At 71.2% G+C, this 56,345-nt stretch carries 55 protein-coding genes (2 of these 55 only partly in view); 25 read left to right on the forward strand and 30 right to left on the reverse strand.

Going from position 1 to position 56,345, the window contains the following annotated elements; all coding sequences use genetic code 11:
• Positions 1 to 432, forward strand: partial view of a hypothetical protein gene (locus AB0B66_RS02250; RefSeq protein WP_360521492.1) — the 3' portion only. The gene continues 324 nt to the left of window position 1, outside the view; only the last 432 of its 756 coding nucleotides appear in the window; the start codon falls outside the window, past its left edge; its stop codon occupies positions 430 to 432.
• A gap of 91 nt (positions 433 to 523) precedes the next feature.
• On the opposite strand, the gene AB0B66_RS02255 is transcribed toward AB0B66_RS02250, so the two are convergent.
• A complete protein-coding gene (locus tag AB0B66_RS02255) occupies positions 524 to 958 on the reverse strand; it encodes a hypothetical protein (protein ID WP_360521495.1) in 435 nt (144 codons plus the stop codon).
• Positions 955 to 1,833 carry an N-acetyl-1-D-myo-inositol-2-amino-2-deoxy-alpha-D-glucopyranoside deacetylase gene (gene mshB / locus AB0B66_RS02260; protein WP_360521498.1) on the reverse strand — a complete coding sequence of 293 codons (879 nt, stop codon included), beginning with the start codon at positions 1,831 to 1,833 and terminating at the stop codon, positions 955 to 957. Before mshB ends, AB0B66_RS02255 begins: the two co-directional genes overlap by 4 nt.
• Positions 1,834 to 2,099: 266 nt before the next feature.
• Between mshB and AB0B66_RS02265 the strand changes: the two genes are divergently transcribed.
• A complete protein-coding gene (locus AB0B66_RS02265; protein ID WP_360521501.1) occupies positions 2,100 to 3,683 on the forward strand; it encodes a prolyl oligopeptidase family serine peptidase in 1,584 nt (527 codons plus the stop codon).
• Between the two features lie 129 nt (positions 3,684 to 3,812).
• Here the strand turns inward: AB0B66_RS02265 and AB0B66_RS02270 are convergent, their stop codons facing one another.
• The 6 genes from AB0B66_RS02270 to AB0B66_RS02295 form a co-directional block, all read right to left on the reverse strand.
• A complete protein-coding gene (locus AB0B66_RS02270) occupies positions 3,813 to 4,322 on the reverse strand; it encodes a hypothetical protein (RefSeq protein ID WP_360521504.1) in 510 nt (169 codons plus the stop codon).
• A 339-nt stretch (positions 4,323 to 4,661) separates the two neighbouring features.
• Entirely contained in the window at positions 4,662 to 6,392 is a 1,731-nt protein-coding gene (locus AB0B66_RS02275) for an ABC transporter substrate-binding protein (RefSeq protein WP_360521507.1), read from the reverse strand.
• Between the two features lie 97 nt (positions 6,393 to 6,489).
• Positions 6,490 to 7,476: an ABC transporter permease gene (locus AB0B66_RS02280; protein ID WP_360521510.1), complete on the reverse strand. Its 987-nt coding sequence runs from the start codon at positions 7,474 to 7,476 to the stop codon at positions 6,490 to 6,492.
• A 10-nt stretch (positions 7,477 to 7,486) separates the two neighbouring features.
• Positions 7,487 to 8,488 (reverse strand): ABC transporter permease, encoded by a 1,002-nt coding sequence (locus AB0B66_RS02285; protein ID WP_360521513.1) that lies wholly within the window; start codon positions 8,486 to 8,488, stop codon positions 7,487 to 7,489.
• Complete coding sequence (locus AB0B66_RS02290) at positions 8,485 to 9,498, reverse strand: dipeptide ABC transporter ATP-binding protein (RefSeq protein ID WP_360521516.1); 1,014 nt, start codon at positions 9,496 to 9,498, stop codon at positions 8,485 to 8,487. The genes AB0B66_RS02285 and AB0B66_RS02290 overlap by 4 nt, the downstream gene beginning before the upstream one ends.
• Complete coding sequence (locus AB0B66_RS02295; RefSeq protein ID WP_360521520.1) at positions 9,495 to 10,544, reverse strand: ABC transporter ATP-binding protein; 1,050 nt, start codon at positions 10,542 to 10,544, stop codon at positions 9,495 to 9,497. Before AB0B66_RS02295 ends, AB0B66_RS02290 begins: the two co-directional genes overlap by 4 nt.
• Positions 10,545 to 10,784: 240 nt before the next feature.
• Between AB0B66_RS02295 and AB0B66_RS02300 the strand changes: the two genes are divergently transcribed.
• From AB0B66_RS02300 to AB0B66_RS02320, 5 genes are all read left to right on the forward strand, one after another.
• Positions 10,785 to 12,221, forward strand: coding sequence for a TldD/PmbA family protein (locus tag AB0B66_RS02300; RefSeq protein WP_360521523.1), 1,437 nt, complete (start codon positions 10,785 to 10,787; stop codon positions 12,219 to 12,221).
• Positions 12,218 to 13,531, forward strand: coding sequence for a metallopeptidase TldD-related protein (locus AB0B66_RS02305; RefSeq protein WP_360521526.1), 1,314 nt, complete (start codon positions 12,218 to 12,220; stop codon positions 13,529 to 13,531). Before AB0B66_RS02300 ends, AB0B66_RS02305 begins: the two co-directional genes overlap by 4 nt.
• A gap of 247 nt (positions 13,532 to 13,778) precedes the next feature.
• Positions 13,779 to 14,585 (forward strand): hypothetical protein, encoded by an 807-nt coding sequence (locus AB0B66_RS02310; protein ID WP_360521529.1) that lies wholly within the window; start codon positions 13,779 to 13,781, stop codon positions 14,583 to 14,585.
• 19 nt (positions 14,586 to 14,604) lie between these two features.
• Positions 14,605 to 16,488, forward strand: a complete 1,884-nt coding sequence (locus AB0B66_RS02315; protein ID WP_360521532.1) for a fumarate reductase/succinate dehydrogenase flavoprotein subunit — start codon at positions 14,605 to 14,607, stop codon at positions 16,486 to 16,488.
• On the forward strand, positions 16,485 to 17,480 hold the full coding sequence (locus AB0B66_RS02320) for a succinate dehydrogenase/fumarate reductase iron-sulfur subunit (protein WP_360521535.1): 996 nt from the start codon (positions 16,485 to 16,487) through the stop codon (positions 17,478 to 17,480). Before AB0B66_RS02315 ends, AB0B66_RS02320 begins: the two co-directional genes overlap by 4 nt.
• Before the next feature lie 68 nt (positions 17,481 to 17,548).
• On the opposite strand, the gene AB0B66_RS02325 is transcribed toward AB0B66_RS02320, so the two are convergent.
• The 5 genes from AB0B66_RS02325 to AB0B66_RS02345 form a co-directional block, all read right to left on the reverse strand.
• Positions 17,549 to 18,484, reverse strand: coding sequence for an iron-siderophore ABC transporter substrate-binding protein (locus AB0B66_RS02325; RefSeq protein ID WP_360521538.1), 936 nt, complete (start codon positions 18,482 to 18,484; stop codon positions 17,549 to 17,551).
• A gap of 161 nt (positions 18,485 to 18,645) precedes the next feature.
• Positions 18,646 to 19,473, reverse strand: coding sequence for an ABC transporter ATP-binding protein (locus tag AB0B66_RS02330; protein WP_360521541.1), 828 nt, complete (start codon positions 19,471 to 19,473; stop codon positions 18,646 to 18,648).
• On the reverse strand, positions 19,470 to 20,474 hold the full coding sequence (locus AB0B66_RS02335) for an iron ABC transporter permease (RefSeq protein ID WP_360521544.1): 1,005 nt from the start codon (positions 20,472 to 20,474) through the stop codon (positions 19,470 to 19,472). The genes AB0B66_RS02330 and AB0B66_RS02335 overlap by 4 nt, the downstream gene beginning before the upstream one ends.
• A 58-nt stretch (positions 20,475 to 20,532) precedes the next feature.
• Positions 20,533 to 21,534: an iron ABC transporter permease gene (locus AB0B66_RS02340; RefSeq protein ID WP_360521547.1), complete on the reverse strand. Its 1,002-nt coding sequence runs from the start codon at positions 21,532 to 21,534 to the stop codon at positions 20,533 to 20,535.
• Between the two features lie 91 nt (positions 21,535 to 21,625).
• Positions 21,626 to 22,039: a (deoxy)nucleoside triphosphate pyrophosphohydrolase gene (locus tag AB0B66_RS02345; RefSeq protein WP_360521550.1), complete on the reverse strand. Its 414-nt coding sequence runs from the start codon at positions 22,037 to 22,039 to the stop codon at positions 21,626 to 21,628.
• Between the two features lie 216 nt (positions 22,040 to 22,255).
• Here AB0B66_RS02345 and AB0B66_RS02350 point away from each other — a divergent pair, with 216 nt between their 5' ends.
• The 3 genes from AB0B66_RS02350 to AB0B66_RS02360 are packed head-to-tail and all read left to right on the forward strand — an operon-like array spanning position 22,256 to position 24,031.
• The gene (locus tag AB0B66_RS02350) at positions 22,256 to 22,561 is read left to right on the forward strand and encodes a 4a-hydroxytetrahydrobiopterin dehydratase (RefSeq protein ID WP_360521553.1); all 306 of its coding nucleotides are present in this window, start codon (positions 22,256 to 22,258) and stop codon (positions 22,559 to 22,561) included.
• 40 nt (positions 22,562 to 22,601) lie between these two features.
• A complete protein-coding gene (locus AB0B66_RS02355; RefSeq protein ID WP_360521556.1) occupies positions 22,602 to 23,582 on the forward strand; it encodes a tetratricopeptide repeat protein in 981 nt (326 codons plus the stop codon).
• On the forward strand, positions 23,579 to 24,031 hold the full coding sequence (locus tag AB0B66_RS02360; RefSeq protein ID WP_360521559.1) for a GNAT family N-acetyltransferase: 453 nt from the start codon (positions 23,579 to 23,581) through the stop codon (positions 24,029 to 24,031). The genes AB0B66_RS02355 and AB0B66_RS02360 overlap by 4 nt, the downstream gene beginning before the upstream one ends.
• Before the next feature lie 92 nt (positions 24,032 to 24,123).
• On the opposite strand, the gene AB0B66_RS02365 is transcribed toward AB0B66_RS02360, so the two are convergent.
• The 3 genes from AB0B66_RS02365 to AB0B66_RS02375 all read right to left on the reverse strand — a co-directional run bounded on the left by AB0B66_RS02365 (position 24,124) and on the right by AB0B66_RS02375 (position 26,556).
• Positions 24,124 to 25,011 (reverse strand): DMT family transporter, encoded by an 888-nt coding sequence (locus AB0B66_RS02365; protein WP_360521562.1) that lies wholly within the window; start codon positions 25,009 to 25,011, stop codon positions 24,124 to 24,126.
• A 3-nt stretch (positions 25,012 to 25,014) separates the two neighbouring features.
• The gene (locus AB0B66_RS02370; protein ID WP_360521565.1) at positions 25,015 to 25,818 is read right to left on the reverse strand and encodes a GntR family transcriptional regulator; all 804 of its coding nucleotides are present in this window, start codon (positions 25,816 to 25,818) and stop codon (positions 25,015 to 25,017) included.
• A gap of 237 nt (positions 25,819 to 26,055) precedes the next feature.
• Positions 26,056 to 26,556 carry a DUF1877 family protein gene (locus tag AB0B66_RS02375; RefSeq protein ID WP_360521568.1) on the reverse strand — a complete coding sequence of 167 codons (501 nt, stop codon included), beginning with the start codon at positions 26,554 to 26,556 and terminating at the stop codon, positions 26,056 to 26,058.
• A gap of 120 nt (positions 26,557 to 26,676) precedes the next feature.
• Here AB0B66_RS02375 and AB0B66_RS02380 point away from each other — a divergent pair, with 120 nt between their 5' ends.
• Complete coding sequence (locus tag AB0B66_RS02380) at positions 26,677 to 27,357, forward strand: hypothetical protein (RefSeq protein WP_360521571.1); 681 nt, start codon at positions 26,677 to 26,679, stop codon at positions 27,355 to 27,357.
• Between the two features lie 527 nt (positions 27,358 to 27,884).
• Here AB0B66_RS02380 and ychF read toward each other — a convergent pair.
• Positions 27,885 to 28,970 carry a redox-regulated ATPase YchF gene (gene ychF / locus AB0B66_RS02385; protein ID WP_360521574.1) on the reverse strand — a complete coding sequence of 362 codons (1,086 nt, stop codon included), beginning with the start codon at positions 28,968 to 28,970 and terminating at the stop codon, positions 27,885 to 27,887.
• A 315-nt stretch (positions 28,971 to 29,285) separates the two neighbouring features.
• Here ychF and AB0B66_RS02390 point away from each other — a divergent pair, with 315 nt between their 5' ends.
• The 5 genes from AB0B66_RS02390 to AB0B66_RS02410 all read left to right on the forward strand — a co-directional run bounded on the left by AB0B66_RS02390 (position 29,286) and on the right by AB0B66_RS02410 (position 34,777).
• A complete protein-coding gene (locus tag AB0B66_RS02390; protein ID WP_360521577.1) occupies positions 29,286 to 30,740 on the forward strand; it encodes an AlkA N-terminal domain-containing protein in 1,455 nt (484 codons plus the stop codon).
• Positions 30,737 to 31,186, forward strand: a complete 450-nt coding sequence (locus tag AB0B66_RS02395) for a methylated-DNA--[protein]-cysteine S-methyltransferase (RefSeq protein ID WP_360521580.1) — start codon at positions 30,737 to 30,739, stop codon at positions 31,184 to 31,186. Before AB0B66_RS02390 ends, AB0B66_RS02395 begins: the two co-directional genes overlap by 4 nt.
• Before the next feature lie 173 nt (positions 31,187 to 31,359).
• Positions 31,360 to 31,911, forward strand: a complete 552-nt coding sequence (locus tag AB0B66_RS02400; protein WP_360521583.1) for a winged helix-turn-helix domain-containing protein — start codon at positions 31,360 to 31,362, stop codon at positions 31,909 to 31,911.
• Positions 31,912 to 31,941: 30 nt separating this feature from the next.
• Positions 31,942 to 33,387: a peptidase S10 gene (locus tag AB0B66_RS02405; protein ID WP_360521586.1), complete on the forward strand. Its 1,446-nt coding sequence runs from the start codon at positions 31,942 to 31,944 to the stop codon at positions 33,385 to 33,387.
• Positions 33,388 to 33,550: 163 nt separating this feature from the next.
• Positions 33,551 to 34,777, forward strand: coding sequence for a hypothetical protein (locus AB0B66_RS02410; protein WP_360521589.1), 1,227 nt, complete (start codon positions 33,551 to 33,553; stop codon positions 34,775 to 34,777).
• Between the two features lie 69 nt (positions 34,778 to 34,846).
• On the opposite strand, the gene AB0B66_RS02415 is transcribed toward AB0B66_RS02410, so the two are convergent.
• A complete protein-coding gene (locus AB0B66_RS02415) occupies positions 34,847 to 35,812 on the reverse strand; it encodes a 4-hydroxy-3-methylbut-2-enyl diphosphate reductase (RefSeq protein WP_360521774.1) in 966 nt (321 codons plus the stop codon).
• 37 nt (positions 35,813 to 35,849) lie between these two features.
• Between AB0B66_RS02415 and xseA the strand changes: the two genes are divergently transcribed.
• Positions 35,850 to 37,076, forward strand: coding sequence for an exodeoxyribonuclease VII large subunit (gene xseA, locus AB0B66_RS02420; RefSeq protein ID WP_360521592.1), 1,227 nt, complete (start codon positions 35,850 to 35,852; stop codon positions 37,074 to 37,076).
• Positions 37,077 to 37,140: 64 nt separating this feature from the next.
• A complete protein-coding gene (locus AB0B66_RS02425; protein ID WP_360521595.1) occupies positions 37,141 to 37,350 on the forward strand; it encodes an exodeoxyribonuclease VII small subunit in 210 nt (69 codons plus the stop codon).
• A gap of 227 nt (positions 37,351 to 37,577) precedes the next feature.
• On the opposite strand, the gene AB0B66_RS02430 is transcribed toward AB0B66_RS02425, so the two are convergent.
• The gene (locus AB0B66_RS02430) at positions 37,578 to 38,498 is read right to left on the reverse strand and encodes a DMT family transporter (RefSeq protein ID WP_360521598.1); all 921 of its coding nucleotides are present in this window, start codon (positions 38,496 to 38,498) and stop codon (positions 37,578 to 37,580) included.
• Positions 38,499 to 38,520: 22 nt separating this feature from the next.
• On the reverse strand, positions 38,521 to 39,519 hold the full coding sequence (gene glpX, locus AB0B66_RS02435) for a class II fructose-bisphosphatase (protein ID WP_360521601.1): 999 nt from the start codon (positions 39,517 to 39,519) through the stop codon (positions 38,521 to 38,523).
• Between the two features lie 122 nt (positions 39,520 to 39,641).
• On the opposite strand from glpX, the gene AB0B66_RS02440 reads away from it, so the two are divergent.
• The 3 genes from AB0B66_RS02440 (at position 39,642) to AB0B66_RS02450 (ending at position 43,116) form a co-directional block, all read left to right on the forward strand.
• Complete coding sequence (locus AB0B66_RS02440; RefSeq protein ID WP_360521604.1) at positions 39,642 to 40,178, forward strand: DUF4245 family protein; 537 nt, start codon at positions 39,642 to 39,644, stop codon at positions 40,176 to 40,178.
• Between the two features lie 246 nt (positions 40,179 to 40,424).
• Complete coding sequence (locus tag AB0B66_RS02445; protein ID WP_360521607.1) at positions 40,425 to 41,417, forward strand: hypothetical protein; 993 nt, start codon at positions 40,425 to 40,427, stop codon at positions 41,415 to 41,417.
• Between the two features lie 46 nt (positions 41,418 to 41,463).
• Positions 41,464 to 43,116, forward strand: coding sequence for a hypothetical protein (locus AB0B66_RS02450; RefSeq protein WP_360521610.1), 1,653 nt, complete (start codon positions 41,464 to 41,466; stop codon positions 43,114 to 43,116).
• Here the strand turns inward: AB0B66_RS02450 and AB0B66_RS02455 are convergent, their stop codons facing one another.
• A complete protein-coding gene (locus tag AB0B66_RS02455) occupies positions 43,117 to 44,034 on the reverse strand; it encodes an NAD-dependent epimerase/dehydratase family protein (RefSeq protein WP_360521613.1) in 918 nt (305 codons plus the stop codon).
• A gap of 120 nt (positions 44,035 to 44,154) precedes the next feature.
• On the opposite strand from AB0B66_RS02455, the gene AB0B66_RS02460 reads away from it, so the two are divergent.
• Complete coding sequence (locus AB0B66_RS02460; protein ID WP_360521616.1) at positions 44,155 to 44,862, forward strand: TetR/AcrR family transcriptional regulator; 708 nt, start codon at positions 44,155 to 44,157, stop codon at positions 44,860 to 44,862.
• Positions 44,863 to 44,908: 46 nt separating this feature from the next.
• Positions 44,909 to 45,832 (forward strand): carbohydrate kinase, encoded by a 924-nt coding sequence (locus tag AB0B66_RS02465; RefSeq protein WP_360521619.1) that lies wholly within the window; start codon positions 44,909 to 44,911, stop codon positions 45,830 to 45,832.
• 114 nt (positions 45,833 to 45,946) lie between these two features.
• On the opposite strand, the gene AB0B66_RS02470 is transcribed toward AB0B66_RS02465, so the two are convergent.
• The 3 genes from AB0B66_RS02470 to AB0B66_RS02480 all read right to left on the reverse strand — a co-directional run bounded on the left by AB0B66_RS02470 (position 45,947) and on the right by AB0B66_RS02480 (position 48,402).
• The gene (locus AB0B66_RS02470) at positions 45,947 to 46,915 is read right to left on the reverse strand and encodes an NAD(P)/FAD-dependent oxidoreductase (RefSeq protein ID WP_360521622.1); all 969 of its coding nucleotides are present in this window, start codon (positions 46,913 to 46,915) and stop codon (positions 45,947 to 45,949) included.
• A gap of 157 nt (positions 46,916 to 47,072) precedes the next feature.
• Entirely contained in the window at positions 47,073 to 47,861 is a 789-nt protein-coding gene (locus tag AB0B66_RS02475; protein ID WP_360521624.1) for a serine protease, read from the reverse strand.
• 58 nt (positions 47,862 to 47,919) lie between these two features.
• Positions 47,920 to 48,402: a DUF4188 domain-containing protein gene (locus AB0B66_RS02480; RefSeq protein WP_360521627.1), complete on the reverse strand. Its 483-nt coding sequence runs from the start codon at positions 48,400 to 48,402 to the stop codon at positions 47,920 to 47,922.
• A gap of 64 nt (positions 48,403 to 48,466) precedes the next feature.
• On the opposite strand from AB0B66_RS02480, the gene AB0B66_RS02485 reads away from it, so the two are divergent.
• Entirely contained in the window at positions 48,467 to 49,099 is a 633-nt protein-coding gene (locus AB0B66_RS02485) for a MerR family transcriptional regulator (RefSeq protein WP_360521630.1), read from the forward strand.
• Positions 49,100 to 49,102: 3 nt separating this feature from the next.
• Here the strand turns inward: AB0B66_RS02485 and AB0B66_RS02490 are convergent, their stop codons facing one another.
• The 6 genes from AB0B66_RS02490 to AB0B66_RS02515 all read right to left on the reverse strand — a co-directional run bounded on the left by AB0B66_RS02490 (position 49,103) and on the right by AB0B66_RS02515 (position 55,595).
• Positions 49,103 to 49,768, reverse strand: coding sequence for a lytic transglycosylase domain-containing protein (locus AB0B66_RS02490; protein ID WP_360521633.1), 666 nt, complete (start codon positions 49,766 to 49,768; stop codon positions 49,103 to 49,105).
• A gap of 241 nt (positions 49,769 to 50,009) precedes the next feature.
• On the reverse strand, positions 50,010 to 51,302 hold the full coding sequence (locus tag AB0B66_RS02495; RefSeq protein ID WP_360521636.1) for a PhoH family protein: 1,293 nt from the start codon (positions 51,300 to 51,302) through the stop codon (positions 50,010 to 50,012).
• Between the two features lie 170 nt (positions 51,303 to 51,472).
• Positions 51,473 to 52,168, reverse strand: coding sequence for a transglycosylase SLT domain-containing protein (locus AB0B66_RS02500; RefSeq protein WP_360521639.1), 696 nt, complete (start codon positions 52,166 to 52,168; stop codon positions 51,473 to 51,475).
• Between the two features lie 188 nt (positions 52,169 to 52,356).
• Positions 52,357 to 53,127, reverse strand: coding sequence for an isoprenyl transferase (locus tag AB0B66_RS02505; protein WP_203693237.1), 771 nt, complete (start codon positions 53,125 to 53,127; stop codon positions 52,357 to 52,359).
• Positions 53,128 to 53,156: 29 nt separating this feature from the next.
• On the reverse strand, positions 53,157 to 53,612 hold the full coding sequence (locus AB0B66_RS02510) for an Rrf2 family transcriptional regulator (RefSeq protein WP_203693238.1): 456 nt from the start codon (positions 53,610 to 53,612) through the stop codon (positions 53,157 to 53,159).
• Positions 53,613 to 53,759: 147 nt separating this feature from the next.
• Positions 53,760 to 55,595 (reverse strand): phosphoenolpyruvate carboxykinase (GTP), encoded by a 1,836-nt coding sequence (locus AB0B66_RS02515; RefSeq protein ID WP_360521642.1) that lies wholly within the window; start codon positions 55,593 to 55,595, stop codon positions 53,760 to 53,762.
• 397 nt (positions 55,596 to 55,992) lie between these two features.
• Between AB0B66_RS02515 and AB0B66_RS02520 the strand changes: the two genes are divergently transcribed.
• Positions 55,993 to 56,345: the start of a sigma-70 family RNA polymerase sigma factor gene (locus AB0B66_RS02520; RefSeq protein ID WP_360521645.1), read on the forward strand. Its footprint extends 2,428 nt past the window's final position; the window shows 353 of its 2,781 coding nt (coding positions 1–353); its start codon is at positions 55,993 to 55,995; the stop codon falls past the right edge of the window.

Raw genomic sequence — 56,345 nt, forward strand, 5'->3', positions numbered from 1 at the left:
GAGATCATCGACCAGGAACTGCCCCGGCTGCGGGCCGGAAGACCGGTCGGCGAGCAGGGCTGGACGCTGCTCAACGACCTGCGCGAGGCCACGGCCCGGGTGCCGGTCCCGCCGGAGAGCGAGTCGCCGGAGACCACGGTGCACGCGGTGATGCAGGCCCGCGAGGACCGGCTCGCTTTGGCCGACAAGCGGATCGGCGACGTGACCTGGTTCGCGTTGCTGTTCGGCGCGCTGCTGGCCGGAATGCCGATCCTGTTCTTCCGGTTCGATCACATCGGCACGCAGCTCGCGATGACCACCGCCGTGGTCGGCATGATCACGTTGCTGCTGTTCACGATCCACCAGATCGAGCGCCCGTTCACCAGCACCGAACGTGTCCCGTCGACGGCCTACCAGAACGTCGTGGCCCGCCTCGACAGCCTCGCCACCTGAACAATCCGAAGGAAGGGCACCTTGTTAACGCATGTGGTGCGCAAGGTGCCCTTCCTTACCAGCCGGTGGTGCTGAGCTGGGGTGGAAGCGGTCAGGGTGCGGACGGTCCCGGCTGTGGAGCCGCGAGTTGCGGCGCGGTGGTTCGCGGGGGTGGCGCGGTGGTGCGCTTGCCGGCGCGGTAGGCCGCGGGGCCGACGAAGCCGATGCCACCCGTGGCGAGCACCAGCAGCCCGAGCCAACTGGAGGCGATCTGGTCGCCCTCCTGGGTGCCGCCCACCGCGAAGATCATGACGAGGAACCATGGCACCGCGGCGAGCCACCAGCCCCAGGCCAGCCCGGTCGCCGCGCGGGCGAACCAGCTCAGGAACAGGCTGACCAGCAGCGCCGTCGGCACCAGCCATACCGCCGGCCACCCGGCGATGCGGTACGGCGTGAAGACCGCCTCCAGCACCGCCGACGCGGTGCCCAGGACGATCGCGAGCAGCGCTCCGATCGCGCGCACCGCGTAGTCGAGCAGCAGCCTCACCGCGCGAGCGGCGAACCGTCGGGCAGGCCGCTGAACAGGTCGGTCTCCCACCCGTACGGCCCGTCGCCGCGCCCGCGCTCCCCGTGCGCCAGCGTGTAGTGCTCGACGCCCATGAACTCCTGGCCGAAGTTGCCGGCGATGGAGTAGAGCCAGGACGTCTCCGGGATCTGAGTGGCGTGCGCCTTCAGCGCGGCGACCTTGGCGTCGTGGTGGTCAGAGCCGTCGATGCAGGCCGCGACCTCCTCGTCGGGCGTGCCGAACGGGAAGTCGGCCACGTCGGTGATCCCCGCGAACGGGTTGTCCGTCGAATCGGCCAGCGCCTCGACGCCGGCCTTCAGCACGCTCAGCGGCATCGCCGTCCAATAGATCTTGGACGGGCCGAAGCCACGCTCGGCGGCGATCTCGGAAGCGCGCATGGCGACCCGGTGGGCCTGGATATGGTCGGGGTGGCCGTAGAAGCCGTTCGCGTCGTACGTGACGACGACCTGGGGCCGGACCTCGTCCATGATCTCGACCAGGTGCACGGACGCCTCTTCGAGGTCGGCGCCCCAGAAGCTGCGCGGGTGCTCGTTGGCGGGCGTGCCCATCATGCCGGAGTCACGGTAGCGCCCCGCCCCGCCGAGCATGCGGTGGTCGATCTCGCCCAGCGCGCCCAGTGCCGTCTTCAACTCGGACAACCGGTATCCGCCCAGCTGGTCGCCCTGTGCGGCCTCGAGCTGCGCGAGCTCGGGGACGTGGATCTCGCCCTCCTCGCCGAGCGTGCAGGTCACCAGGGTGACGTGTGCGCCCTGCGCCGCGTAGTGAGCCATGGTCGCGCCGGTGCCGATCGACTCGTCGTCGGGATGCGCGTGCACGAAGAGGATGCTGCGAGCCACCCGGCCACTCTAGCCCGCATCACGGAATGCGGAGAGTCGCCTGGCAGGCCGCGACAGCGGCGGCGTGCCGGGACGAGCCGTATTCCGCGGCAAACCGCCACGCGCCTGCCTTCCGCGTCGATAGCATCGCGGCCATGGAGGCGCAGCAGCCTGACGGTCCAGGTCCTGGCCACCGCATAGCCGTCAGTGCTGACGGGCTTCGGGTGGGCCACCTGCATGATCACGTGCTGGACGTGTGTGAACCGGCTTCGGGCCGGAGCCATACCGTGGCCGACGCGGTGGACGACTTCGCGTTCGACCGCACCGGGGCCGTGCTCGTCTGGACCTCGGGCGGCCGGCTCCATCGCCGCGACGCCGACGGCACGGCCGTCCTGCCGACCCCGGGTCCGGTCGGCACGGCTCGGCCCGACCCGACCGGCCGCCGCATCGCGTACCTGCACGACGGCGCGCTGCGGGTGGCCACCGGCGGCGAGGACGAGCTGCTGGCCGGCGAGCCGGACGGGGTCCGCTGGGGCGAGGCCGATCCGCACGCGAGCTGGTTCGGCCGGTATACCGGCTGGTGGTGGTCGCCTGACGGGGAGAGCATCCTGGCCACCCGCCGCAGCGGCGACCAGGTCTCGCTGCACCTGCTGGACCTTGACGGCGGCTGGGTCGACGTGCACTGGGACCGCGAGATCTACCCGTACCTGGGCATGGTGCGCTGGGCCGACGGCGGTCCGCTGATCACGGCGCTGCGCCGGTCGCAGGGGCACGGCCTGGTGCTGGCGGTGGACCGCCGCACCGGGGAGACCCAGGTGCACGCCGAGCTGGCCGACCCGCGCTGGGTCAACCCCATCGCCGGCACGCCGCGCCACCTAGCCGACGGGCGGGTGCTGGTCGGCGGTGAGATCTCCCATGACGGGTACGACGCGCGCTGCCTGTTCGCCGACGGCACGCTGCTCACCCCGCCGAACCTGTACGTCCGGCGCGTCGTCGGCCGGCTCGGCCCCGGCTCGGCCGGCGGCGAGCTGGGCGACCTGCTCATCGAGGCCAGCGAGGGCGAACCCGCCGAGCAGCACCTGTTCCGGGTGCGCAGCAGCACCAGCGGCGGCATGGTGGTGCACCGGCTGACCAGCCAGCCCGGCTGGCACAGCGCCGCCTGCGGCGGGGACACCGTGGTGACCGGCCTGCGCAGCCTCGACGACGAGGACGTGCAGCTCACCGTATGGTTCGGCGGCAACCAGGTGGCCGAGCTGACCCCGCGCCGCCCGGTGCCCGCGACCACGAACCGGCCCGCGCTGGACCGGGTCACCGACCGGCGGCTGCCCACCGCCGTGCTGTACCCGCCGGGCCACGTCTTCGGCCGCCGCCTGCCGGTGCTGCTGTGCCTGCCGGACACCCCGACTCAGCAGCAGGTACGCAACGACCACGACGCGTTCACCGCCGCCCGGCACTGGGCCGAGGCCGGGTTCGCCGTGGTCATGGTCGACGGCCGGGGCACCGTCGGGGTGTCGCCGAGCTTCGAGAAGGTGACCCATCGGCGGGTGGCCGACCTGGCCGTCGCCGATCACGCCGAAGCGCTGCGCATCATCGCCGACAAACACTCCGACCTGGATCTGACCCGGGTCACCGCGTACGGGCGCGGCTTCGGCGGGTGGCTGGCGGCCCTGCTGGCGGCCCGGCGGCCGGAGACGGTCCGGGCGGCGGTGGCGGTCGAGCCGTGGGACTGGGCGCTGCTGCCCATCCCGCTCGCCGAGCGCTACCTCGGCCCGCAGGAGCTGGACAGCGAGATCTACGCCCGGCACGCCCTCGACGACCTGCCACCCACAGTGATCATCCAGGAGACCGAGCCCGCCGAGATCCGCACCTGACCCGCCGACCCGCCCCTTCACGGCCGATGCCCGTCGCGTGCAGCCGCACCTGCCCGTCGTGTGCACCCGCACCGGCGAGACAGCTCCGCCCGCGCAGCCAGTTGCGCGGGCGGAGGGTTTGTGGGGGCATCAGCTGCCTAGCTGCGCCTTCACGGCAGCCTGCTCGGCGACCTCCTCGGCGGTGGCGGCTTTCTCGCGTGCCTTCTCGGCGGCCTTGGCGTCGAGCCGGGCCCGCACGGCCGTCTGCTCAGCCAGCCTGGCGGCGTTCGCGGCCTTGCGCTTGGCCCGGTCGGCCAGCCACGCGTCCTGCTCCACGCGAGCCCCGTCGAACCCGGCCTTCATGTCGGCGCGCACCTGGTCCGCGGCGGCCTTGGCGGCCAGCTTGGCGTCGGCGGCGCGCTGCTTCGCCTTGGCGGCCGACCGGGCCGAGAGCCTGGCCTGGATCGCGGTCTCGTCGGCGACGCCCTGGGCGGCGGCTGCCTGCTGCGCGGCACGCTCGGCGGCCTCGGCGTCGCGCGATTCGACGACCAGACGCGGCGGCGGGGCCGCGAGCGCCGGAGTGGCGTGGATGATCGCGGGCGCGCCGAGTGCGGCGGCGAGCGTGGCGAGGACGGCGAATCGACGCGTGCGCAGTGCCATGACCTGACCCCCGTGTGAGCTGGATTACGTGCCCGGCGACCTCGTCGTCGCTCCAGGCACCTCCTACGATCCCGCAGGTCAAAGCCCCACACACCCCCCGAAAGCCAACTCCCACACCCCCCAAAGGTAAGCATCTTCGACGCCACCCGACCCCGCCTCCCCATGGAGACGCCGTACCACAGCCCCGGCAGAGATCGCCGTTTCAGGTCGGATCGCGCGGCTCCACCGCAGATCTTGACCGAAAACGGCGATCTTGCCCGGCAAGGCCGAACGGAACGCCGGACAGGAAAAGGGCGGCACCCTGTTAGGGGTGCCGCCCCGGTGGGGGTCAGGCAGGGGTTACTGCTTGACGAAGGCGCGGGTGAAGGCGGGATAGCCGAAGATGCTGTCGATGTAGACGCCGCCGACCTTCGAGCCGTGCATCACGAACATGACGTCCGCGTACAGCGGGACGGCCGGGGCCAGCTCCTTCATGATCCGCTCGTCCAGCTTGGCCCACTCGGGCGCCTGGGCGGCCGGGTCGAGAGCCAGGACGCGGTCGAACTCCGCGTTGATCGCGTCGTTGTTGACGTAGGACGTGTTGCTGTTGCCCTCGTCCTTGATGGTGCGGCCGTCGAAGAGCACCGGCAGCAGCGCTGCGCCGCTCGGCCAGTCGGCCGCCCAGGAGTCCAGGTACAGATCCCAGGGGTTGTTCTTCTTCTTGGTCTCGTCCAGCTTGCTGTCCGCCGGGATGACCTTGATTGTGATCTTGAAACCGGCCTTCTCCAGGTTGTTCTTCACCTGGGTGCCCAGCTCCTGCGCGCCCGAGTCGTCGCCGATGACCATCACCAGCTCGGGGGTCTTGCCGGCCAGCGTCGACTTCGCCTTCTCGATGTCGGCCGGGTAGGCGTCGTACTTCTTGAAGCCGAGCGTCGACGGCGGCATCAGGGTGGTCAGCGGGGCCACCTTCAGGTCGCCGCCGGCGGCCTTGACCATGCCGGGACGGTCGATGGCGTAGTTGAGTGCCTGGCGGACCGACAGGTCCGGCACCCGCTGGGTGTTGATGGACAGACGCCACGCGCTCGGGGTGGGCTCGCGCAGGGTGCGGTCCAGCAGGGCCTTGTCCCCGGCGACCTTGGCCACCAGCGAGGAGTCCACGCCGTTCCAGCCGAGGGTGGCCTTGTCGGCGTCACCGTCGGCGATGAGGCGGTTGGTCTGCGCCTCGGCGTTCGGGCCGAACTGGTAGACGAACTTGTCCGGGTACGCGTTGCGCACCGGGTCGGTGTTGGCGTCCCAGTGCTCGTTGCGCTCGAACACCATCTCCACGCCGACCGTGTTCTTGACCAGCTTGTACGGGCCGGACGAGAACGGCTTGTTGTCCAGGTCGACACCGAGGTCCTTGGCCGGCGGCAGCGGCGCGGTGGCCGGCAGCGAGGCGGCGAAGGGCAGGTCGCAGTGCGGCTTGGCGAACTCGAAGCGCAGCGTCTTGGCGTCGGGCGTGGTCAGGCCCGGGGGCAGCGAGGACTTGTTGGCCTTGAAGTCCCACTTCTTGTCGAAGGCGGCGTCGTCGGCCAGCCACTCCTGGATGTAGGTCGGGCCGCCGGCCAGGTCCGGGTCGAACGAGCGGGCGATGCCGTACGCGATCTCCTTAGACGTGATCGCGCTGCCATCCTCGAACTTCACCCCGTCCTTGATCTTGAATTCCCAGACCTTGCAGTCCTTGTTGACGTTGACGCCGGGGGTCTCCGCGAGGTCGCCTACCAGCACGACCTTGCCCTTGCCGTCGTCCTTCCAGGTGGTGAGGAAGCGCGCGTAGAGCGGGGCGGTGTTGAGGCCCACGAACGAGTAGACCCGCTGCGGGTCCATGTGCGAGATCTTGGTCTGCCGGATGACGGTGAACGTGCCGCCCTTGCTGGCGCCCGAGACCGCGGCCGCGGGGCCCATCGAGTCCTTCGGGTCCGTCGCGATCACGCCGCTGGACTGGCGGTCGGTGTCGACGCCGCTATCGGTGTTCGTGTTCTCGCTGCACGCGCCCAGGGCCACGGACAGCGCGAGCACGCTGCCCAGGGCCAATACCGCTCTCGATCTCATATTCACTCCCGTGCCGGTGGTGTGAAGGAAACTTACGAACTGTGTAGCAGTGATTGACGAATTTCGCCATACCTCTTCGTACGGCGGGCGGGGTGCGCTAGCCGAGCCGCACCCGCGGGTCGATGACCGCGTACAGCAGGTCGACCACGATGTTGGCGACGACGATGAAGACCGCCGAGATGAGCACGGTCGCCATGATCGTCGGAAGGTCGCCGAGACGGACCGCCTCGACGGCGGTGCGGCCCAGGCCCTGGATGCCGAAGGTGGTCTCGGTGATCACGGTGCCGCCGAGCGCGCCGCCGATGTCCAGCCCGGCGATGGTCACGATCGGGGTGATCGCCGCGCGCAGCGCGTGCCGGCCGTACGCCCGCGATTTGCTCAGGCCCTTGGCCCGCGCGGTGCGCACGAAGTCCTCGGCCAGGGTCTCCAGCATCTGCGCTCGCGACAGCCGCGCGTAGACCGCGGAGAACAGGAAGGCCAGCGCCACCCACGCGAGCACCAGCCCGCCGGCCCAGTCGAGCGGGTCCTCCCACAGCGAGGTGTAGTGCGGCACCGGCAGGATCTTCAGCGTGTACACAAAGATGATCATCAGCATGCCGCCCACGAAGTAGAGCTGCATGGACGCGCCGGTCAGCGAGAAGCCGATGGCGAGCCGGTCGAAGACGGTGCCCCGCTTGAGCGCCGACAGCATGCCCAGGCCGATGCCCAGCCCCAGCCACAGCACGGCCGCCGGGAGCACGATGCTCAGCGTCACCGGCAGCACCCGGGCGAAGATGTCTGACACCTCTTCGCTGCTGGTGTACGAGTAGCCCAGGCACGGCGCGTCGCAGTAGCCGCCCTGCGCGCTGCCCAGGTCCCGGCCCACGAAGATGCCCTTCATGTAGCCGGTGTACTGGTCGATGAGCGGGTCCTTCAGGCCCAGCTCGACGCGCACCCGCTCCAGCCGCTCGGGGTTGCAGTTCTTCACGCACATGGTGGCCACCGCGTCGCGCGGCAGCATGAAGAACATGCCGAAGGCGACCAGGCTGACGGCGAACATCGTCAGCGCACCGAGCAGCAGGCGCTTGATCAGGAATCGCAGCATCTCGTGCCTCCTACCGGGACGACTTGGGGTCGAGCGCGTCGCGCAGGCCGTCGCCGAACAGGTTGAACGCCAGCACCAGCAGGAAGATCACCACGCCCGGGAAGATGAGGTACGCCGGATCGGTCTGCGCGTAGCTCAGGCTCTTGTTGATCATCACGCCGAAGTCCGGGGTCGGGTCGACCACGCCGATGCCCAGGAAGGACAGCGCCGCCTCACCGGTGATGTAGCCCGGCACCGCCAGCGAGAACGACACCAGGATCGGCGCCCACAGGTTCGGCAGCAGCTGGCGGAACAGGATGTGGAACAACCCCGCGCCGCTGGCCCGTGCCGCCTCGATGAACTCCCGCTCGCGCAGCGAGATCACCTGCCCACGGACCAGGCGGGCCGTGCCGGTCCAGCCGAACAGCGCGAACAGGAAGATCATGACGCCGATCCGGAACGGCACCGGGATCTCGTCGCGCGGCCCGTAGAAGCGGGCGGTCACCGTCGGCATGATGGCCAGCGCGAAGATGAGGAACGGCAGCGCCAGCGCGAAGTCGATGACCCAGCTGATCACCGCGTCGATCCAGCCGCCCAGGTAGCCCGCGACGATGCCGAGCACGATGCCCAGTCCCGTGGTCAGCAGCGCGGCCGAGACCGCGATGAACAGCGACGTGCGCAGGCCGTATACGAGACGGATGAAGATGTCGCGGCCCAGCTGCGGTTCCAGGCCGAACCAGTGCTCGCCGGAGACGCCGCCGAAGTAGCCCAGCGGCAGGCTGTTGTTGGCGATCTTGTCCTGGAACTGCTCGAACGGGCTGATCCCGTACACCAGCTCGACCAGCGGCGCGGCCAGTCCGAGCACGACGAAGAACACCATGACCCAGCCGCTGACCATCGCGGTGCGGTTGGCCCGCAGCCGGGCCCAGGCCAGCCGGCCGGGAGACCGGCCCACCATGCCGGGCTGGTGCGCGACCGGAGCCGCGGCGGCGTCCACGCTTGCGGCCTCCGTCTCGATCTGCGACAGGCTCATGCCGCCACCTCGCTCACGTGCTCGACCCCGACGCCGACCGGCTCGGGGAAATGGCACGCCACTTCCTGCCCACTGCCCTCGCGTACCAGCAACGGGGGTTCCTCGGTGGCGCACACGTCCTGCGCCTTCCAGCAGCGGGTGCGGAAGCGGCAGCCGGACGGCGGGTTCAGCGGGGTCGGCACGTCGCCGGTCAGGCGGATGCGCTGCCGGGGCTCGCCGAACGCGGCCACGTCCGGCACCGCCGACAGCAACGCCTTGGTGTACGGGTGCCGCGGCCGCTCGTAGATGTCGGCCCGGTCGCCGATCTCGACGACCTTGCCCAGGTACATCACGGCGACCCGGCGGCTGAAGTGGCGCACGATGGCCAGGTCGTGCGCGATGAAGACGAAGGCCAGGTCGAGTTCCCGCTGCAGCTCGCGCAGCAGGTTCACCACCTGGGCCTGGATCGACACGTCCAGGGCCGACACCGGCTCGTCGGCGACGATCAGCTTCGGGCGCAGCGCGAGCGCCCGCGCGATGCCGATGCGCTGGCGCTGGCCGCCGGAGAACTCGTGCGGAAAGCGGTTGTAGTGCTCCGGGTTGAGCCCGACCAGCTCCAGCAGCTCCTGCACGCGGGCCTTGACTCCGCCGGGCGGGTTGATGCCGTTGACCTCCAGCGGCATCGCCACGATCTTGCCGACGGTGTGCCGGGGGTTCAGCGACGAGTACGGGTCCTGGAAGATGATCTGCAGGTCCTGCCGCAGCGGGCGCATCGCGCGGCGGCCCAGCTTGGTGATGTCGCGACCCTCGAACTCGATGCTGCCCGCGGTCGGCTCCAGCAGCCGCACCAGCATCCGGCCGGTGGTGGTCTTGCCGCAGCCCGACTCCCCGACCAGCCCGAGCGTCTCGCCCGCGTGCACGTCGAAGTCGAGCCCGTCGACCGCGCGCACCGCCGCCTTCGCCCCGGTCGCCCCCTGGCGCACGGCGAAGTGCTTGGTCAGCCCGCGCACCCTGAGCAACGGTTGCGTCACTGGGCCACCCCCACGTGTGCGATCTCGTCGGTATAGGTGCTGATGCGCTGCGGCTCAGGCAGGTGGCAGGCCACGCGGTGCCCGTCGGCCTGCACGGCGAGCAGCTGCGGCACCTGCGCGGCGCACGGCTCTGGCTTCATCGCGTACGCGCAGCGCGGGTGGAACGCGCAGCCGGCCGGCACGTTGATGAGGCTCGGCGGGTTGCCCTTGATCGGCTTGAGCTCGACCTCCGGGTCGCCGTGCAGGCTCGGGATGCTGGCCAGCAGGCCCCACGTGTACGGGTGCTGCGGCCCGCGCATCACCTGCGCGACGGTGCCGTGCTCGACGGCCCGGCCGCCGTACATGACCAGCACCTCGTCGGCGACCTGGCTCACCACGCCCAGGTCGTGGGTGATCAGGATGATCGCGCTGTGGAACTCCCGCTGCAGGTCGGCGAGCAGGTCGAGGATCTGCGCCTGCACGGTCACGTCGAGCGCGGTGGTCGGCTCGTCGGCGATGAGCAGCGCCGGATCGTTCATCAGCGACATCGCGATCATCACACGCTGGCGCATGCCCCCGGAGAACTCGTGCGGGTACTGGTGCAGGCGCCGGTCCGGCTGCGGGATGCCCACCCGGTCGAGCATGTCCAGCGCACGCTGCCTGGCCTGCGCCTTCGACGCGTCCGGATGGTGCGTGCGGTAGGCCTCCACCAGCTGCCGCCCGACCGTGTAGAACGGGTGCAGCGCCGACAGCGGGTCCTGGAAGATCATCGCGACGTCACGGCCGCGCAGCTTGCGCATGTCGCCGTCGGAGAGCCCGACGAGCTGCCGCCCGCCCAGGGTGATGCCGCCGGTGATCCGGGTGCGGGCCGGATCGTGCAGGCCCATGACCGCTAGACTCGTGACGCTCTTGCCCGAGCCGGACTCGCCGACGATGCCGAGCGTTCGCCCTCTGTGGAGGCCGAAGCTCACCCCGTCCACCGCACGGACCTCGCCGTCCGCGGTGTTGAAGCGCACCCGCAGGTCGTTGACCTGCAGATACGGGGGGCTTGCAGCGTCGTGCGTCATTGCCGCTCCCGTCCCTGCCGATGAAGAAAACTTTCAAACTCGTGCGCCAAAAGGTAACGGACCCCGGCGTGTCGTCACCAGACGCGCTAAGTAACAAGTGGCTAACGCCATCGGATTGATCGCTCGAATTGCCTGGCAAAGGGGCGAAAGAGCGCCCATGATTCCCCCGATTGCCAGGCAAGTCCGACGATCACGCCGCAGGGGCGTCGGATCGGTCAGTCGCGGACTAGGGTGGCGATCATGAGCTTTTTCGACGTCGCGGAGGCGGCGGTGGCGGCGGCGCTGGACGCGGGTGCGCGCTACGCCGACGCGCGGGTGATGCACAAGCGCTACGAGTCCATGGAGGCCCGCAACGGCGAGGTCGAGGAACTGAACTCGGACGAGTCCGCCGGCCTCGGCGTACGCGCGCTCGTCGGCTCCAGCTGGGGCTTCTACGCCGTACCGGACCTGTCCGACAGCGCGGCCCGGCTCGCCGGCGCCCGTGCCACGGCCATCGCCAAGGCCAGCGCCCGCGTCGCCGGGCCGGGCGTGGACCTGGTGCCGACCACCGTCGGCAGCGCGACCTGGGCCAGCGAGTGCCTGATCGACCCGCTCGCCGTGCCGCTGTCCGACAAGGGCGACCTGCTCACCCACGCCACCAAGACGATGGTCGAGCACGGCGCGGACCAGGCCACCGGGGTCTACCAGATCTGGGACACCCGCAAGTGGTTCGTCTCCAGCGAAGGCCACCGCATCGACCAGCACGTCCGCGAGTGCGGCGCGGGCATCCAGGCCACCGCGATCGGCGAGGGCGAGACCCAGGTGCGCTCCTACCCGGCGGCCCGCGGCCAGTACGGCACCCGCGGCTGGGAGCTCGTGCAGGGCCTGGACCTGCTCGCCCACGCGCCGCGCCTGGCCGACGAGTCGCGCGCGCTGCTGACCGCGCCGCTGTGCCCGAGCGGCGAGACCGCGCTGATCCTCGGCGGCGAGCAGCTGTTCCTGCAGATCCACGAGTCCGTCGGGCACGCCATCGAGCTGGACCGCATCCTCGGCTGGGAGGCCGCTTTCGCCGGCACGTCCTGGCTGGACCTGGCCCAGCTCGGCTCGCTGCGCTACGGCTCGGAGCTGATGAACATCACCATCGACCCGACCCTGCCCGGCGCGCTGGGCAGCTTCGGCTTCGACGACGAGGGCACCCCGGCGGCCAAGCGGTACGCCGTCAAGGACGGGATCTGGGTCGGGGTGCTGGCCGGGCGGGACTCGGCGGCACTGGCCGGACTCGACTACGGCGGAAGCGTGCGGGCCGACGGCTGGGCCCGGCTGCCCATGGTGCGGATGACCAACGTCGGCCTGGAACCCGGCCCGCACACCCTGGAGCAGATCATCGCCGAGACCGACGACGGGGTGTTCATGGAGAACAACCGCTCCTGGTCCATCGACGACAAGCGGCTCAACTTCCAGTTCGGCTGCGAGATCGCGTACGAGGTGAAGAACGGCAGGAAGGGCCGGATGCTGCGCAATCCCACGTACACCGGGATCGGGCCGAAGTTCTGGCAGTCCATGGACATGCTGTCCGGCGAGATCGAGTACTGGGGCACGCCGAACTGCGGCAAGGGCCAGCCGACCCAGGTCGGCCACACCGGCCACCCGTCCGCGCCGGCCCGCTTCCAGAACGTGCGCGTGGGGGTGCGGGCATGAACGTGGCTGCCACTGCCGAGCAGGTGCTGGAGCTGGCCCAGCGGGCGCTGCCCGGGGCCGAGATCGACGTGACCGCCGACGCGGTGCACCGGGCGCTGACCCGGTTCGCCAACTCGCGCATCCACCAGAACGTCGCCGAGGACACCGTCGCCGTGCGGCTGCGCGCCCACCTCGCCGGCCGTACCGTCAGCACGACCACCACGCTGACCGGCCCCGAGGGGCTGACCTCGCTGGTCGCGCGCACGGCCGCCGCGGTGCGCTCGGCTCCCCGCGACCCCGGCTGGCCCGGCCTGGCCGGCCCGGCCCCGCTCGTGCTGCCCGGCACGGTGGACGAGGCGACCCGCGACGCCTCCCCCGACGACCGGGCGGCCAGGGTGCGGGCCTTCGTCGACGCGGCGGGCGGCCTGGAGACGGCCGGCTACTGCCAGACCGGCCACTGGTCCGGCGTCTACCGCAACTCCGCAGGCCAGGCGCTGTCCGCACAGGCCACGACCGCGGAGTTGGACGGCATCGCGCGGGAGAACGGCGCGGACGGGGTGGCCCGCCGCTCCAGCGTGCGGCTGTCCGACCTCGACGGGGCGGCGCAGGGCGCTCGTGCCGCGGCCAAGGCCCGCTCCCAGGCGGACCCGGTCGAACTGCCGCCCGGCCACTACGAAGTGGTCCTCGAACCGGAGGCCGTGGCCGACCTGCTCACCAACTTCTCGCTGTTCGGCTTCAACGCCAAGGCGGTCCAGGAGCGGCGCTCGTTCGCCGAGCTGGGCGCGGCGCAGTTCGACGAGGCGATCAGCCTGTACGACGACCCGCGCGAGCCGTTCGACGGTGAGGGCACCCCGCGCACCCGGCTCGCCCTGGTGGAGAAGGGCGTCACGACGGCGCTGGCGCACGACCGGCGCACCGCCGCGGCGGCCGGGACCGCGTCGACCGGCCACGGGGGCAGCCCGGCCTGGGGTCCGATGCCGAACAACCTCGGCTTCGCCCCGGGCAACGCCACCGTCGAGGAGATGATCTCGCGGGTGCGCCGCGGCCTGCTGATCACCGATCTCTGGTACACCCGGGTCCTCGACCCGCGCACCCTGGCGCTCACCGGCCTGACCCGCAACGGCGTCTGGCTGATCGAGGGCGGCGAGGTGACCCGCCCGGTGCGCAACATGCGCTTCACCCAGCTCTACCCACAGGCCCTCGGGCCGGGCGCGGTGCTCGGCGTCGGCGCGGACGCGGTGCCCCAGCCATCCCGCGTCTTCCTCGGCGCATGGACCTCCCCGGCCCTGCACCTGGCCTCCTGGAACATCACCGGCAACGCCAGCGGCTGACGTCCCGCCCGCCCCTTGATCGCTCGACTTGCCCGGCACCTGTGCGTATCTTGCGCTCGCATTCGCACACCTGCCTGGTAAGTCGAGCGATCTTGGCCGCATTACCGCTGGTGGCAGAAGTCGACAAGGCTGCGATGCGACACATCACAGTGTCCCGAGTCACATGATCGACATCTTTCGGCGTAACGTGTCCGTGATTGATCCACGCACGTGTTCCCACGACTGCGTATCTCAGGGAGCGACGAAGATGACGACGACGGCAACGAGGCCGGCCGGCGCGAAACCGCGCGCCGCGATCGAGGCCAAGACGTTGCGCACCGACCGCTGGTGGCTCGCACCGGTGCTGACGGTCATTGGCCTCACCGCCTGGGTCGCGTACGCGACCTTCCGGGTGTTCATGCAGAAGCTGTACTGGGTCGACGCGTACCACTACCTGACCCCGTTCTACTCCCCCTGCGTCTCGCTGGGCTGCGACCCGGCCGCCGCCGAGTTCGGACGGTTCATCCCGGACAGCCCGCTGATCCCGTTCGCGGCGCTGTCCCTGCCGTTCCTGCTGCTCTTCCGGCTGACCTGCTACTACTACCGCAAGGCGTACTACCGGTCGTTCTGGCTGTCGCCGCCGGCCTGCGCGGTGCCCGACGGGCACACGAAGTACTCCGGCGAGACCCGGTTCCCGCTCATCTTCCAGAACGCGCACCGGTACGCCTTCTACGCCGCCGTGCTGATCTCGCTCCTGAACACCTGGGACGCCGTCATCGCGATGCACTCCCCGAGCGGCTTCGGGTTCGGGCTGGGCAACGTGATCCTGTGGATCAACGTGATCATGCTGTGGGCGTACACCGCCTCCTGCCACTCCTGCCGGCACATCATCGGCGGCCGCCTCAAGCACTTCTCCAAGCACCCGGTGCGCTACCGCCTGTGGGGTTGGGTGTCCAAGCTGAACGCCCGGCACATGGGGCTGGCCTGGATCACGCTGGCGACGCTGGCCCTCACCGACTTCTACATCATGGGTCTCGCCGCCGGCTGGTGGAACGACCTGCGGTTCATCGGCTGAGCCGGGACAGGGGCACAAAATGATCAACATTGAGAAGCACTGGTACGACGTCGTCGTGATCGGCGCCGGCGGCGCGGGTCTGCGCGCCGCGATCGAGGCCCGGCTGGCCGGCAAGAAGGTCGCCATCATCTCGAAGTCGCTGTTCGGCAAGGCCCACACGGTCATGGCCGAGGGCGGCGCGGCCGCCGCGATGGGCAACGTCAACCCGAACGACAACTGGATGGTCCACTTCCGCGACACCATGCGCGGCGGCAAGTTCCTGAACAACTACCGGATGGCCGAGCTGCACGCCAAGGAGGCGCCGGAGCGGATCTGGGAGCTGGAGACGTACGGCGCGCTCTTCGACCGGACCAAGGACGGCAAGATCTCGCAGCGCAACTTCGGCGGCCACGAGTACCCGCGCCTGGCCCACGTCGGCGACCGCACCGGCCTGGAACTGATCCGCACCCTGCAGCAGAAGATCGTCTCGCTGCAGCAGGAGGACAAGGCCCAGCACGGCGCGTACGACGCCCGGCTGCGCGTGTTCGCCGAGTGCACCATCACCGAGCTACTGCTCGACGAGACCGGCGGTCAGAAGCGGATCGCGGGCGCGTTCGGCTACCACCGCGAGTCCGGCGAGTTCGTGCTGTTCGAGGCCCCCGCCGTGGTGCTGGCCACCGGCGGCGTAGGCCGCTCCTACAAGGTCACCTCGAACTCCTGGGAGTACACCGGTGACGGCCACGCGCTGGCGCTGCGCGCCGGGGCGAAGCTGATCAACATGGAGTTCCTGCAGTTCCACCCGACCGGCATGGTGTGGCCGCCGTCGGTGCGGGGCATCCTGGTCACCGAGTCGGTCCGCGGCGACGGCGGCATCCTCAAGAACTCCGACGGCAAGCGCTTCATGTTCGAGTACGTCCCGGACGTGTTCCGCAAGCAGTACGCGGAGACGCCCGAGGAGGCCGACCGCTGGTACACCGACCCGGACAACAACCGGCGTCCCCCCGAGCTGCTGCCCCGCGACGAGGTGGCCCGCGCCATCAACTCCGAGGTCAAGGCCGGTCGCGGCACCAAGGCCGGCGGCGTCTACCTCGACATCGCCTCGCGCCGCCCGGCCGCCGAGATCCTCAAGAAGCTGCCGTCGATGTACCACCAGTTCAAGGAGCTGGCCGACGTCGACATCACGTCGCAGCCGATGGAGGTCGGCCCGACCTGCCACTACGTGATGGGCGGCGTCGAGGTCGACCCGGACACCGCGTCCGCGGGCGTGCTGGGCCTCTACGCGGCCGGCGAGGTGTCCGGCGGCATGCACGGCTCCAACCGCCTCGGCGGCAACTCCCTGTCCGACCTGCTGGTCTTCGGCAAGCGCGCGGGCGAGTACGCGGCGAGCTACACCGACACCCTGGCCAAGCGGCCCAAGGTGAACGACAAGCAGGTCGCGGCTGCGGTCGAGGAGGCGCTGACGCCGCTGGCACGCGACGGCGGCGAGAACCCGTACACCCTGCAGAGTGACCTTCAGGACGTGATGGGCGACCTGGTCGGCATCATCCGCCGCAAGGGCGAGCTGCAGGAGTCGCTGTCGCGCCTGTCGGAGCTGAAGGAGCGCATCCGCAAGGTCGGCGCGACCGGCGGCCGCCGGTACAACCCGGGCTGGCACCTCGCCCTCGACCTGCGCAACATGCTGGTCGTGTCGGAGTGCACCGCGAAGGCGGCGCTGGAGCGCGAGGAGTCGCGCGGCGGCCACACCCGCGAGGACTTCCCGAAGATGGACTCGAAGTGGCGGCAGGTCAACCTGGTCTGCGCGCTCACCCCCACCGGCGACGTGGACCTCACCCACCAGCCGATCCCCACGATGACCCCCGACCTGCTCGCCCTGTTCGACAAGTCCGAGCTGGCCAAGTACATGACCGACAAGGAGCTGTCATGACCGTGCGGCAATTCAAGGTGTGGCGCGGGGACGCGGCCGGCGGCCAGCTCAACGACTACAAGGTCGAGGTCAACGAGGGTGAGGTCGTGCTCGACGTCATCCACCGGCTGCAGGCCACCCAGGAGCCCGACCTGGCCTGCCGCTGGAACTGCAAGGCCGGCAAGTGCGGCTCCTGCTCGATGGAGATCAACGGCATGCCCCGCCTCGGTTGCATGACCCGGATGTCCACCTTCGAGGAGGACGAGACCATCACGGTCACCCCGCTGCGGACCTTCCCGGTCATCCGCGACCTGGTCACCGACGTGTCCTTCAACTACCAGAAGGCACAGGAGATGCCCGCGTTCGCGCCGCCCGCCGACGTGGCCCCCGGCGAGTACCGGATGCAGCAGATCGACGTGGAGCGCTCGCAGGAGTTCCGCAAGTGCATCGAGTGCTTCCTGTGCCAGAACACCTGCCACGTCGTACGCGACCACGACGAGAACAAGCCGGCCTTCTCCGGACCGCGCCTGTTCATCCGCGCCGCCGAGCTGGACATGCACCCCCTCGACGCCCGCCACGACCGCAAGGAGATCGCGCAGCAGTCCCAGGGCCTGGGCTACTGCAACATCACCAAGTGCTGCACCGAGGTCTGCCCCGAACACATCAAGATCACCGACAACGCCATCATCCCCATGAAGGAACGGGTCGTGGATCGCCGCTATGATCCGCTGGTGGTATTCGGACGCAAAATTCTCCGCCGTGACCAGCTGGCCGCCACCGTGCCCGCCGGCCCCACCGTGCACGCCGGCCCCGTGACGGTCACCGACGGCCAGGCCCCGGTCGACTTCGGCCGCGAACTAACGCCGCCCCAGCCGTCAGAGGTCAACCCCTCCGGCCACGTGAACCTGAACGAAATGCTCTCCGACCGGGCGGCTGCCGCCTCCCCCTTCGGCGACGACATCACGTTCCCCATCAACCCGGCCACGCTGAACTACTACCACCCCGAGCGCTGAAGACACGATCGCGGCGATCACCTGTGGCCCACGGGCCACGGTGATCGCCGCGATCGTCGTTCCCGGGGCTACTTCAGGTGGCTCGTGAGGTCGTCGAGGATTTTGTTGGCGGCGGTGACGCCGATGCCGGTCATCCAGGTCTCGTCGGCGACGATCTGGGTCTTGCCGGCCTTCACCGCGCCGAGGGTCGCCCAGAGGGGGCCGGCGGTGATTTTGGACTGCTCGGTGGCGGACTTCTCGCCGTAGGCGGCGATGAAGATGAAGTCGCCGTCTACCTCGGTGAGGCGTTCGGCGCTGACCTTGTCGAAGCGCTTGTCGTCCTTGGCGGCGAGGAGCTGGCGCTCGGGGCGGCCGAGGCCGGTGTCGCCGAGGACGATGCCGGAGAATGATTCGGGGCCGTAGATGCGGATGTGGTCGGGCATGAAGCGGACCAGGGAGATCTTCAGGGTGGCGGCGTTGGGGATGGCTGCGCCGACCTCCTTGGCGCGCTTCTCGTACGCCGCCAGCAGGTCCTTGGCCTGCTGCTGCTTGCCGAGGGCCAAGCCGTCGAGCAGGAAGTTGGCCTTCCAGGTCTTGCCCACGTTCTCGGTGAAGACCGTGGGGGCGATCTTCGAGAGTTCGGCGTAGAACTTCTCCTGGCGGAACTTGGAGCCGAGGATCAGGTCGGGCTTGAGCGCGGCGATGCCTTCGAGGTCGGGCTCGTCGAGCACGCCGACCTCGGTGATGCCATCGGTCGCGCCAGGGCCGAAGTACGTCGGCCAGCCGGTCAGCTCGCCGGCGCGGGCCGCGCCGAGGGGCTTGACGCCCAGCGTGAGCGCGGTGTCGACCTTGTCGGTGTCGAGTACGACGACGCGCTTGGGTGCGGCCGGGACCTTCGTGGTGCCCATCGCGTGGGTGACCTCGACGGTGGCCGCGCCGTCGCCGGCGTCCTCCTTCGCCGTGCCGCAGCCCGCCAGCGCGAGCCCGGCGGCAACCGCCGCCACGAGAACAAGACGCCTCTTCACAGCGCCACTTCCTTCCTGGATCTCTGTGCTCTCCGCCGCTCGTTCCACGGCGAAGTCGTCCCGGCTCACGCCGAGATCACGACGATCTTGCGCGGACTGTTGGCGAGATGTCCGCTTGGCGCGTGTCGTACCCGCAGTCCACGCAAGATCGTCGGGTTGGGTCAGGGGTTGGGGATCACCAGTGGGGTGGCGGTGACCGGGCAGGGGACGACGGTGCAGTCGAGGGAGAAGACGTCGGTGATCAGGGCAGTCGTGATGACCTTGGCGGGCGGGCCGGAAGCGACGATGCGGCCGGACTTCATGGCGATCACGTGGTCGGCGTAGCGGGCGGCCTGGTTCAGCTCGTGCAGGACCGCTACGACGGTGCGGCCGCCCTGTTGGAGGCGGCGCATCAGGCGGAGCACCTCGACCTGGTGGGCGACGTCGAGGAAGGTGGTCGGCTCGTCGAGCAGCAGCGCCTCGGTCTGCTGGGCCAATGCCATGGCGATCCAGACGCGCTGACGCTGGCCGCCCGACAGCGCCTCGACGGGGCGGTCGGCCAGGTCGGCGATGTCGGCGTCGGCCAGGGCCGCCCTGACGACCTCCTGGTCGGCCGGGGACCACTGCTGCCACCAGCGCTGATGCGGCTGGCGGCCGCGGGCGACCAGGTCGGCGACGGTGACGCCCTCGGGCACCAGCGGCGACTGCGGCAGCACGCCGAGGCGCTGCGCGACCCGGCGCGGCGGGAGTTCGTGCAGCATTTCGCCGTCGAGCAGCACACTGCCGCCGCGCGGCTTGAGCAGGCGGCCGAGGGTCCTCAGCAGCGTCGACTTGCCGCACGCGTTCGGCCCGATGATGACGGTGAGCTGACCGCTCGGGATGTCGACGGAGAGCCCGTCGATGACGGTCCGTTCGTCGTAGCCGACGACGAGATCCTGTCCGGCGAGCCTCAGCGGAGCCTCCCGGTGGACGGGCCCGGCGACGTCGGCCGAGGGCAGGGCGGACTTCATCGACGCCTCCTGATGAGCAGGTAGACCAGGTAGGGGCCGCCGATGCCGGCGGTGAGCACGCCGACGGGCAGTTGGGTCGGGGAGAGCAGCATCCGAGCCGCAAGATCGGCCGCGACCACCAGCGCCGCACCGGCCAGCGCGGACGCGGCCAGCGGCGGGCGTTCGGCCCGGGACAGCCGCCGGGCGACCTGCGGCGCGACCAGCGCGACGAAGTCCACCGCGCCGACCTGCGCGGTCGCCGCCGCGGCCAGCACCACGCCCAGCGCCCCGACCGCGACCCGGCGGGCGGCCGGGCGGGTCCCGAGGGCGCGGGCGGTGTCGTCGTCCAGGGCGCTGGTCCGTAGTGCCCAGGCGGCCCACAGCAGCAGGGGCAGGGCGATCAGCAGCACCAGGCCGATCGCGCCGGCCTCCTCGTAGCCGCGGCCGTTGAGCGAGCCGATGAGCCAGATCTGGGCGCGCAGCGCGTCGATGGTCTCCGCCGACGACATCACCACCTCGATGCCGGCCCGCAGCGCGAACGCGACCGCGACTCCGGCCAGCACGAACCGGTTGGCCGCGAACCCGGTGCGCGCGCCGAAGGCGAACACCACGACCGCGGCGAGCAGGCCGCCCGCCATGGCGCTGGGGGCGATCAGCTCGTACGCCATGCCGGAGGTCAGCGCGATGGTCGCCGCGAGCCCTGCGCCCTGGGTCACGCCGATGACGTCCGGGCTGGACAGGGGGTTGCGGGCCACGGACTGGATCAGCGCGCCGCCCAGCCCGAACGCGGCCCCGCAGGCGGCCCCGAGCACCACGCGCGGCCAGCGCAGCTCGCGTACGACGAGGTCGTAGTCGGTGCCGCCGGTGAGCAGGGAGCGGACCACGTCCGCCGGTGGCACGGTCATCGTGCCGAGGCTGACCGCGGCGATCATCGCGGCCACCAGCGCCACGCCGAGCCCCAGCGTGACCAGCAGGGTGCGGCGCGGCAGCACGAAGCTCGCCGGCCCGACGGAGACGATCACGGGACCACCACCCGGGTCCGACGCGACGACACGAAGCTCACGGCACCGACCGAGGCGATCACGCGGTCACCACCCGAGCCCGGCGAACCAGCCAGAGCAGCACCGGCGCGCCGACCAGCGCGGTGACCACGCCGGCGGGGACCTCGCCGGGCGGCGTGATGATCCGGCCCAGCACGTCCGCGAACAGCACCAGGGCCGCGCCGAGCAGCGCCGACAGCGGCAGCACCCAGCGGTGTGCGGTGCCGACCAGGGCGCGGGCCAGGTGCGGCACGGCGAGGCCGACGAACGCGATCGGACCGGCCAGCGCGACGGCCGCGCCGGTCAGCACGATCGCGGCGACGGCGGCGGCGAGGCGTACCCGCTGGATGCGGTGGCCCAGGCCGCGGGCGACGTCGTCGCCCAGCGCCAGCGCGTCCAGGCCGCGCGCCGCGACCGCGGCGAGCACCAGCCCGGCCAGCAGGAACGGCACGACCTGCGCGGCCATGGCGGGGGTGCGCCCGGCGATCGAGCCGACGACCCAGAAGCGGTACTGCTCGAAGGTGGCCGCGTCGATGCTGAGGACGCCGTAGATGAGCGCGCCGAGCCCGGCGTCGATCGCCGCACCGGACAGCGCGAGGCTCACCGGCCCGGACCCGTCCCGGGTGCGGGCGGCGACGATGAACACCAGCGCCCCGGCGACCGCGGCCCCGGCCAACCCGAACCAGATCCAGGTGGCGAGGCTCGCCGCACCGGCGAACGCGATCGCGAAAACGACGCCGGTCGCCGCGCCCGCGGAGATGCCCAGGACCCGGGCCTCGGCGAGCGGGTTGCGGGTCAGCGCCTGCATGATCACGCCGGCCAGCGCCAGCGCCGCGCCCACCTCAAGCCCGACGAGGGTACGCGGCACCCGCAGCTCACGGACGATCAGCGCGGCCTCGGTCGGCGCCGGACGCAGCAGCGCGTCGAGCGCCTCGGCCAGGGGGACGTGCCGACTGCCGACGGTCAGGCTCGCCGCGACCGCGGCCAGCAGCACGAGCACGCCGAGCGCGACGACACCGCCGCGCCTCACCGCACCGTGCACCACGAGCCTCCCCGGCCGCCGCTTTGTAGGGGTTCAGCCAACGGAAACGGAGCTTAGGTAAGGCAGGCCTTAATTGTCGAGGTAGCGTGAGCTACGCCCCATCTCCCATGAACTTCGGCAGGGCCGCGACGATCGGCGCGTCAGCGGGCAGCCACGGCACGGTGTGCAGCTCGTGCGCGGCCAGCCACCGGAATTCGGCGTGCTCGATCAGCTGCGGCACGCCCTGGACCAGCCGCGCCGTGTAGACCTTGAGCACCGCGCGGCCGTGGCCGAGCATCACGTCCTGGCCGACCCGCTCGCCGACCTCGACGGTCACGCCCAGCTCCTCCTCGCACTCGCGGACGAGCGCGTCGTGCTCCGTTTCACCGGGCTCCACCTTTCCGCCAGGAAACTCCCACCGTCCGGCCACCTCGGCCGGTTCGGAACGCTCACAGGCCAGCACGCGCCCGTCAGCGATGATGGCTGCACCGACGATGATTCGGATCTCGGAGGAGAAGTTAGGCACGGCGGACAGCGTGCCAGACAAACCGGCTTTGTGGTGGACGCGGTGTCACCAAGCGAGTCCGCGCTGCACACACCGTCCCGTGAAGTGCAGGAAGTCGGTTTTGTTCGCGTGGACACGCGCCCCGATAGAGGGCAGGATAGGTCTCACCGAAGTGTCGGTGCGGACAAGATTCGGCCACAAGCCGATATCGCCGCGTGGGAGGTATCGGAGGTGCGGATGGGTGCGGTCTGGAAACGGGGCCGACGACGCGACTACATCAGCGACGCACTTTCCCAACTCACCGGCTGGGTCCACGAAGGCGACTGCCTCAAGCGCACCCTTCCCCTCGACGACACCGAACATGCCGTGCTGACCGAGCACATCTCGGTCGCCGCGGACACCTTCGGGGTACGACCCCACATCCGCCGCCTCGACGGCCGCACCCAGATCCAGCTCTGCGCCGGTGACAACGGTGCGCTCACCTCCGCCGAGATCGGCATGGCAGCCCGCGTCGAGGCCGCCTACCAGTCCCTGAACCAGTAGTCCCCCCGCGCCCCCTCGAAGGGGGCTAGGCTCCCGGCCCATGCCCTCCGGCGCGGATCTCTTCGAACTGATCTTCATGGGGCCAGGCCTGGTCTGCATCGCCTTCCTCGTGTTCTGCCTCCTCCTCGGCCTGCTGAGGCGTCACCTTCCACGCCGCCGGCAGGCGTGGCGAATCGCCCGCGCCGAAAAGCTCATCATGAGCGGGCACACCGAGGACGGGCTGGCGCTACTCCTCCGCCAAGGCGCCTGGCCGCGCCGACACCGCCGACCGACCCCGGATGCGGCGCTCGCCGACCTGCTCGGATACCACTCCGGCCAGGCGCTCGCCGCAGGACGCCTCGATGCCGCCCTCACCGCCGCGACCGCGTCCGCCGACCTCATCGCCCGGCTCCGGCCGAACAGCCTGCGACATGCGACGTCCCTGTACGCGCTGGGGCGTCTGCTGGCCAGGCTCGGCCGCGACGAGTCCGCACTCGCGCACCTGGAACAGTCCGTCGCCATCGGCGACGCCGCCGACCCCGACGGCGAAGCCCTCGTCAGCCGCGCCCTGTTCGCCGCCGGCACCAGCCTGGCGTTGCACCGAGGCGACCGGACCCCGGAGGCGCTCACGATGGCCACGCACGCGGCCCAGCTGGCTTCGAGCGCCCCTCCGAAGCCGGCAGATCTGCGGGAGATGGCCCAGGGCTGGGCAAACGTGGCACTCGCCCTGGCCCAGACCGACAGCGGCCTCGACGGCTGCCCCGCCGCTGCCACCGCGCTGGAGGAGTTCCGGCGGCTGGACCGGACCAAGGCCGTCGAGGGCGGCGAAGGGCTCGCGCTGGCCTGCTACGCCGCGGCGTACGCCGGGCACCGGGCGGGCGACGACCAGGCGCTGACCGCGGCTCGGGAGGCCGTGCAGCGGTTCTCGGAGCTCGACCGGCCAGGAGACGCCCTGGCAGCCCGCCGGCTGGCCGACGCCAGGCGGCTGCTCGTCCAGATCACGTCCTCACCGGCCGACGCCCACTCGGAGGAGATTCGATGAACCTGGTCATCCGGCCCGCCAGGCCCGCCGACGAGAGCCGCTGGCGGGAGCTGTGGGACGCGTACACCCGCTTCTACGAGCGTGAGCCCGACGAGGCCGTCACCGGGCACCTGTGGGCGCGTGTCCTGGACGACGGCGTGCCCGTGCACGCCGTCGTCGCGGAGTCCGACGGGACCGTCATCGGGATCGCGAACTACCTGCTGCACGAGAACACGTCCGCGCTCACCCCCTCCTGCTACCTGCAGGACCTGTACGTCGACCCGGCAGCCCGCGCCCAGGGGTGCGGCGCGGCGCTGATCGACTGGCTGTGGGCCGAGACCCGGGCGCACGGCTGGGCGACCCTGTACTGGCAGACCAAGGAGAACAATTACCGGGCGCGGGCGCTCTACGACCGGTACACCCCGCACAGCGGCTTCCTGCGCTACGTCCTACGCAACGAACAGCACTGACACGAGCCGAGTCCGTGCGGGGCTGCTACCACGCTGCTCGGTGAGAGAGCCGTGGTTCTGGCGGCGCGGAAGCCCGAGCGGAACCCGGTCGCTCATCCGTCGTGTGCGCGCTGCTTCCCTCGCTGAGTCAGCAGCACTCCCAGCAGGACCAGGACCGTGCCGCCCACCATCGCGACGGTCAGCGCCTCGCTGAGGAAGACAGACCCGAGGACGATCGCCACCACCGGCAGCAGGTAGGTGACCACCGACGCGGCCGTGGCACCCTCGTCGGCGATGAGTCGATAGTTGAGCACGTACGCCATGCCGGTGCCCAGTGCGCCCAGGATCGCGACGCTGACCACGGCGTCGGCTCGCCACGTGATCGCCTGGCTCCCGAAGAACGGCAACGCCAGCGCCAGCAGGACGGTGGCGGCGCCCAGTTGTCCGGCCGACAGCATCAGGGGTGCGATGCCCCGGCCGGCCAGGAATCGGCCCATGTACACGTAGCTCACCCCGTAACAGGCCGAGGCGCCGAGGCAGGCGAGGCCCCCTGGGCTCGCGATCTCACCGGCGGTCTCCCAGGGCGAGAAGATCAGAACCGTGCCGAGGAACCCGAGCGCGATGCCCGCGGCCCGCATGGCCGTCACCGCGCGATCCGTGCCCGCGAGATAGGCCACGACGACGGTCCACAGTGGGGTGGTCGCGTTGAGCACCCCCGCCACGTTCGAGTCGACGGTCTGCTCGCCGATGCCGAACAGCACGTACGGCACCGCGTTCGCGATCAGTGCGGCGACGAACAGATGGCCCCAGATAGCGAGCCCACGGGGCATGGGAAGCCGCCGGAGGAGCACGATCGGCGCGAGCACGGCGAACCCGAGCAGCAACCGCAGGAAGACCAGTTGGACCGGGCTGAAGCCCCGGAGCGCCAACTTGATCCAGAGGAAGCTCGACCCCCACAGCAGGGCCAGCAGCGCAAGCCGACCGACATTTGCCCTGCTCAACGATCAGTCCTCAACCGGCATGAGGTAGTCCAGACCAGTGAGATCCGCCCGCATGACGAACCTCGTGACCTCGAACGCCTTCAGATTCTGATCGAAGCTGGTGTGCAGCACGACCAGCACTGGCACACCGGGCGGCATCAGCAGCCCTGACGCCTCCTCTGGCGTGGGCATCCGCGAACTGATCTCTTCCCGGCTGCGGGTGACGGCACGCCCGAGTTCCTCGAACCGGGCATAGATGCTGCCGCGGCCGAGGGTCTTCTCCGTGGCGAGCGGCGAGTCTCGCGCCACAGCCACCGGGATGTAGGTGACGCCGACCTGCACCGGTTCCCCGTCCGCGAAGTACCAGTTCTCGCGACGGACGACCGTGTCCCGCGCCGGGTCCAGGTCCAGGCGCTCGGCGACATCGGCCGGCGGGGCGACCTGTGTGACCGACCGGCATTCGGTGCCGGGCACACGGCCCTGCTTCATGACCTCGATCCGGAACGGCGAAAGACCGCTCTCGTCGCGTACCCGCTTGGAGTAGCGATCGGAGCCCAGCCTCATCAACGGCTTGCGGTCGCGAACGAAGACGCCTTTGCCGTGCTGTGCCATGGCGAGGCCCTCGGTCTGCAGGATCGACAGCGCCTCCCGCGCCGTGTTGCGCGCGGTCTGGTAGGTGGCGGCCAGTTCCCGTTCCGAGGGCAGGCGGTCGCCGGCGGCGAACTCGCCGCTCTCGATCTTCTCGCGCAGCGTGTCCGCGATACGCCTGCTTGGCGGTCTTCGGTCCGCGTTCTGCTCTGCCATGTCATCCGCCCAGTCGTCGTTCACTCACGCACGCTACCGCAACTGGCTTGAGCCACCTCTTGACGACGGGCTCACCTGCCAGTGTTGGGTGTGTGGCTACACGATCCTGCTGCCGACGTACTCGTTGATAAGGCCATACATCCGGCACCCGATCGTCTGACCAGACTCCTGGCCCCATCTCCCATGGACACGGCCAGACCGGAGGGGCCGGGCACGGCGGATTCCGCGCCATCTCGCGCAGTGCTCGATCTCTCCATCTGGTCAGGACATCCAGACGAGGACTGCTTCGCGATCAGCGGCGGCCGCGCAGAAGAGCGCCGCCACGTCGGCGTAGGCGTCCTCCAGGTATGACAGCGCCCAGTCCTCCGCCCAGATGTCCGGGTAGACCTCGGCCGCGATCAGCTCGGCCTGCTGGTACTGCGCGGCGACCGACGAGAACGGCGTGACCTCGAAGAACCGGGCGGCCTCGGCCACCTCGGCGGCGGTGAGCAGTCGCGGTGAGTCGTAACCCCACTCGTCGTCGGTCATCTGCTCGCCGCCCGCGATGACGTCGACCGGCGGGCGCAGCTTCGCCAACAGGAACCGCAGTCCTTCCCAGGCCTTGTCGGTGTCCGTGCCGCGTGCCGCCCCGCCATGGTCCTCACCGCCATCGCGCAGGTCCGCGACGTACGAGTAGGCCGCATTCGGTTCCTCGGCCAGGAGCCGCCGCAGTTCGGTCAACTCGTTCGGACGCAGGCGCAGGTATTCGGTAATCATGCTCATGGCCCGACATCCTGCACGGCGGGCACGACGGAATACAGCCGCTCACCCGGCCTTCGCCTAACCGCTGCAGCGCGCCGCGACGGGGCAATCCGCGGCGTCGGGTTGTGCCAAGCTGACGCGATGATCGACGAGTCCGAAGGCGTACGGAACAGCAGGAAGTCGCTGATCTGGTTCTGCGTCACGTGGTGCATGGCGCTGGTGTTGACGGTCCTGTCGGTCCGTGCCCTCGGGCAAACCCCTTACACGGTGCTGCAGGAATACGGCAGTGTGATCTCACTGGTCCTGCTGTGCGCCGCCGGGGCGCTAACCGTCGTCGGCACACGTCTGCTGAGATTCAGATCGCGGTGGGTGCGGACCACGGTGGTGGCGCTTCCCACGCTGGTCGGTGTGGTCGGACTGTGCGCCTGGGGAGCGAATGTCTACATGGGGTCGATGTTCCGCCCCGGACCTTCGGAGACCCTCGCCGTCTCACCCGACGGGAGGTTCGAGGTCGTGGGCCGCAGGGAAGGCTTCCTCACGACATTCCAGGTGCTGCGGCTGCGTTCGCGGGAAGGCCTGCTGAGCCGCGGGTCCCCCGAGATCGCCTGCTTCGGCAACGGCACCATGGACAGCCCCGAGGTGCTGCTCGATCGTCTCGCCTTCACCGAGCCCACTCAGGTCAGTCTGTGGTCCGACGACGGAGGCGTCGGCGTGGTCGACTTCGACCCCGAGACGTTGCAGCCCGCACACCCCTACGATCGCTGCGCGGTGGATACGTCCGATGATCCGGTTCCCGGTTCACCAGACGTGTCGAACGAGTGATCAGCTCGGACAGGCGCTCAGTTTGGCCGCGTGACCGTGGCGGCTTCAGACGTCGAAGCGAACTCCACGGCGTCACGTAGGCGGGCGAGCGTTGTCCTGCCCTCGCAGTCACCGACGAAGTGACCAGCTCGGAGGCGGCGGTGGTTGGACACGCGCTGGTCCATGCCGATCGCGGATGTAGGTGCGGTAATCCACGAAGTGGCGGCGCCGACCGAGGAAATGGGGGTAGTGCTCGAAGTGCCACCGGCATTCCTCGATGAACTCCGTGTGGTCGTCGAGGCCGAGACGCCGGCAGACACCGGCGAACTCGTCCAAGCCGTCCAACATCTCCGCGCACTGCGCCGATGTCGCGCCATCGGCACCCCACAGCACCCCGCTCGGGAGCTCATGGAGCGCATAGGCGATCCAATCACGGTCGCGGGCATAGCGTGCCCGGTCCGCTGTCTCCTGGCTGGTTCCCACAAGGCATTGTGGCCCGCTCACTCCGCCGAGAAAGCGGATTGAGTCAGGCCTGCGTCGGACCCGGACTAGACGTTGAAGCGGAACTCCACCACGTCGCCGTCGGACATGACGTACTCCTTGCCCTCCATGCGGACCTTGCCGGCCGCCTTCGCCGCCGCCATGGAGCCGGCCGCCATCAGGTCGTCGTACGCCACGATCTCGGCCTTGATGAAGCCGCGCTGAAAGTCGGTGTGGATGACCCCGGCGGCCTCGGGGGCGGTCGCGCCGACCGGGATGGTCCAGGCGCGCGCCTCCTTCGGGCCCGCCGTGAGGTAGGTCTGCAGGCCGAGCGTGCCGAACCCGACCCGGATCAGCTGGTTGAGACCCGGCTCGGACTGCCCGATGGACTCCAGCATCTCGGCCGCGTCCTCCGGCGACAGGTCGATCAGCTCGGACTCGATCTTCGCGTCCATGAACACGGCCTCGGCCGGAGCGACCAGGGCCCGCAGCTCGTCGAGGAACTCGTTGTTGTGCAGCTCGGCCTCGTCGACGTTGAAGACGTACAGGAACGGCTTCGCGGTCATCAGGTGCAGCTCGCGCAGCTCGGCGAGGTCGATGCCGGCCTTGGCCGCACCGGCGAACAGCGTCGTGCCGCCGTCCAGCACGGCGTGGGCCGCCTTCGCGGCGGCGACGATGCCGGCCCGGTCCTTGCGGACCCGGAGCTCCTTCTCCAGCCGCGGCAGCGCCTTCTCGATCGTCTGCAGGTCGGCGAGCATCAGCTCGGTGTTGATGGTCTCGATGTCGTCGGCGGGCGAGACCTTGCCGTCGACGTGCACCACGTTCGGGTCGCTGAAGGCCCGCACGACCTGGCAGATGGCGTCGCAGTCGCGGATGTTGGCGAGGAACGCGTTGCCCTTGCCCTGCCCCTTCGAGGCACCCTTGACCAGGCCCGCGATGTCGGTGAAGCTCACCGGCGCGGGCAGGATGCGCTGCGAGTCGTAGAGCTCGGCGAGCTTGTCCAGCCGCTGGTCGGGCAGCCCGACGACGCCGACGTTCGGCTCGATCGTGGCGAACGGGTAGTTCGCCGCGAGCACGTTGTTGCGGGTCAGCGCGTTGAACAGGGTGCTCTTGCCGACGTTGGGCAGACCGACGATACCGATGCTGAGGCTCACGACAGCAAATCTTACTTACCCGGCGGCTCGCTCTGCCCGTGCCCGTCCCGCGCAGTGACCGCAGTCGCCCGCACCGCCCGACCACCCACCCACCAGCCCGCCGACCAACCGGACATACGACCCAGTTCACCCGGCCGCCCGCGCGTTGATCCGTTTTTGTGGACGCCGGCGGCCCCTATGGGGGCGTCCAGCGTCCACAAAAACAGATCTTCATGCGGGTCGCGTGCGGCATCGCGCTCCGGGTGGGTGAGCGAGCCGAGGTGAGGTCCGATTTCCGCTAGCAGGTGAGGCGGGGTGGCGGGCAGGGTGGAGAGCGTGGAGAGCTATTACCGGGCGGTGAGCAGTCGGGACGGGCGGTTTGACGGCCGGTTCTGGTTCGGCGTGACGTCGACGGGGATCTACTGCCGGCCGTCCTGCCCGGCGCGGACGCCCAAGTCGGAGAACGTGCGCTACTTCCCGAGCGCGGCGGCGGCGGCGCGGAACGGATTCCGGGCCTGCCGGCGGTGTGCGCCTGACGCGGTGCCGGGGTCGCCGCAGTGGGACAACCGGGCCGATGTGACGGCGCGGGCCGTGCGGTTGATCGGGGACGGGGTGGTGGACCGGGGCGGGGTGCCGGAGCTGGCGTCGCGGCTGGGGTACACCGAGCGGCACCTGAACCGGCTGCTCAGCGAGGAGCTGGGGGCGGGACCGCTGGCGCTGGCCCGGACCCAGCGGGCGCAGACCGCCAAGACGCTGATCACGAAGACCGGGCTCGGGCTGTCGGAGATCGCGTTCGCGGCCGGGTTCGGCAGCATCCGGCAGTTCAACGACACCTTCCGGGAGGTGTACGGCTGCGCGCCCTCGACGCTGCGGCGCGAGGGCGCTCCGGTCGACGGGGTGGTGTCGCTGCGGCTGAGCTACCGGGCACCGCTGCACGTCGAGGCGCTGTTCGGCTTCCTCGGCGCACGCACGATCACCGGCGTGGACAGCTACGCCGACGGGCGCTACACCCGCTCGCTGCGCCTGCCGCACGGGCCGGCGACGGTCACCCTGTGGCCCGCGAGCGCCGAACCGGCCGGCGTCGACGCACGGCGCGGCGACGGGGCGGGGTTCATCGAGGCCGAGTTGCGGCTGTCGGACATGCGGGACCTGACGCCCGCGGTGGCGCGGTGCCGCCGGCTGCTCGACCTGGACGCCGACCCGGCGGCCGTGGACGCGGTGCTGGCCGCCGATCCCGCGCTGGCCGCGGTGGTCGCCGCCGAGCCGGGGGTACGGCTGCCGCGCAGCGTGGACGGGTTCGAGATGGCGGTGCGGGCCGTGGTCGGGCAGCAGATCAGCGTGGCGGGCGCGCGTACCGTGCTGGCCCGGCTCCTCCCACCCGCCGACCGGGACCCGGCGGACGGACCCGGCCTGCCGACCGGGTTGTTCCCCACGCCCGAGCAGTTGCTGGCGCTGCCCGACGAGGCGTTCTCGATGCCCGCGTCGCGGCGGCGCACGCTGCGCGCGGTCGCCGAGGCGGTGCGCGACGGGCTGCGCCTGGACGCGGGCAGCGACCGGGCGGCGACCAGGGAAGCGCTGCTGGCGCTGCCCGGGGTCGGCCCGTGGACCGCCGACTACATCGCGCTGCGCGCGCTGGGCGACCCGGACGTCCTGCTCACCACCGACCTGGGCACCCGCCGCGGCGCGCAGGCGCTCGGCCTGCCCGACGACCCCGCCGACCTCGCCCGGCACGCCGAACGCTGGCGACCGTGGCGCTCGTACGCACAGATCAGACTCTGGAGAGCAGCATGATCACGATTGACACTCCGGTCGGCCCGTTCACGATGACGGGCGACGGAACGGCCGTCACGGCGGCCGTCTTCGGCGACACCCTGCCCGAGGGGTGGGCGACGCCCGGCGAGGTGCCGCCCGGGGCGGTCGAGGCGGTGCACGCCTACTTCGGCGGCGACCTGGCCGCGCTGGACGGCATCGCGGTGAACCAGCACGGAACCGCGTACCTGGAGCAGTGCTGGGACACGCTGCGCACGCTGGACGAGCCGGTGTCGTACCGCCGACTTGCCGAGCTGACCGGCCGCCCGGCGGCGGTCCGCGCGGCGGCGCAGGGCTGCGCCCGCAACCAGGTCGCGCTGATCGTGCCGTGCCACCGGGTGCTGCGCGCCGACGGCACGCCCGGCGGCTACCGCTGGGGCGTGGACGTCAAGCAATGGCTGCTCAAGCACGAGGCCGCGAGCCGCTGAGACGGGGCTCACGCGAGCTCATGTATTTCCTACTAGCCCGATAGGAGTTATCGAGTTACGCTGTCCAGGTAATTGCTGAGTCGCTCGTGGAGGGTCCCGTGCCGCGAACGTTCCGATGTCGCCGGGCATTCGCACACCTGCCCACCCGACCCGCAACGACCAGGAGTTCCGAGATGACAGTCCTGCTCACCGAGCCCGCGTACACCGACGTGGCGGTGCCGATCGTCCACCGTTCCGCCGACATCCCGGCGGACGGCGACGAACCGCTCACGGTCACGCTGACCCTCAAGCTGACCGGCCCCGACGCGGCGACCGCCGCGACCCGCCTGGTGCACGCGCTGGCCGACGCGGAACCGCTGCGCGACACGGTCTGGGACGGTGAGCTCGCCGCGCCCGAGCCGCCCCCGCTGCCCAGCCCCGAGAACCCGGTGCTGATCGACACGACGAGCCGCACCGTCACGGTGCACGGCGAGCCGGTGCGGTTCACCCGCCGCGAGTTCGAGCTGCTGTTCTTCCTGGTACGCCACACCGGCGCGGCGTTCACCCGGTTGCAGCTGATGCGGGCGGTCTGGGGTCATGAGTTCAGCGGCGAGCGCACCGTGGACGTGCACGTGCGCCGGTTGCGCGCCAAGCTCGGCGAGCACGGCGCGGGGCTGGCCACGGTGCACGGCTTCGGCTACCGGCTGGAGCCGGGCCGGGGCATCGGGCTGCGGCGCACCGCCTGATCCCAGCAGGCCGCAGTAGGGTCTGTCGCCATGGCAGACGAGCAGAAGAACAACGGCGCTCCCACCCCGGACGCTGAGCCCGCCGACGACCTCAGCGTCACCCACCACGAGGTCGCCGGGCTCCGCTACACCGCCACCGCGGGCCGGCTCGTGGTGCGCGCCGAGTCGCACACCGACGACGCGTTCGACGGGCACCAGGCCAAGGCCGAGATGTTCGTGGTCGCGTACACGCTGGACGGCGCCGACCCGGCCACCAGGCCGGTGACGTTCGCCTTCAACGGCGGCCCCGGGTCGTCCAGCGTGTGGCTGCACCTGGGCCTGCTCGGGCCGCGCAGGGTGCTGATGGGCGACGCGGGCGCGCTGACCGCCCCGCCGTACGGGCTGGCCGACAACGCCGAGACCCTGCTGCGCCACTCCGACCTCGTCTTCATCGACCCCGTGTCGACCGGTTACTCGCGGGCGGTCAAGGGCGGCAAGAGCAAGGAGCACCACGGGTTCAGCGGCGACGTGGACAGCGTCGGCGAGCTGATCCGGCTGTGGACGTCCCGGCACGGGCGCTGGGGCTCCCCGAAATACCTGTGCGGCGAGTCGTACGGCACGCTGCGCGCCGCGGCGCTGGCCCACCACCTGCAGGACCGGCACGGCATGTGGCTCAACGGGCTGATGCTGGTGTCCAGCGTGCTCAACATCGGCACGCTGGAGTTCCACCCGCACCACGACGGGGCGTACCCGCTGTTCCTGCCGACGTACGCGGCGATCGCGCACTACCACGGGCTGCACGGCGACCGGCCGCTGCGCGAGGTGCTGGCCGAAGCGGAGGAGTTCGCCGACCGGAGCTACCCGTGGGCGCTGGCGCGCGGGGCGCGGCTGTCGGAGGCCGAGCGCACGGCGGCGGTAGGCACGGTGGCCCGGCTGACCGGACTGGACCCGGACTACGTGGACCGGGTCGACCTGCGGCCCGAGCACGTGCGCTTCTTCACCGAGCTGCTGCGTTCGCGCCGGCGCACGGTGGGCCGGCTGGACGGGCGCTTCCTGGGCTGGGACGCCGACTACGGGCGCGAGCACTGGTCCAGCGACCCGTCCCTGGACGCGATCATGGGGCCGTACACCGCGGCGATCAACCAGTACCTGCGGTCCGACCTGGGATACCGCAACGACCTGCCGTACAAGACGCTCACCGGCGACGTGCAGCCCTGGTCGTTCAAGGAGTTCGAGGGGCAGCACGTCAACGTCGCCGACAAGCTCGCCGCCGCGATGCGCGCCAACCCGCACCTGCGCGTGCAGGTGGCCTGCGGCTACCACGACGGCGCGACGCCCTACTACGCCTCCGAGCACACCTTCGCGCACCTGGAGATCCCCGCCGAGCTGCGCGGCAACATCGAGTTCAAGTACTACGAGGCCGGCCACATGATGTACGTGCACGAGCCGAGCCGCCTGGCCCAGGCGCGGCACCTGGCGGAGTTCGTCACGGCCTGACCGCACGCCTCCGACCCGGCGACAGAGCTGCCCGAACACGAGCTGTCGCCGGGTCGGCCCGGATGGCGCAACTCCCGGTGGCCGAACAAAACTCACTCCTGGTCTGCCGCGGGCGGGCGATCGCATCTAGGCTCTGTGCGCCGTGCCTAATGAGGAGCCGTTCGTGTCGTCGTCAGATTTCCGCGAGTTCCAGCAGATCTGGCAGCCCCGGATCGCCGCCGAGATCTACGCGTTCACCGGCGACCGCGCTGCCGCGGGTGAGATCGCCCAGGAGGTCTTCAGCCTGGCGGGCAGCCGCTGGACCAGGCTGGAACGGCAGGAGGACCCGGTCCGCTGGTCCCGTCAGGAGGCCTGGCAGCGCGTCGACGAGCGGTGGCTCGGCACGTCCCGGCCTGATGGCGACGAGTCCGCTCCCGCGATGGTCGCCGCACTCGCCGAGCTTCCCCCGTCCACCCGGCGGACCGTGGTGCTGCTGCTGGCCGAGGTGCCCTCACACGAGTACGTCGCGCTCGGCGCGACCGCGATCCCCGCCGCGCAGTGGGACGAGGCGCTGGAATACCTGGCCACCGCACTTCCCGGCCACGACCCGGCCACCCTGTTCGCGCAGCTGTGCACCGGCTGGGAGATCACGGTGCCGCGTGCGCGGTTGGACGCCGAGCCGCCGAAGCGGGCGCGCTCGCACTCCCTCGCCCCGACGCGCCGCTCACGCCGCTCACGCCGTAAGGGCTCCCTGGTGGCCCTCGGGGCGGTGGCCCTGCTGGTGGCGGGCGTCGTCGGCGTGACGAAATGGGCCGCGGAACCGGCCGGCGGCAGCGCCGCGCCGGAGGTCTCCGCGAGCGCCACCCCGGAGCTCGCCTGGCCCGAACCGTCCGCGACGGAGGAACCGCTGCCGACGCCGAGCGGCACGACCGCCCCGCCGAGTGCCCAGCCCAGTGCCTCCCCGGGCAGGCCGACCCCCAGCCCGACCCGGCCGGGCACCTCGCCGCGTCCGGGCAACCCGCCCGCCGCCAGCCCGACCAGGTCCCCCACCCCCTCACCCTCGCCGCCATGCCAGGTCTCGGTCGACGTCACCGCCACCGACAGCGGCGGCACCGTCGAGTTCGCCGCCGTGGCGGTCGACGGCAAGCTGGAGTTCTGCGGTACGCAGCGGGCCGTCTGGTGGGCCAGCTACGCCCTGGTGGACGGCGTGCTGCAGCTGGCGCACTCGGGCACGCGCAACCTGAACGAGGGCGCGCCGACCTGGTCGGCCTCGATCACGTTCACCGACTGCGGCGGTGCCTGGTACTACGGCCGCAACGCGGTCAGCTTCCCCGAGACCATCGCCGTGGCAGACCAGGGCAGCGCCTTCAGCGGCAACAAGCTGGGCGGCGGGGACAGCCCCTGCGCCTGACGCCCCGACGTGCGCAGGGGCGCCTTCTCATCGCTTCGCGATGGAGAAGGCGCCCCTGCTTCGTACGGGTCAGGAGGCGGCGGCGGCCTTCATGTCGCGCTTGAGCTCCTGGGGCAGGGAGAAGGTGAGGCGCTCCTGGACGGTGACGACCTCTTCCACATCGGCGAAGCCCAGTTCGGCCAGGCGGGCCAGCACCTCGGTGACCAGCTCCTCGGGGACGCTCGCGCCGGAGGACAGGCCGACCGTGGTCGCGCCGTCCAGCCAGGCGGGGTCGATCTCGTGGGCGAAGTCGATCAGGTGGCCCTGGCGCGCGCCGGCGTTCACGGCGACCTCGACCATGCGGACCGAGTTCGACGAGTTGCGCGAGCCGACCACCAGGATCACGTCGCACTCGGGGGCGATCTGCTTCATCACCTGCTGGCGGTTCTGCGTCGCGTAGCAGATGTCGTCGCTGGGCGGCGACTGCAGCAGCGGCAGCTTCTCCTTGAGCTTGGCCACGGTCTCCATGGTCTCGTCGACGCTGAGCGTGGTCTGCGACAGCCAGACGACCTTGCTCGGGTCGCGCACGGTCACCGCGTCCACGCCCTCGGGGCCGTCGACGAGCTGGATGTGCTCGGGAGCCTCGCCGGAGGTGCCGATGACCTCCTCGTGGCCCTCGTGGCCGATGAGCAGGATGTCGTAGTCCTCCGCGGCGAACCGCTTGGCCTCGTGGTGGACCTTGGTCACCAGCGGGCAGGTGGCGTCGATCGCCTTCAGATTGCGCTCACGCGCCTGGTCGTGCACCACCGGGGCGACGCCGTGCGCCGAGAAGATCACGGTGGAGCCCTCGGGGACCTCCTCGTTCTCCTCGACGAAGATGGCGCCCTTGGCCTGCAGGGTCGTCACGACGTGCTTGTTGTGCACGATCTCCTTGCGCACGTAGATGGGGGCGCCGTAGAGCTTCAGCGCCTCCTCCACGGTCTGCACGGCGCGGTCCACGCCGGCACAGTAACCACGGGGCTTGGCCAGCAGGACACGCTTGCGAGGAGTCTCGATCACCCGACCATCGTACCGTCGGCCTATGGTGAGCCCTGTGACGGAGCAGAGCTCGGCGGAGCAGCCGTGGCCCGTAAGAGTGGTCAGCCAGAAGATCAGCGCCTGGATCGGGCGACTCGGCTGGATCTGGGTTGACGGGCAGGTGGCACAGCTCTCCCGGCGTCCCGGGTCGGCCACGGTTTTCCTCACCCTGCGCGACCCGTCGGCCGACCTGAGTCTGACCGTCACCGCCAGCCGCGACGTGCTCGACAGCGGCGCACCGCAGCTCAGCGAGGGTGCGCGGGTGGTCGTGCATGCGAAACCCGAGTGGTTCGCCCAGCGCGGCACGCTGAGCCTGCGCGCCGACGAGATCCGGCAGGTCGGCGTGGGCGAGCTGCTGGCCCGCCTGGAGCAGCTGAAGAAGCTGCTGCAGGCCGAGGGCCTGTTCGACCCGCGGCGCAAGCGGCGGCTGCCGTTCCTGCCCCGCCGGATCGGCCTGATCACGGCGCGGGCCAGCGCGGCCGAGCGCGACGTGCTCACCAACGCGCGCCGCCGCTGGCCGGCCGTGGACTTCCGAGTGGTCAACGTCACCGTGCAGGGGCCGACCGCGGTCCCGTCGATCATCGGCGCGCTGCAGTCGCTGGACGGCGACGAGAGCGTGGACGTGATCATCATGGCCCGCGGTGGCGGTGCGGTCGAGGACCTGCTGCCGTTCAGCGACGAGGCGCTGTGCCGGGCGGTGTTCGCGTGCCGTACGCCGGTTATCTCCGCGATCGGGCACGAACCGGACACTCCGCTGGTGGACTGGGTGGCCGACGTACGCGCGTCGACGCCGACGGACGCCGCCAAACGGGTGGTCCCCGATCTGGGTGACGAGATTCGCCTGATCGAGCAGGCCCGGGGCCGGGTCAACCGGGCGATGCGGCACCGGGTCGAGCGCGAGCAGCAGCGCCTCGACAGCCTGCGCAGCAGGCCGGCGCTGGCGAAGCCGTACCAGATGATCGAGACTCGGGCGACCGACGTCGCGGCCCTGCGCGACCGCGCGGCGCGGGCCCTCACCCACCGGGTGCACCGGGCCGAGGGCGACCTCACGCACACCCTGGCCCGCCTCCGGGCGCTGTCCCCCGCCGCCACTCTGACCAGGGGATACGCCATCGTCCAGCGCGCCGACGGCCACGTGGTCCGCGCGGCGAGCGAGGTGTCGACCGGCGACGCGCTGCGGATCCGCCTCGCCGAGGGCGAGCTGACCACCACCGTGACCACGACCAGCGAGGAGAAGGCATGAGCGAGCGAAGTGAGCTCATCATGGGCCTCGGCAATGCCGCCGACGAGCGTAGCGAGGAGAAGGCATGAGCAAGCGCAGCGAGGCGCCGGCCGAGGAGAAACTGTCGTACGAGCAGGCGCGCGGCGAGCTGGCCGAGGTGGTGCAGAAGCTGGAGTCGGGCGGCGGCACCCTGGAGGAGTCCCTCGCCCTCTGGGAGCGCGGCGAGCACCTCGCCGCCGTCTGCCAGCGCTGGCTCGACGGCGCGAAGGCCAAACTCGACGCGGCCTCCTCCTGACCCCCGGGCCGCAGCAGCCCTTGATCATCGGACTTGTCTGGCACCTGTGCGTATCTTGACCTCGCTTTCGCCCGGTTGCCTGGCAAGTCGAGTGACCTTGGTGCGTGGCCGCACCGGCTTGCCGGCCGAAGGGTGCGTGATCGCACGGCACGCCGGTAGGCACCGTGTGGGCGGACCGCATGGATCGCGGGCGATGCGGGGCCCGCTCGGGCGGCGAACGGCCCGGGCTAGCCGCGCGCGGCTATGCGGACGGCGACCAGGGTTAGGGCGGCGCCGGTCAGGGTGAGCAGGTCGGGGCGGCCGGCGGGGCCGGGCAGGACGGCGTCGATGGCGAGTGCGCCGAGGACCTGGCCGGCGATCATGCCCAGGCCGAGCAGCAGCACGCCGATGCGGTGCACCACGGCCGCCGAGATGGCGATGAAGACGATGCCGAGCGGGCCGCCGACGTAGAGCCAGGGTTCGGTGGGGAATGCTCCGGGCGGGCCACCGCCGCGTAGCGCCGACTCGACGGCGAGCGCGACCGACAGGGCGACCGTGCCGACCGCGAAGTTCAGCAGGGTCGCGGGCCACGGCGAGGTCGCGGCCAGCGCGACCCGCCCGTTCACGCCCTGCTGCCAGGCGACGCCGATGCCGGCCAGCAGCGGCAGGGCCGCGAAGCCGAGCGAGCGCGGGTCGCCGAAGCTGTCGCCGACCGCGATGACGACCGCGACCACGCACAGCAGCGCGCCGAGCGCCCGGTTGCGGGTGATCGGCCTCGGGCCGCCGGGGCCGACGCCGAGCCGGTCCATGGCCAGGCTGGACGCGGACTGCCCGGCGACCAGAGCCACGATGAAGATCGATACGCCGAGCCAGGGCACGGTCAGGCCCTGGGTGGTGACCAGGAACGCGCCGCAGGCCCCGCCGATGCACTGCCACCAGCGCAGCTGCCCGGAGCGCAGCGCGTGCAGGATGCGGCCGGTGTTGCGGCGCATCCACGGCAGGACCAGCAGCATGACGGCCAGGCCGACGCCGAACGAGACGGTCGCCGCGGCGATGCCGTCGCCGAGCTGGTGGCCGAGTTCGCCGTTGATACGTGACTGCAGGGCCAGGCAGCCGCCGCCGAGCACGGCCAGGGCCACGAAGGCGGCCCGGTCGGAGCCGACGCTCACGACCGGGCCGTTGCGGTTCGGATCACGCGAAGTCGACCACGGAGTAGCCGGCGAGCTTCTCCAGGCGGTGGTACGAGTCGATGACGCGGATGGTGCCGGACTTCGAGCGCATGACGATCGACTGGGTGTACGCGCCGTTGTCCCGGTAGCGCACGCCGCGCAGCAGGTCGCCGGAGGTGACGCCGGTGGCCACGAAGAACACGTTCTCGCCGGTGACCAGGTCGTCGGTGGTGAGCACCCGGTCGAGGTCGTGCCCGGCGGCGACGGCGCGCTCGCGCTCGGCGTCGTCCTGGGGCCACAGCCGGCCCTGCATCGCGCCGCCGAGGCACTTGAGCGCGCACGCGGCGGTGATGCCCTCGGGCGTGCCGCCGATGCCCATCAGCACGTCGACGTCGGACTGGTCGCGGGCGGCGTAGATGGCCCCGGCGATGTCGCCGTCGGAGATGAAGTTGATCCGGGCGCCCGCGTCACGTACCTCGCGGACCAGGTCGGCGTGGCGGGGCCGGTCGAGGATGCAGACGGTCAGGTCGGACACGCGCACCCGCTTGGCCTTGGCGATGCGGCGCAGGTTCTCGGTCCAGCCGGCGGTGATGTCGATGACGTCGGCCGCCTCGGGGCCGACGACCAGCTTCTCCATGTAGAAGACGGCGCTGGGGTCGAACATCGCGCCGCGCTCGGCGACGGCGAGCACGGCCAGCGCGTTCGGCATGCCCTTGCTCATCAGCGTGGTGCCGTCGATCGGGTCCACCGCGACGTCGACCTCGGGGCCGGTCCCGTCGCCGACCCGCTCGCCGTTGAACAGCATCGGGGCGTTGTCCTTCTCGCCCTCGCCGATGACGACGGTGCCGGTCATGGGCAGCGAGTTGATCAGCTTGCGCATGGCGTCGACGGCCGCGCCGTCGCCGCCCTCCTTGTCACCGCGGCCGACCCAGCGGCCCGCGGCCATGGCCGCCGCCTCGGTCACCCGGACGAGATCGAGTGCCAGGTTCCGGTCGAGATCCTGCGGAGTACGGGTCGCCATGCTGCTCCTCCTACGATCGGCTGAACTGATCCTGTCATGCCCCGACCTGAACGTACGTTCGGGATGTTGCATCGGGGTGACCTCGTGGCGGTGTGACCTGTGACATCGGTCAAGATGGTGGGGTGAGCAGCGTGGAGACCGAGCAGACCGAGCAGGCGGCCGTGCCCGCGTCGGGCAGCCGCACCCCGAAGGACATGGCCCTGTCGCTCGGCGTGCTGCTGGTCCCGCTGCTGCTGGTGGTCCTGGGCTACCGGCTGTTCTACGGCTGGGACACCGCCGTGACGGTGGACCCGGCCAACGCGATCGCGAGCGCCGAGCGGGCCTCGTTCGCCCCGCTGCCGCTGGCCGCGCCCGAGGGCTGGCAGACCGTCACCGCGAAATGGGAGCCGGGCGTGCTGCGCATCGGCTACCTCGACCCGGACAACCACGGGGCCCGGCTGGTGCAGTCCCGCGCCGCGCTGGACACGCTGGTCAAGGACGAGCTGGACGGCAAGGCCGTGGCCGACGGCGAGACCGTGGTCGGCGCGGTGACCTGGCAGCGCTTCCGCGGCCCGGACGAGCAGACCGCGCTGGCCCGAACCGCCGGCAACACCACCACGCTGCTGATCGGTGCGGAGAATGCCGATCTGACCGGGCTGGCCTCGGCGATCGCCCGCTGACGGACGTCCGTGCGCGCCCTCGGGCGGAACATCTCTGTCGGATTCTCCCCACCATTTCTGCCTCGCCGGGCGAGCCGGGACCAGACGATCCGGGGACCCCCTCCGCCGTACAGGCGGACGCCGCACGCAATTGTTAACGGCTACGGTGATACCCGCCCGCCGCGCCGTCGCGAGACGCACTCGTGCCGCGCGGGCCACGACCCCGCACGGGCCCGCTCTGCGCCGCGAAGCCACGAGGACATCACCATGACTGCTCACCCTTCCCCGGACCTTTCGCGTGCCCCTCGCCGGGCCCCGGCCGGCAGGCGGCCCAAGGCGGGCCGCGGCAACCGGGTCAACGCCGCGATCGCGGGCGGGCTCGCCGTGCTGGCGCTGGCCACCTGCGCCGCCGCGGCCCACCGGCCGACGCTGGACACCGCGCAGGCCACCGCCGTCGCCGCCGACCTGCGCGCGCTGTACGAGCGCATCCAGGGCAGTCCCGCCCAGCGCTCCGCCGCGCTGGTGATCGCCCACGTGGCCCGCGAGGAGCCGGTCCGCGAGTGCATGAAGTCGTCGGGTTTCCGGTACACGCTCGCCCCGTTCGCCGACCCGCTCGCGGACAGCCCGCGCCTGCTGCTGCCGACCGAGGTGTCCGCGGTCGTCGACCCCGGCGCCGCCGACGCGCTCAAGCTGGTCCCGCAGGCCGTGGCGGAGGAGCCCGAGGCGGCGGTGGAGCGGCCCAAGGACCCGTCGTACAAGCGGCTGTCCGCGGCCAAGCGCCGGCTCTACGACGACACCGCGCTGATGTGCGAGCCCCCGATCGAGGGGCAGACCGAGGTCAGCACCCCTGAGGTCAGCGGCGACCTGGACGCCGAGTTCCTCGACATGCTGCGCCGCATCGGCGCCGACGTCGAGGTGGCGTCGCGGATGGAGTTCTACTCCTCGTGCATGGCCAAGCTCGGCTACCCCGTGCACACGGTCGGCGAGCTGTACGCGGCGGTGAGCGCGAAGTTCCGCGACGACGAGGGCACGCCGCTGCGGCCCGAGTCCTCGCTGATGCCGCATGCGACGGCGTACCAGCAGGACGCGGTCAAGGCCGACACCACCTGCCGCACCCCGGCCTGGGCCGGCGCGATGAGCCTGGCGCAGGCCGAGCTGGCCGCGTTCACCGAGGACCACGCCGACCAGCTCGCCGAGCTGGACGCCGCGTGGACGGCCCTGGAAGCCCGTGCCGCGGAGGCCCGCGCGAAGCTGGCGTGACGGCCACGGGGCCACGAAGGTTGCCGATGGGTGCGATCCTGCGGGGATGACCGCGCGGATCTCGCTCGTCTGGCTGGCTCACCCGGTGTCGCTGCTGGCGCTCGCCCTGTTGCTGGTCAACGACCACGTGCTCAAGGCCGCCTGGCCGGGGACGGCGACCGGCAAGCTCAGCGACTTCGCCGGGCTGCTCGTCGCGCCGCCGCTGCTCGCGGTCCTGGTGACCCTGTGCGCGCCGCGGCTGCCGTCCCGTGCGGTCGCGGTCGGTGCGACCGTCGCGGTCGGCGTCGGCTTCGCCGCCGTCAAATCCAGCGGTACGGCAGCGGCCGCCGCCTCGGCGCTGTGGACCGTCGTGGCCGGACCGTCGACCGTGCGCGCCGACCTCACCGACCTGCTGGCCCTGCCCGCCCTGCTCGGCGCGCTCGCGGTGTGGCGGCACGCCCGCACCCGCCCGGCCCCGACCCGCCTGGCCCGCGCGGTGCGCGTCGTCGTCGTGCTGCCGGTCGCACTGCTCGGGGTCGCGGCGACGTCCGCCGACACCACCGGCGAGCATGTCTCGATCGGCACCGACAACTCGGGCGCTCTGGTCGTCCGGGCGGAACGGGGCGACCTGCGCAGCACCGACGGCGGCCGGACCTTCACGCCGTACACGTTCACGCAGGAGCTGCCGTTCACCGACTTCACCGGGTCGCAGGCGGAGCACTGCGTCGCGGAGCAGCCGATCTGCTACCGGGTCGGGTACGGCCGGCTGCGGGTCGAGCGGTCCGACGACGACCGGCGAACCTGGACCGTGGCCTGGGAGTTGCCCGAACGCACCCGCGAACTGCTGGAACGCGAGCATTCGAGTCTGTTCGGCACCAGCGGCGTCCGGTCGTACGGGCTGGTCACCTTCGCGCTGCGCGACGGCGGGCACGTGGTCGCGGTGGCCAACGGGCACGACGGCGTGCTGGTCCGGGACGTCACCGGCACGTGGACCCGGATCGGCGACGGGCGCGACCCGGCCGCGCCGCTGCCGTCGGGGCTGCTGCCGGTGGACCAGTGGTTCGCCCACATCGTGCCGGAGGTGCTGTGGGGGCTGCTCGCGATGCTGCTGTGCCTGGTCGCCGGCACCGTCGTCGCGCTGTACCGCGCGAACTTCCACGGGTCGGCGGTGACGACCGGTGTCCTCACCCTGCTCGGACCATGCCTGATCGTGGCGGGCCTGGCCGTGCCGCTCGGCACCGGCTCCGCCCTGCTGGGCGACGTTTCCCCGGTCCTGGTCCTCGGGGGTGTCGCGGCGCTCGTGCTCGTGCCGGTGGTGACGCTGTCGATAGGCCTGGGCCGGAGAGTGATGACCGCTCGCGGGCTGTTGCTCCCGGCGCTCGTCGGGGTCGCGGTGTACGTGCCGTACGTCGTATGGGGCTCGGGCGCGACCACGAACTACCAGGCCGCGGCGCTGGCCGCGCTCGTGGTGTTCGTGCTGGGACTGGTCGGCGTGATCGTGACCGCCGCCGTCGCCCGGCGCCCGCCCGCACCGGAACCGGCCCCGTGGCCCGCCCCCGTGTACCCGGCTGCTCCGGTCGGCGAACCGGCGGGTCCGCCGGCGTTGCGTGCTGCCGCTCCACCTCCGGCCGACACCGCCGGCACCGACCCGGACGCCGGACCGCCCGGCGGCTCGGGGTCCGGGTCGGACGGCGAGGCTGCCGGGCGGCCCGAGGGCTGATCAGGTGGCGCGGTACCGGGCCGCGGTCGCCGCGAGGGTGTCGTCCAGCGGCGTCGGCTTGAGGCCGAACACCTGCTCGGTGTGCGAGCTGTCCAGCACGAACGGCGCGGCGAACTGGTAGTGCGTGGTCCGCATCTCCTTGAGCATGGTGTTGAACAGGCCCGCGGTCCACAGGACCGGATAGGGGATGCGGGCGACCCGCGGCGCGGGCAGGCCGATCAGCTCGTTCGCACGCCGGGCCGCCTCGCGGATGGACACCGGCGGCGGGGTGGGCACCAGCCAGGCCTGGCCCCAGGCGCGCTCGTCGGTCGCGAGCGTGACCAGGGTGCGGGCGACGTCGGCGATCGCGGTCCAGCTGTGCGGGGCGTCCGGGTCGCCCATGACGTACGCCGTGCCGCCCTTGGCGGTGCGCGACAGCGCCATCTCGTTCAGCACCCCGTAGGAGCCCGGCCCGGCGAAGTCGCTGGCCCTGGCCTCGGTGGCGCGCAGCCGGCCGGCTCGGTGCGCGGCCAGCGCGTCCTCCCACATCCGCACCCGCGTCACCAGTTTCGGGTGGGCGGCGGCGAGCGGGGTGTCGTGGGTGATCGGCGCGGTGACGGGGCCGTAGCCGTACAGGTTGCCCATGGTCACCAGGACCGCACCGGACGTCTGCGCGGCGTGCAGCAGTGATGCGGCCAGCGGCGGCCAGTCGGTGAGCCAGCGGTGGTAGGCCGGGTTCGCGCAGTTGTAGAGGGCTGGTGCGCCCTCGGTCAGCTCGGCGAGCCGGGCCGGGTCGGCGGCGTCGGCGGCGACGAGCTCGATGCCGGGCGCCTGCGGGCCGGTGCCCCGGCGGGTGACGATCCGGACCTGCTCGCCGCGCTCGGCCAGCAGCAGTGCGGTGGCGGTGCCGACAGGTCCCGCGCCGACGATCACGTGCATCTCAGTCTCCCAGATCTCTGCTTCGTTTCGAGAGCAGTGCTCTCTGTCGACAACAGTGAACACGGGGTCTGCGCATACTGTCAAGAGCAGTGCTCTCGTTTTGTTGTTATGCTCTCCGGCATGACCGCCAAGAACCTCCGTGCCCGCGTACGCGACGAGCTGACCAGCGAGATCAAGGCGATCGCGCGGCGGCAGCTCGCCACCGAGGGGGCCAACCTGTCGCTGCGCGCGGTCGCCCGGGAGCTGGGCATGGTCTCGTCGGCGGTCTACCGCTACTTCCCGAGCCGCGACGACCTGCTCACCGCGCTGATCATCGACTGCTACGACGAGCTGGGCGCGGCGGCGGAGACCGCCGAGGCCGCCGTCGACCGCGCCGACCTGCTCGGCCGCTGGCTCGCCATCGGCCACGGCATCCGCGACTGGGCCCTGGCCCACCCCGCCGAGTACGCCCTGATCTACGGCTCGCCGGTGCCCGGCTACCGGGCTCCGCAGACCACGATCGGCCCGGCCGCCCGCACCACGGACCTGATGCTCACGATGCTCGCCGACGGCGTGGCCGCCGGAACGCTGCCCGCCGACCTCGACCCGGACGCGGTGGTCCTGCCGCCGACGCCGGAACTCGCCGCGGAGCTGGACCGGATCGGCTCGCTGATCAGCCCGACCGTGCCGCGCGACCTACTGGTCCGCGGATTGACCGGCTGGATCCAGATGTTCGGCGTGGTCACCTTCGAGCTGTTCGGGCGCTTCCAGAACATGATCGAGGACAACCGCCGCGCGTTCTACGACCACCAGCTGCGGGTGATGGCGGGACACATCGGTCTGCGATGACGGGTGCGGCATTGCCCGGCCGTCGCGGGGCCGCCACACTATCCGGGTGATCGTGGTAGCCGGAGAGCAAGTAGTCGACCTCGTCCCGGCCGGGGAGGGCCTGCTGCGGGCCGCGCTCGGCGGCGGACCAGCCAATACCGCCATCGCGGCGGCCCGGCTGGGCGCGCCCGTGGCGATGGCGGCCAGGGTTGGGCGCGACTCGTTCGGCAGCGCGTTCCGTCAGCGGCTGACCGCGTCCGGCGTGGACGGGCAGTACCTGGTCGCCACCGCGCAGCCGTCGGCACTGGCGCTGGCCACGGTCGACGGCGGCGGCGAGGCGCAGTACGACTTCTGGCTGGCCGGGGCCGCCGACTTCGGCTGGCGCGAGCGCGAGCTGCCCGAGCTGCCCGACGGCAGCACCATCCACATCGGCTCGCTGGCCGCGTTCCTGCCGCCCGGCGCGGACACGCTGGAGCGCTGGGCGCTGCGCCACCGCGACCGGTGCACCATCACCTTCGACCCGAACGTGCGCGGCGTCGCGCTGGCCCGCCCGGACTCCCTGGTCCGGCTGGAGCGCCTGGTCGAGCTGGCCCACCTGGTGCGCGCCAGCGAGGGCGACCTGACGCACGCATACCCCCACGTGCCGCCGATGGAGACGGCCCGGCGCTGGCTGGCCGCCGGCCCGCGCCTGCTGGTGCTGACCCACGGCGACGCGGGCGCGGTGGCGCTGACCGCGACCGACGAGGTCACCGTCGCCGCCCCCGCCATCTCGATGATCGACACCATCGGCGCCGGTGACACCGCCATGGGCGCCCTCCTGGCCTGGCTGCACACCGCCGGTCGCCTCACCGACCAGCTCAAACGCGAACTGGCCCCGGAAACCCTGCGCCTGATGCTCCGCCACATGTGCGACGCCGCCGCCCTGACCTGCACCCGCCCCGGCGCCGACCCGCCCACCCTCGACGAACTCCGCGCCTTCCAACTCGTCTGACCACCCCGCGCCCGGGCCACCCCACCGGGTTGATCATGAACTTATGGCAGTGTTCGACGGCGTGTCGCTGCCATAACTTCATGATCAACGCGGAGGTCGGGTCGGGGGCGGCTGTCAGACGACGTCTTCGGAGGAGTGGCCGGGGAAGAGGTGGGCCGACGGGTCGATGACGATGGCGGCGTTGTTGACGGCGGTGGCGGCTTCGCCGAAACCTGTCGCGATGAGGCGGACCTTGCCGGGGTACTCGACGATGTCGCCGGCGGCGAAGATGCGCGGCAGGTTGGTGGCCATCGTGGAGTCGACGGTGATGTGGCGCTTGTCCAGGGCCAGGCCCCACATGGCCAGCGGACCGAGGTCGGCGGTGAAGCCGAGCGCGGCGACGACGACGTCGGCGGGGATCTCCTCGGTGCCGTTCAGCTCGACCGATTCCACCCGGCCGCTTCCGAGGATCTTGGTGACCTGGCTGTTGACCTCGATGCGCACCGGCAGCGCCTTGACCCGGGCCACCGTGGCGGCGTGAGCCCGGAACCTGTCGCGCCGGTGCACCAGGGTGACGCTCGCGGCGACCCCGGCCAGTGCCAGCGCCCAGTCGAACGCCGAGTCGCCGCCGCCCACGATCACCACGTGCTTGCCGGCCAGCATCGTCGGGTCCGGCACGAAGAAGATGATGCCGTCGCCGGTGAAGCCGGCCGCCGCGGGCAGCGGGCGGGGCGTGAACGAACCCAGGCCACCGGTGATCAGCACCGCGCCGCAGCGCACCTCGGTGCCGTCGCCCAGGCCGAGGATCGGCACACCGTCCTCGTACGTCAGCGTCGCGGCCTGCACACCCAGCCGGTACGCCGGGGAGAACGCGCCCGCCTGCGCGACGAGATTCGCGATCAGCTCGCGCCCGCGCACCGCCGGGAAACCGGCCACGTCGAAAATCATCTTCTCCGGGTACATGGCGGTGACCTGCCCGCCGGCCTCCGGCAGCGCGTCGACGACCAGCGTGCTCAGCCCTCGGAACCCGGCGTAGTACGCCGCGAACAGGCCGGTCGGCCCCGCCCCGATGATCGCGACATCGACCTCGCCACGCTCGCTCACGCCTTCTCCTCGCGTTGCTCGTCGGCGGCGTTCTGGAAGCCCATGGTTCGCTCGCTACGCTCGCTCACGCCTTCTCCTCGCGTCGCTCGTAGATGATGTGAGCGGAACCGGCGCCGTCTGGATCGAGCCATTCGACTCGTTCGCTCATGGGGTGAACCTAACCGCGCGCGGGCTTCTCCTCAATGGCCGCGTTGATATCCGCGGCGAAGTGCGACACCTGGGTGTAGACGCCGGGGTATGCGGCGCGGCCGCACCCCACGCCCCAGCTGACGATCCCGACCTGCACCCAGCGCGTGCCGTCGCGCCGCAGCAGCGGGCCGCCGGAGTCGCCCTGGCAGCTGTCCTTGCCGCCGTGCTTGAGGTCGCCGGCGCAGATCATGTCCGCGTCGGTGAAGCCGTACCCGCGCGAGCGGTAGATCTTGCCGCAGGTCCCGTCGCCGACGAACGGCACCTGCACCTTGCGCAGGTAGCGCTGCTGGGCGCGGGAGCCCTCGCGGGTCGCGCCCCAGCCGACCGCGGTGAGCGTGCCGCCGTCCAGGCCGCCGCCGGAGGGCAGCGCGACCACCGGCACGTCGACGGGGCGGGACAGCCGGATCACGGCCCAGTCGTCGCCGCGGGTCACGTCGGAGAAGCCCCGGGCCCGCCACACGTGGCTGCTGCGCACCTGGAACGTCTTGCCGGAGCCGAGGTCGGCCGAGCCGCCCCGCACGCTGATCGAGGAGTTGGCGCCGGTGCGGCTCACACAGTGGGCGGCGGTGAGCACGTACTGGGTGCGCACCAGGGTGCCCGCGCAGCCGTTGTCCAACCGCACCATCCACGGGAACTCCCCCGCTCCAGCGCGGGCCCCGCCGATGACCTCGACCTGCGGCGGGTCGTCGGGCCGGGCGGCGGCGGGCGACGCCACGGCCATCGCCGCCACGCACATCAACAGCGCGATCGCCCGCATCAGCATCCTCCGAGGTCGACGGTGATGCCGATATTAGCTTGTTTGGGCGATTAATCCCTTACGTTGGCGAACCGCCCCGGCGGGTGGCAGCCGTCTCGCCCTTGCGCGCCACCGGCACGTGCTCGCCGGCCCGCGCCAGCCCGAACCGCGGCATGTTGCCGTAGAGCACCTCGTACCGGCCCGCGCCGACCAGGTAGGTCTCGTGCCAGATGCCGACGTCGCCACTGCCGCCGACCAGCTTGTTGAAGGCGCGCCAGGCCGGGTGGTGCGGCAGCGCGGCGTCGCGGGCGAACGCCTCCAGTTGCTCGACGCTGCGCCAGTACTGCACGGTCAGCGGGCCGCGCGGCGTGATCGCGTACTCCACCGCGAGCAGGCCGAGCTCCGGCCGCTCGGCGAGCACCTTCAGCATGCGCGGCATCGCGGTGAACGCGCCCCACCACTTGTGGATCTTCCAGAGCTTGTTGAACCGCATGCCGATGAGGAAGACCACGAAGTCACCCTCGATGTCGGCCGACATCCGGCCCGGAACCACGGTCGCCATGATTACTCCTCCTCATCATGGATAGCATGACTGTCCGCTATCCGGTTGGGTATCGTGAACCCCGATGAAGATTTCCGAGCTGAGCCGCACCAGTGGCGTGTCGCTGCCCACGGTCAAGTACTACCTGCGCGAAGGGCTGCTTCCACCCGGCCGCTCGCTGGTCCGCAACCAGGCCGAGTACGACGAGGCGCACCTGCGCCGACTGCGTCTGATCCGGGCGCTGATCGACGTGGGCGGCCTGAGCGTGGCCGGGGTGCGCCAGGTGCTGCAGGCCGTCGACGACGCCGAGCTGCCCGGTCACCACCTGCTCGGCACCGCGCACGAGGCGATCGCGGGCGCGCCGCGCGCCGATCGCACCACGCCCGGCTGGCGAGCGGCGCGCGCCGAGGCCGCCCGGGTCGTGGCCGACCGGGGCTGGCGGGTGCACGCGAACGCCCCCGCGCTGGACCAGCTCGCCGACGCCATCGCGGCGCTGCGCGAGCTCGGACAGCAGGACATGCTGGCGATGGTCGACGACTACGCCGAGGCGACCGAGCGGCTGGCCCGCCAGGAGGTGAGCCTGGTGCTGGCCCGCGGCGACCGGGCCGCCATGGTCGAGGGCCTGGTCACCGGCACTGTGCTCGGCGAGGCCGTGCTCACCGCGCTGCGCCGGCTCGCCCAGGAGCACACCAGCGCCGGCCTCACCGATCCCGGCTGACGGTCAGTACCAGCCCTTGGCCTCGGAGTGCGCCCAGGCGTCGCATGGTTTGCCGTAGCGCTTCTTGATGTAGTCCAGGCCCCACTTGATCTGCGTGGCGGGGTTGGTCTGCCAGTCGTCGCCGAACTTCGCCATCTTGTCGCCGGGCAGCGACTGCGGGATGCCGTACGCCCCGGAGCTCTTGTTCTCGGCCTTGTGGTTCCAGCCGGACTCCCGGGTCCACAGCTTGTTGAGGCAGGCCATCTGGGTGAGATCCATGCCCGCGGCGAGCACGAGCGCGCACCCGATCGCGCGGTTGCCGCTGAACTCGTTGCAGCTGCTCGGGATGGGCCCGAAGTCGACGGTGGCGGTGCGGTTGGCGCCGCGGCGGCTGGCCTCCTTCTCCACGGCGGCGGCGCGGGCCGCGGCGGCCTTGGCCTCGGCCGCGGCGCGGTCCTGCGCCGCCAGCAGGAGCTGGTGCTGCTGCAGGGTGAGCGCGGCCGACTCGGCCTGCGCGGCGATGTGCGCCTGGCCGCCCGCGGTCGAGGCGTCGGCCTGCCACTGCGCGGTCTCGTCGAGCCGCATCGCACCGGCCACCCCGCCCAGCAGGGTCAGCACGGCGAGGCCACGGACGATCACACGACCGGTCGCGGGGTGCGCCCGGCGAGGGGCGCGGCGTTGCCGGGACACAGGAGATCCTCTCGGCGGTGGGGCCCCGGGTCCGTCCGAAGTCGGGGGTGGACGGTCGCAGGGGAGCACGCCTTGCCGGGCAACGCGCGGGCCGCTCGGCGCGCCGGGGGGATGGCACGCCGGGGCGCCGGGTTGCGGGGCGCTCTAGCCCACCCTTACGCAAAGGACCGGGGCCTGTCGTCGCCCGGCCAGGCGACTGTGGCCCCGGTCACACACTAAAGTGTGTCAAATCTGGACAGAGTCACTCCTCCAGGAGATCGGTGACCACTTCGGCGATGGCGGAACGCTCCGACCGGGTGAGGGTCACGTGGGCGAAGAGCGGATGCCCCTTGAGGGTCTCGATCACCGCCGTGACACCGTCGTGCTTGCCCACCCTCAGGTTGTCGCGCTGGGCGACGTCGTGCGTGAGCACCACCCGCGAACCCGCGCCGATGCGCGACAGCACGGTGAGCAGCACACCCCGCTCCAGCGACTGCGCCTCGTCGACGATGACGAACGCGTCGTGCAGGCTGCGGCCGCGGATGTGGGTCAGCGGCAGCACCTCCAGCATGCCCCGGTGCAGCACCTCGTCGCGTACGTTGTCGTGCACCAGCGCGCCGAGGGTGTCGAACACCGCCTGCGCCCACGGCGACATCTTCTCCGCCTCGGTGCCGGGCAGGTAGCCCAGCTCCTGGCCGCCGACGGCGTACAGCGGGCGGAACACGATGACCTTCTTGTGCTTGCCCCGCTCCATCACCTGCTCCAGGCCGGCGCACAGGGCCAGCGCGGACTTGCCGGTGCCCGCCCGGCCGCCCAGCGAGACGATGCCGATGCTGTCGTCGAGCAGCAGATCCAGCGCGATGCGCTGCTCCGCCGAGCGCCCGCGCAGCCCGAACGCCTCCCGGTCGCCGCGGACCAGCCGCACCGTCTTGTCCGTGTGCACGCGCCCGAGCGCCGAACCGCGCCCCGCGTGCAGGATCAGTCCGGTGTGGACGGGCAGCCCCGCCGCTTCGTCATGGTCGATGCCCTCTCCGGCGTAGAGCGCGGCCATGTCGGCGTCCGACAGGTCCACCTCCGCCAGGCCGGACCAGGTCGGGTCGACCGCCTGGTCGTGCCGGTACTCGTCGGCCGCCAGGCCCACCGCCGCGGCTTTGACCCGCAACGGCATGTCCTTGCTGACGAGGGTCACCTGCTGCCCGTCGGCCGCCAGACCGAGCGCCACCGCGAGGATGCGGGCGTCGTTCGTGTCGTTGCGGAAGCCGCTGGGCAGGATCTGCGGGTCGGAGTGGTTGAGCTCCACCCGCAGAGTTCCGCCGGAATCGTTCACCGGCAGCGGCACGTCGAGCCTGCCGTGCTTGATGCGCAGGTCGTCGAGCAGTCGCAGCGACTGCCGGGCGAACCAGCCGAGCTCCGGGTGGTGCCGCTTGCCCTCCAGCTCGGAGATGACCACGAGCGGCAGCACGACGTTGTGCTCGGAGAAGCGGCGGATCGCGGCCGGATCCGCCAGCAGCACGGAGGTGTCGAGTACGTACGTTCGTATCGGGACATCGACCATGACTCACGCTAACCGCAAGAAACCCGTTTGGCCAGCATGTCTTCGCGATCTGTCCGACGATCCGCCGATGTCGGCATCACCCGGTCGGGGGATGCCGAGGTCGGATCGCCGCTCGCTTCACGTAGTCGCAGCGTGACTGAAAGTCGTGAAACGAGCGGCGAATCCGCGGGTCAGTACCAGCTGACGTCCTGGAAATGCGCCCACGCGCCGGCGGGCGTCTGGTATCGGTTCTTGATGTAGTCCAGGCCCCACTTGATCTGCGTGGCGGGGTTGGTCTTCCAGTCGTCGCCGAACTTCGCCATCTTGCTGCCCGGCAGCGCCTGCGGGATGCCGTACGCGCCGGAGCCGGAGTTCTCGGCCTTGTGGTTCCAGCCGCTCTCGTGCTGCCACAGCTTCACCAGCGGGCTCATCTGGCTGTACGCGAAGCCGAAGCTGGGCAGCAGCTTGCACGCGGTGAGCTGGTTGCCGGTGAAGCTCTTGCACGAGGTCGGCGTGGGCGTCGACGCGGTGCGCTTGACGGCCGGCTTCGACGGCACCGTCGACGGCACGTGGGCCTTCGGGGTGGTGGCCCGGGTCGGGCTCACGCTCGGGGTCGGGGTGGCCGAGACGCTCGGGGACGCCTCGACGAGGCGGTCGTAGTCGCGGGTGGCCGCCTCGGCCTCGGCGGCGCGGGCGGCGGCGAGGTCGGCGGCCAGCGGCTCGGGGTCGGACTTGCCGGCGAGGCCGTAGCCGAACGCGCCGAGCACGGCGGCGCAGAGCACGCCGAGCGCGATCTTCCGGGAGTGGGCGGCCAGCAGGCGGGCCAGGCCGCTGCGCTGACGGGTTTCACGATGGCGGCCCAGCAGGGGGTCACGGGGTGTCGACACGAGTCGGTCCCTTCGTAGGGGGTTGCCGCGCCTCCGGGGGAGGAAGGCGCTGGTCAGGGACCCTGCCGGGTTTTCCGGCAACGTGCCAACCTGGTCACGTCGATCGTGAAACAGGTCACATTTTCCGGGAGCGCAGGTGGGAGAGGGGAAGAAATCGGACTCAGGCTATGGGTGGAAAACCCTGAGCCTCACGCGCCGAACCGGCGCTGGCGGCCGGCGTACGCCCGCAGCGCGCGCAAGAAATCCACGTGCCGGAAGTCCGGCCAGTTCAGCTCACAGAAGTAGAACTCCGAGTGCGCGGACTGCCACAGCAGGAAGCCGGACAGCCGCTGCTCGCCGCTGGTCCGGATGATCAGATCCGGGTCGGGCTGGCCGCGGGTGTAGAGGTGCTCGGCGATGTGCTCGACGTCGAGCTTCTCGGCCACCTCCTCCAGGGTCGCGCCGGCCTTCGCGTGCTCCTGCAGCAGCGAGCGCACCGCGTCGGCGATCTCCCGGCGGCCGGTGTAGCCGACCGCGATGTTGACGTGCGCGCCGCCGTGGCGGCCCGCGGTGCGCTCCTGGGCGGCCTTGAGCGCGGCGGCGGTGTCGGCGGGCAGCAGGTCCAGCGCTCCGACCATCCGCAGCTGCCAGGGGTTGCCGTCCTCGGCGAGCTCGGTGCTCAGGTCCTCGATGATCTGCAACAGCGGGTCCAGCTCGGCGGCCGGGCGGCGCAGATTGTCGGTGGCCAGCAGGTACAGCGTGACGTGGGCGATGCCGGCCTCGTCGCACCACCGCAGCAGTTCCTTGATCCGCTCGGCGCCGACCCGGTGGCCGTCGTTGGGGTCCACGTAACCCATGTCGCGCGCCCAGCGGCGGTTGCCGTCGCACATGACGCCGACGTGCCGGGGACGCGGTTTGCCCGCCAGCAACTGGATCAGGCGGCGTTCGTACACGGAGTAGACGAGGTCGCGGAGTTTCATCCTGGGCAGCCTAACGCCGCTTGCGCAGATCAGCGCGGCTGCCAGGCATCCGGGACCGTGGTGAGATCTCGGACCGCCTCCGGCAGCTGCCCGGTGACGGCCTGTGCCAGCGTCACCTCGTCGACGACGCCGCGCACCGCGGAGCGCACCGCGACCCATACCAGCGGCAGGTGGGTGGAGGTGCCGGTGTAGCTGGTCTGCTCGGGACGGTGGCCCCGGACACCCGCCAGCGGCCCGTCCACGGCCCTGAGCACCGTGCCGATGGTCACCTCGGCCGGCGGCGAGCTGAGGCTGTACCCGCCGTCAGCGCCCCGGACAGCGTGGATCACGCCGCTGCGTCGCAGATCGGCGAGCACCGCCTCCAGGAACTTGCGCGGCAGCCCCTGCGCGTCTGCCAAAGCCTGCGCCGAGATGGTGGCCGGGTACGCGTTGGCCAGCTCCAGAGCGGCCCGGACCGCATAGTCGCCTCTAGCCGAGATCTGCACACCCCCATGATGCCCGCAGGCCCCCCGACTCCGCCGGGGGGCCTGCGCGACTGTGCCAAGATCGTGACGATCTTGCGCTAACTGTGGTGAGTTTGCCCGTTAAGGGAGTGTCATCCCCACAGTTCGCGCAAGATCGTCGCTCAAGGGCTACTCGGTGACGTTGAGGCGGGCCTTGAGGGCGTCGAGCTCGGACCAGAGGACTGCCGGGAGCTTGTCGCCGAACTTGTCGAACCATTCGGTGATCTGCGGGATCTCGGCGGCCCACTCGTCCTGGCGGACTTCGAGGGCCAGCTCGACGTCCGTGGTGGGGAGGTCGAGGCCGGTGAGGTCGAGGTCCTCGGCGCGGGGGACGAAGCCGACGGGGGTTTCGACCGCGGCGGCCTCGCCCTCCAGGCGCTCGACGACCCACTTGAGGACGCGGGAGTTCTCGCCGAACCCGGGCCACAGGAAGCGGCCGTCGTCGCCGCGGCGGAACCAGTTCACGTAGAAGATCGCCGGGAGCTTGTCGGCGTTGCCGTCGACGCCCTTGCCCATGGCGATCCAGTGGCGGAAGTAGTCGCCGGCGTTGTAGCCGATGAAGGGCAGCATCGCCATCGGGTCGCGGCGGACCACGCCCACCTGGCCGACCGCGGCGGCGGTGGTCTCCGAGGACAGGGTCGCGCCCTGGAACACGCCGTGCACCCAGTCGCGGGCCTGGCTGACCAGCGGGATCGTGGTCTTGCGGCGGCCGCCGAACAGGATCGCCGAGATCGGCACACCCTGCGGGTCGTCGTACTCCGGCGCCAGGATCGGGCACTGCGTGATCGGGGTGCAGAAGCGCGAGTTCGGGTGGCTGGAGACCTGCTCGGAGTCCGGGGTCCAGTCGTTGCCGTGCCAGTCGGTCAGGTGAGCCGGGGGCTCGCCCATGCCCTCCCACCAGATGTCGCCATCGTCGGTGCGGGCCACGTTGGTGAACAGCGAGTTGCCGGCGGCGAGCGTACGCATCGCGTTCGGGTTGGTCTTCCAGTCGGTGCCCGGCGCGACGCCGAACAGGCCGTACTCGGGGTTCACCGCGTACAGGCGGCCGTCGGCGCCGAAGCGCATCCAGGCGATGTCGTCGCCCAGGGTCTCGACCTTCCAGCCGGGGATGGTCGGCTCCAGCATGGCGAGGTTGGTCTTGCCGCACGCCGACGGGAACGCCGCCGCGATGTAGTGGACCTTGCCGGCCGGGCTGGTCAGCTTGAGGATCAGCATGTGCTCGGCGAGCCAGCCCTCGTCGCGGCCCATCACGCTGGCGATGCGCAGCGAGTAGCACTTCTTGCCCAGCAGCGAGTTGCCGCCGTAGCCCGAGCCGAACGACCAGATCTCGCGGGTCTCCGGGAAGTGGGAGATGTACTTGGTGGTCGAGCACGGCCACGGCACGTCGGCCTGGCCCGGCTCCAGCGGCGCGCCGACCGAGTGCAGCGCCGGCACGAACTCGGCGGTCTCGCCCATCGCCTCGAGCACGTGCGTGCCCATGCGGGTCATGATGCGCATGCTGGCCACGACGTACGCCGAGTCGGTGATCTCCACGCCGAACATAGGGTTCTCGGCGTCGAGCGGGCCCATGCAGAACGGGATGACGTACATGGTGCGGCCGCGCATGCAGCCCCGGTACAGCTCGGTCATGAGCTGCTTCATCTCGGCCGGGGCCATCCAGTTGTTGGTCGGGCCGGCGTCGGCCTCGTCCACCGAGCAGATGAACGTGCGCTCCTCGACCCGCGCCACGTCGGACGGGTCGGTGCGCGCCCAGAAGGAGTTGGGTCGCTTGACCGGGTCCAGCTGGACCAGGCTGCCCGCGGTGACGAGTTCGGCGGTGAGGCGCTGCCACTCGTCCTCGGAGCCGTCGCACCACACGATGCTGTCCGGCGTGGTGAGCTCTGCGATCTGGCGCACCCAGGCGAGCAGCTTCGGGTGCGAGGTCGGATGCTGGTCAAGCCCTGCGATGACTGCCGGCGCGGTCATGGAGTTCTCCTCGTGGTCGTCTTTGACCGACGGATACGACGGACCACGGCCGGGTGGCCGTGCGTCGTCCGGGATGTGGCCTCAGCGTAAGCCCGGTTTGTTGCTGGAGGCCCTTCCCGCCTTGTGAATAAGTGCACAAGCGTCGGTCTAGGTGCTTCTTCGCGCACGATTCTTCGGCCGAACGCGCACGTTTCCGCAAATCCCCTTTTTGATCACAGTTCAGCGCGACAGCACTGACGCGAGCGGGCGCCGTCACCTACTACCTGTACCCGCTCCAGGCTCCGGCGAACGCGGCTTTCGCGACTTCATCATGAGCTCCGCATATTCCGCAAATCGGGTGATTGGTCTAACGTCCCTAGCAGCCGGCGAAACCGTGACATTCCCCCCGGAGGCGGCCGTGACCAGTGCGTTTTACCCTGCCCAAGATCAGTCCACCGACGCCCAGAGCGATCCACAACTCATCTCCCTGGTACGCGGCGGCGACACCGACGCGTACGGGCTGCTCTACGAACGCCACCTCGAATCGGCGCGGCGGCTCGCGCGGGTGCTCAGCACCGATCACGCCGACGCCGACGACCTGATCGCGGACACCTTCGCCAAGGTGCTGGCGGTGCTGCGCAGCGGCGGCGGGCCGGACACCGCGTTCCGGGCGTACCTGCTCACCACCATGCGGCACACCCGCTACGACCGGGCCCGGCGCGAGCGCCGCGTCGAGCTCACCGACGACCTCACCCGGTACGAGACCGCCGA

Origin of the sequence: Catellatospora sp. NPDC049111, assembly GCF_040648615.1 — a bacterium.
Classification (GTDB): Bacteria; Actinomycetota; Actinomycetes; order Mycobacteriales; family Micromonosporaceae; genus Catellatospora; species Catellatospora aurea.

Coding starts and splice junctions, on each gene's coding strand:
- AB0B66_RS02270 (WP_360521504.1), bottom strand. CDS start 4,322: ATGGCACTGCGCACGCGTCGATTCGCCGTCCTCGCCACGCTCGCCGCC.
- AB0B66_RS02275 (WP_360521507.1), bottom strand. CDS start 6,392: ATGAGATCGAGAGCGGTATTGGCCCTGGGCAGCGTGCTCGCGCTGTCC.
- AB0B66_RS02280 (WP_360521510.1), bottom strand. CDS start 7,476: ATGCTGCGATTCCTGATCAAGCGCCTGCTGCTCGGTGCGCTGACGATG.
- AB0B66_RS02285 (WP_360521513.1), bottom strand. CDS start 8,488: ATGAGCCTGTCGCAGATCGAGACGGAGGCCGCAAGCGTGGACGCCGCC.
- AB0B66_RS02295 (WP_360521520.1), bottom strand. CDS start 10,544: ATGACGCACGACGCTGCAAGCCCCCCGTATCTGCAGGTCAACGACCTG.
- AB0B66_RS02300 (WP_360521523.1), top strand. CDS start 10,785: ATGAGCTTTTTCGACGTCGCGGAGGCGGCGGTGGCGGCGGCGCTGGAC.
- AB0B66_RS02305 (WP_360521526.1), top strand. CDS start 12,218: ATGAACGTGGCTGCCACTGCCGAGCAGGTGCTGGAGCTGGCCCAGCGG.
- AB0B66_RS02310 (WP_360521529.1), top strand. CDS start 13,779: ATGACGACGACGGCAACGAGGCCGGCCGGCGCGAAACCGCGCGCCGCG.
- AB0B66_RS02315 (WP_360521532.1), top strand. CDS start 14,605: ATGATCAACATTGAGAAGCACTGGTACGACGTCGTCGTGATCGGCGCC.
- AB0B66_RS02320 (WP_360521535.1), top strand. CDS start 16,485: ATGACCGTGCGGCAATTCAAGGTGTGGCGCGGGGACGCGGCCGGCGGC.
- AB0B66_RS02330 (WP_360521541.1), bottom strand. CDS start 19,473: ATGAAGTCCGCCCTGCCCTCGGCCGACGTCGCCGGGCCCGTCCACCGG.
- AB0B66_RS02350 (WP_360521553.1), top strand. CDS start 22,256: ATGGGTGCGGTCTGGAAACGGGGCCGACGACGCGACTACATCAGCGAC.
- AB0B66_RS02355 (WP_360521556.1), top strand. CDS start 22,602: ATGCCCTCCGGCGCGGATCTCTTCGAACTGATCTTCATGGGGCCAGGC.
- AB0B66_RS02360 (WP_360521559.1), top strand. CDS start 23,579: ATGAACCTGGTCATCCGGCCCGCCAGGCCCGCCGACGAGAGCCGCTGG.
- AB0B66_RS02375 (WP_360521568.1), bottom strand. CDS start 26,556: ATGAGCATGATTACCGAATACCTGCGCCTGCGTCCGAACGAGTTGACC.
- AB0B66_RS02380 (WP_360521571.1), top strand. CDS start 26,677: ATGATCGACGAGTCCGAAGGCGTACGGAACAGCAGGAAGTCGCTGATC.
- AB0B66_RS02395 (WP_360521580.1), top strand. CDS start 30,737: ATGATCACGATTGACACTCCGGTCGGCCCGTTCACGATGACGGGCGAC.
- AB0B66_RS02400 (WP_360521583.1), top strand. CDS start 31,360: ATGACAGTCCTGCTCACCGAGCCCGCGTACACCGACGTGGCGGTGCCG.
- AB0B66_RS02405 (WP_360521586.1), top strand. CDS start 31,942: ATGGCAGACGAGCAGAAGAACAACGGCGCTCCCACCCCGGACGCTGAG.
- AB0B66_RS02425 (WP_360521595.1), top strand. CDS start 37,141: ATGAGCAAGCGCAGCGAGGCGCCGGCCGAGGAGAAACTGTCGTACGAG.
- glpX (WP_360521601.1), bottom strand. CDS start 39,519: ATGGCGACCCGTACTCCGCAGGATCTCGACCGGAACCTGGCACTCGAT.
- AB0B66_RS02445 (WP_360521607.1), top strand. CDS start 40,425: ATGACTGCTCACCCTTCCCCGGACCTTTCGCGTGCCCCTCGCCGGGCC.
- AB0B66_RS02450 (WP_360521610.1), top strand. CDS start 41,464: ATGACCGCGCGGATCTCGCTCGTCTGGCTGGCTCACCCGGTGTCGCTG.
- AB0B66_RS02455 (WP_360521613.1), bottom strand. CDS start 44,034: ATGCACGTGATCGTCGGCGCGGGACCTGTCGGCACCGCCACCGCACTG.
- AB0B66_RS02460 (WP_360521616.1), top strand. CDS start 44,155: ATGACCGCCAAGAACCTCCGTGCCCGCGTACGCGACGAGCTGACCAGC.
- AB0B66_RS02475 (WP_360521624.1), bottom strand. CDS start 47,861: ATGCGGGCGATCGCGCTGTTGATGTGCGTGGCGGCGATGGCCGTGGCG.
- AB0B66_RS02480 (WP_360521627.1), bottom strand. CDS start 48,402: ATGGCGACCGTGGTTCCGGGCCGGATGTCGGCCGACATCGAGGGTGAC.
- AB0B66_RS02485 (WP_360521630.1), top strand. CDS start 48,467: ATGAAGATTTCCGAGCTGAGCCGCACCAGTGGCGTGTCGCTGCCCACG.
- AB0B66_RS02495 (WP_360521636.1), bottom strand. CDS start 51,302: ATGGTCGATGTCCCGATACGAACGTACGTACTCGACACCTCCGTGCTG.
- AB0B66_RS02505 (WP_203693237.1), bottom strand. CDS start 53,127: ATGAAACTCCGCGACCTCGTCTACTCCGTGTACGAACGCCGCCTGATC.
- AB0B66_RS02515 (WP_360521642.1), bottom strand. CDS start 55,595: ATGACCGCGCCGGCAGTCATCGCAGGGCTTGACCAGCATCCGACCTCG.